Below are 56,845 nucleotides of genomic sequence, written 5' to 3'. Positions count from 1 at the left end.
CAGGCAACATCCGCCCAGGCGGCATTACGCTGACCGAGATTTTCGATGCGTCTGACTTCTATTCCGCGCAGTTCGAAAATATCCAGGGGTACTTGGGTGCGGATATCGAAATCAGCCCACGCCTTCGGTTCGCATTTGGCTGGCGCTATGAGAACAGCGAGCAGGTGATTGATACGGTTGACCGTATTACGCTTGATCCGCTTCTTGTGACCCAGAAGGGCGAATATTGGCTGCCTGCCGCGACGATGACTTATGAAATCGTCGACAACATGCAGATCCGTTTCGCCTACAGCCAAACAGTGAACCGCCCGGAAGCCCGCGAGCTTTCAACGGCCCGCTTCCTGGATGACGAGCGGAACATTTCCGTACAGGGTAACCCTGAACTGCGGATTGCCGAAATCGACAACTATGACGCTCGCTTCGAATGGTATTTCGCGCCGGGTGAAAGCCTGACGATTGGTGCCTTCTACAAGAAGTTTTCCAACCCGATCGAGCGCAGCAGCCGTGCCCTTGGTGAAGGCCGCCTGATCACCTACGTGAACGGTGAATCCGGTGAGCTGAAGGGTATCGAGGTTGAAGTCGAAAAAATCCTGGATGTGCAGGATTGGTTTGGTTGGGAGTTTTATGGCCGCGAGTTCTATGTTCGCGCTAACGGTTCCTATATCGACTCTGAAACTGTGACAGCGACCGCTGACCTGGGCGTTGTAACGAACGCAGTTCGTACCTTCCAGGGCCAGTCCAAATGGCTTGCCAACACGCAGCTTGGCTGGCGCGGTGACGTGGACAATATGTCCCTCATCCTGAACTACACCGGCCGCCGTCAGGCGCTCCTGGGTGTGTTTGGCGCGGGTGACGAATATGAAAACCCACCGCTCCTTCTGGACTTTGTCTACAGCCGCGAGTTTGAAGTGGGTAGCAACATCCTTGAAGTGAGTCTCGAAGCAGGAAACCTGCTTGGTGATGAAATCGAATACGTGCAGGACGGTGTTATCACCGAAGGGTACGAAATCGGTCGCACCTTCAGCATTGGCTTCAAATACAAGTTCTAACACCGAAAAATCGGCCCGTCGCTTCGGCGGCGGGCCTTGGTGAGCACGAAAAATCGGCCACCGCAAAAAAAGTGCAACAAAACGGCGCAAAGATGCCGGCACAAAAAAAACGAATGATGATGCTTTTTGGAGACGTACTAGTTTCATGGACACGTATGGACATGGAAAAAGACAGGTGACACCTGTGTCCCGCCAGCCCCGCGCCTTGCGTTTGGGGATTTTGGCGTTTGAGCTCTGTCTGGTGATTCTGATTGCCTATCAGGCATCCGGCCTGATGTTCCGAATCATGGAACCCGAACAGACACCATCGGCGCAGCCCTTAATAGCATCGCGCGCCCAAAATGCGCACTCAGATGCCGATACCGGCATGCTGACCGGCTTCGATCCCTTCTTTCGCGCCGTCCCGGAAATAAGCGCCGTCTCCGCCGTGGAAGCGGCACCGGAAAGCAGCCTCAAGCTTGAACTTTTTGGCCTTCGTGCAATGGGCGACGGCAAAGGCAGCGCCATTGTCAAAACCCAAGACGGTAGCCAACAGGTTGTCCGTGTGGGTGACATTATATCGCCGGGTGTGAAGCTGGCAGGCGTATATAAAGACCGGCTTGAAATCATCCGCTCCGGCAGCTTGGAAGCGGTTTACCTGCGCCCGCAGGGTGAACGCGCAGCGCGGCCCATGGCTGCGGCATCCGGCCCGACCGCAACAAGCTCACGCGCCACTGGCGGCGCACTCAGCTATCTGGCGAACCTGCAGCTTGAGCCCGTGCGCCGTGACCGGCGAATCATCGGTTTTCGCCTGCCGGGAGATATGCCCGAGGCGGCAGCGGCTCTTGGCCTCGAAGGTGGGGATATCCTGCTGGCAGCCAATGGCGAGCCGCTCAACTCATTTGAACGTATTTCAGAGATCGGCGAAGAGCTGGCAGGTGCCCGCCGTATCGATCTCACCATCGAACGCCGGGGCGAGACACGCAGTCTCAGCCTGGGGCTCTAGGGAATTTGGATCATGAAAGTTTTTAAGAATGCTCAATGGCTCATGAGGCCGCTTGTCGGGGCATTGATGCTGGCTGCGGTGCCTTTCGCGCCGACAGCGTTGGCAGCGGAGGGCCATGTGCTCAACTATCGTGATGCCGAAATCCGCGCCTTCATCGATGATATTGCCACCATTACCGGTAAGACATTCATCATCGACCCACGTGTGCGCGGTACCATCAATGTGGTCTCCACTGAACAGGTCACTATTGAGGGCGTGTTCCAGACCTTCCTGTCTGCACTCAAGGTTAATGGTTTTACCCTGGTCCCGACAGCCTCAGGCGCCTTCAAGGTGGTGCCGGACGAAGTCGCGGCCCAAGACGCGGGCCCGGTGGACGAGGCCCGCAAGGGCGACCTGCTGATAACCCAGGTTTTCACGCTGAAGTATGCCGACCCGCTGGCGGTGCAGGCGGCCATCAAGCCCTTTTCCTTCAAGAAGGGTCGTGTGTTTGCCCGCAAGGGCACGCCCGTGGTTATCGTGACAGACTTTGCTGACAATCTTGAGCGCATCGCCAAGCTGGTAGCCACCCTGGATATCGACCATTCCGTGATCCGCACGCTGGCGCTTGAAAACACCAGCGCATCCGAGATGGCAGATATCGCTGTCAAGCTGGCCACGCAGCCGGGCTTTGACGACAATGTCACCCAGTCGCTGACGGCGCTACCGCTCGACAGCAGCAACACGCTGGTTCTTAAAGGTCCCGCGGATGTTATCGATACTTTCCTGCCGGTCCTGAAGGAGCTGGACGCCAACAATGCCTCCCGCGGGGACCTGCGTGTAGTGCAGCTCAGCTACGGCACGGCGGAAAAAATGCTGCCGATGCTGGAGGCCGTGACCCGCTCCATGACGGGGCGCGAGGGCAATGCCGGCGGCGATGTCATGATCTCTGCCTACTCGGGCGCCAACGCCATCGTCATCAATGCCTCATCTGAAATGCAGCAGCGCATCGCCAACGTTATCCATATGCTGGATGTGCCGCGGGCGCAGGTGCTGGTGGAAGCGATCGTGGTGGAAGTCTCGGAAGGAGCGGCGAAGGATCTGGGCGTTCAATATATTCTTGCGGGCGGCAAGAGCAGCAACATTCCATTCACCGTGGCCAACTATTCCAACACGGCGCCGAATATCCTGGCGCTTACAGGCGCGCTGCAACTGAACGACAGTGACGGCGACGGCACGTCCGCAAAAGACCTCGCAAGCGCCGCGGCTGTGGAATCTCTCCTTGGCTTCTCCGGTTTCGGTCTCGGTATCGCGGGCGAAACGGACGGCGGCACAATTTTCGGCGCCATTCTCAACGCGCTTGAGCAGGACAACGGCAGCAACATCCTCTCGACCCCGTCGATCATGGCAATGGACAATGAGACCGCCAGCTTCCTCTCCGGCCAGGAAATCCCGATCACCACGGGCCAGACGCTGACAAGCAGCAGCACCAACCCCTTCACAACGATCGAACGTAAGGATGTGGGTGTGAAGCTTGAGGTCACGCCGCAAGTAAACGAGGGCGAGGAAATCCACCTGATGATCCGCCAGGAGATTTCGTCCATCGCAGGGACAACAGGCGCCAATGAGCTGATCACCAACAAACGCGAAATCCAGACAACTGTGCGCGTTCAGAATGGTGAGATTGTCGTGCTGGGTGGCCTGATTGAGGAAAACGAAAGCGTGTCAGTCGACAAGGTGCCGTTTTTGGGCGATATCCCGCTTCTCGGTCGTGCTTTCCGGTCTGACAGCAAAAGCCGCTCCAAGCGCAACCTGATGATCTTCCTGCGTCCGACCATTGTACGGTCAGCAGGTGACGCAGAGGCGCTGACTGCCAAGAAATACAATTATATGCGGGCGCAGCAGGCGGCATCGGAAACCGGTCTGTCGCTGGACCTTCTGGTGGAAGAAGTGATGGGCAAAGGGGCTGAGAGGTAACTGGCTCATGGCTGAAAAAGAGGCACCATTTCTGCGCTATATGTTCGCCCGCGATCACGGCATTGCGGTGACAGCAATGCTGGACGGTGCGGCTGAAGTCGCCCTGCGTGAAGGCGCGGACCCGATGATGCTTGCCGAAGTGCGGCGTGTCGCTGGACGGCCCCTGAATGTCTCCAGCATGGACAAGAAGGCGTTCGATGCCATGCTTTCCGATATGCATGCAGTTGAGGGCATTGATGCAGGTATCGACAGTGACATGCCTGCCGAAAGCCTCGACAGCGCGCTTGAAGGCATGCCTGCAGCGGCAGACCTTTTGGCCAGCGAAGACGAAGCGCCGGTGATCCGCCTGATCAACAGCCTGATTGCGGAAGCGGTCAAGACCAAGGCGTCGGATATCCACCTGGAACCGTTTGAAAACCGCCTGTCTGTGCGCCTTCGTATCGACGGTGTGCTGAACGAGGTTGCCAGCTTGGCGGCCCGGCTGACGCCATATCTGGTGTCACGCATCAAGGTTATGGCCCGGCTTGATATCGCGGAAAAACGCATCCCGCAGGACGGACGGCTTTCGCTCAAGCTGGGGGACCGCACCTTCGATGTGCGGGTATCCACGCTGCCGTCGCGGCACGGCGAAAGGGTGGTGCTCCGGCTTCTGGATGCCTCAAGCGCGCAACTGACGCTGGAAGACCTGGGTATGCAGGAAAGTGTGCATGCCGGCATACGGGACCTGCTGGCTGAGCCGAACGGCATCATTCTGGTTACAGGCCCGACCGGGTCGGGCAAGACCACCACGCTTTATGCCAGCCTTGCGCTATTGAATGACCAGAGCCGCAATATCATGACGGTTGAAGACCCTGTGGAATATGCGCTTGACGGTGTCAGCCAGACGCAGGTGAACACCAAGGTGGGCATGACCTTCGCCTCTGGCCTTCGGGCCATCCTCAGGCAGGACCCTGACGTGGTGATGGTTGGTGAAATCCGGGATATGGAAACGGTTGAGATGGCCATCCAGGCATCGCTGACCGGCCACCTTGTGCTTTCCACCGTGCACACGAACAGCGCTGTGGCGGCCATTACTCGTCTGCGCGACATGGGCGTGGAACCTTTCCTTCTGGCGTCCACGGTCAAGGGTATTCTTGCGCAGCGGCTGGTCAGGAAGCTGTGCGGCGATTGCAAGAAGCCAGCCCACAATGAGGCATTGGTCCGGGAACAGTTGGGTGCGCAGGCGTCCGAAGCTGCAACGCTTTTTGAGCCCGTGGGCTGCCCGTCATGTGGCGGCAAGGGCTATTCCGGCAGGGTTGGCATCTATGAACTGGTGCGGATAGACGACCAACTGCAGCGCATGATCCAGGACGGCGCGTCCGAAGCCGATATGGCAGACCATGCGTTCCGGAATGCGGACACGCTTTCAGCAAGCGGTCGGGCGCTGGTGATGAAGGGTGTGACCACCGTTGAAGAAGTGATGCGCGTCTCGCGCGTGAAGGAGGCCCCAGGTGCAGGCGTATGATTATACGGCGCTTGACGGCGCGGGCAAAAGCCGGCGCGGCACCATTACGGCAGACGGTGAAGGCGATGCCCGCCAGCGCCTGATGGCCAAGGCGCTCTATCCAACGGACCTGCGGCCCGCCCGCGGCGGAAAGGCCGGTGCTGAAGGTGGCATCCGGCTTACGCAGTTTTTGCGCACTGAAAAGATCAGCCAGAAAGACCTGGCGCTCCTGACCCGCCAGCTGGCCACCATGGTGCAGGCTGCCTCACCGGTTGAGGAAGCCCTGGCCGCACTGGCGCAACAGGCGGAAAAACCAGCCACGCGCAACGTCATCACGCGCGTGCGCGCCAATGTGATGGAAGGCATGCGCCTTTCGGCTGCCATGGGGCTTGAAAGCGCCACGTTTGACACCCTCTTTTGTGCCATGGTGGCGGCGGGTGAAGCGTCGGGCGACTTGGGTACCGTGCTTGCCCGCATCGCAGACCACCGGGAAAAAGCCCAGGAAACCAAAGCCAAGGTGCAAAGCGCGCTAATCTATCCCGCAGTTCTGATGACAGTGGCAGCGGGCGTGGTGACAGCGCTCATGATATTCGTGGTGCCCAAGGTGGTCGCCCAGTTCGACAGTTTCGGCAGTGACCTGCCCATGCTCACCCAGATTGTGGTGGGCGTCAGCAACTTCCTCACCAGCTACGGCCTGTGGCTGTTGCTTGGGCTTGTGCTTTTGGTCGTGGGCAGTGTGCTTGCGCTCAGGCGGCCGCCTGTTCGGCTGTCGGTTCACGGCGCGCTTCTCAGGCTGCCGCTTGTCGGCAAGCTGGTGCGCGCGGTCAACGGTGCTCGGTTCGCACGCGCCTTCGGCACACTGGTGCAGGGTGGTAGCCCGGTGCTGGAGGCAATGACAGCGGCAACCCAGACAGTGAAAAACGCGCAGATTCGCATGCGCCTTGATGCTGCGGGCACGCAGGTTCGCGAAGGCAAGGGCGTGGCAGCTGCCCTGAAGGCGGTTGACGGCCTGCCGCCCATGCTTGGCTATATGGCGGCGGCTGGCGAACGCAGCGGCCAGTTGGGGCTGATGCTGCACAAGTCAGCAGACTATCTGGAAAGCGAATTCGACGGGTTTACCAAGTCGGCACTCAGCCTGCTTGAACCCATGATCGTGATTTTTATGGGCGGCATTGTCGGGGCCATTGTGCTCTCAATCATGCTGCCGATCCTGAGGCTGAACAGCCTCGTGTTGATGTAAGGAGACCCGTGATGAACAAGGTCTGGACCAAACTGAAAGCGGCCTTCAAGGCGTCTGCGCGCAATGAGGATGGCTTCTCGCTGATTGAACTGATGGTGGTGATTGTGATCATCGGCCTCCTGACCACTGTTGTTGTGGTGAATGTGCTCCCCAGCCAGGACCGGGCCATGGTGGAAAAGGCGCGCGCCGATGTGCAGACCATTTCCCAGGCGCTTGAGATGTACAAGATGGACACGCTCAGCTACCCAAGCCTTGAAGAAGGCATTGACGTGCTGGCCAGGGCGCCAAAAGGTGGCCTGCGCACCGAAGGCTATATCAAGGGCCTGCCGCGTGATCCGTGGGGCAACCCCTATCAGTATCTCATTCCGGGCGAACACGGCCGGTTTGATGTCTTCTCCTACGGCGCGGATGGCCGTCCGGGCGGTGAAGGCCTGAATGCCGACATCGGCAACTGGACCGAACAGGAAGGCTGATCCCGTGCGTAACTGGCGTTCCGATAAAGGCTTTTCCTTGGTGGAAGTGATGGTCGTTGTGGCCATCATCGGCCTTATGACGAGCGCCGTTGTGCTGGCGATGCCCTCAAGGGATGACAGGCTTCTGGACACGCTGTCCCGCACCGGTCGCCTGATGGTGGCGGTGGAGCGCCAGGCCGTAATTACGGGCCAGGTAATGGGGGTGCATTTCTCGGATACGGGGATGGACCTGTTGGTCCTCGGAGACAGTGGCTGGGTGCCGTCGGATGCGACCATTGATGCGGGCAGCGCCAGCTTTGGCGATGCGCGGCTTCTGGATATCACGGTCGAAGGGGCAGTAGTGGATGTCGCTGACACGGATCTGCAGGCCCATGTCTATTTCCTGCCCACGGGTGAAAAGCCGGCCTTTACGCTTACGCTGGCGTCAGGGGCGAAAAAGGGCACTATGACTGTGCCCCAATTGGGCCCTTTTGAGGTGAAGACCGATGGTTGATACCGCAAGAGAAGACGGATTTTCCCTTGTGGAACTGCTGGTTGCGGTCGCGATCCTTGCGCTCGCCGCCGTGTCGCTCCTCGAACATCAGACCCAGGCCATTAGCATGACCGGCGCGGTGGAGTATCGTGCACTCGCTGCGACGGTTGCGGACAACCGTTTGGCCACTGTGCTTGGGCAAACAAATCCGCCACTTTCCGGCATCACCACTGGTCAGGAAACCCAGATGGGCGTGGCCTTTGAATGGCGCCAGACTGTGCGGCCTGCTGACGGCGGCGACCTGATGTTGGTTCAGGTCTCTGTGCGAGCCGCGGACGAGGGACGCGAGCTTGCGGCCCTGACCGGATTTCGGAGGGCTGAATAATGTTATTCCGTATCCGAAATGATGCTGGTTTTTCCCTGGTCGAAACCATGGTGGCGACCTTTATTTTCGCGCTGGTGAGTGCCGCAGGCGTTGCGCTGCTGACCAGTTACCAAAGCGGCCGGGAGATGCTTCAGGCGGCTGATGGGCGGGTTTCGGAAATCACGCTGGCGCGGGAAGTGATAAAGGCCGACCTTTTGGCGGCGCTTGATCGGCCAGCCCGAATGGAAATGGGCGAAGTTCGCGGTTTCACTGGCAGCGCCTATCTGCCGGACGGCCTGAAACTGAGCCTTGTACGCGGCGGCGGCATGCGGGCGGTGCTGGACACAGGTGAAAGCGCGCTCGAGCGTGTGGATTATGTGCTGGAAGGTGACAAGCTGGTGCGCCGCACTTTCAAACGCACAGACATTACAACAGCCAATAAGCCCCGCGACCGGGTCATGCTTGAAGGTGTGAAAGCCATGGCGCTTCGCTTTGAAAGCGAGGGCCAGTGGATTGAGGAATGGCGCCCAGAGGTGGCGCTTAAGCCCTTGCCGAATCTGGCTGAACTGTCGTTTCAGATGGCGAATGGCCGAAGCCTGAGATTTGTTCTTCTGGTTGGAGGGCAGGCATGATGCCGCGCGTGAGTTTGAAAAGGTTGCGGGAAGACCGCGGCGCGGCGCTGGTAACCGTTATGCTGCTGGTGTCCATTATGGCGGCGGGCATGGCGATCAGCTTTGACGCGCTTGGTTTCATGACCAAACGGCATACGGCAAGCCGGATGTTCGAGCAGGCGCGCTATTATGCCCTAGGCGGCGAACAGCTGGCACTAACCGCTGCGGAAAAGCTGTGGAAAGCGAAGGCGAGGTTGGAGGAGGCCAAAGTGGTTTCCTATCCGATCGACGGCGGCCAGATCGAAGGCGTGATCAGCGATGCCAGCAACTGTTTCAATGTGAACAGCCTTGTGTCCAAGGCCGGTAGCGGCGGGTACAAGGCGGACGAGCGGGCCATGGCGCAGTATGGCCGCCTTCTGCTTCATCTTGGTTTTGCCGAGCGCGAAGCAGTGGGGCTGACTGGCGCGCTGGTTGACTGGATCGATAGCGACACGCGCCCTGTCCTTCAGGGGGCGGAAGACTATGACTATGCGGCGCTCGATACGCCATACAGAACCGCCAATACACTGGTTCGGGACCTGACGGAGCTTCGCCTGGTGAAGGGCTATACGCCCGAGGTCCTGGCTCGCGTGGGGGCGCATCTTTGTGCCCGCGACAATACGGCCGATACGGTCCTGAACGTGAATGTGCTGCGCCTGGCAGATGCACCGCTTCTGGCGGCTATTCTTGGGCCGAACGTAAGCCTAGAGTTCGCATCCAGGCTGATCGCCACACGGCCCTCGGGCGGTTATTCGGATATCGCCGATTTCTATTTCGAACGCGCGTTTGAAGGCAAGGCAGTTGAACAGGACATACGCGCCCAGACTGCGGTGAAGCCGCAGCGGGTGGTGAGCCAGGTTCGGGTTCGCTTTCATGACGGGATCAGCCGCCTGACAAGCGAAATCTGGCTGAATGATGACGGGGCTGCCCATGTGGCCAGCCACCGTTTTGGAGTATTTCAATGAGTGAAACCCTTGTCATAAACTTGGGCCATGATGGTCTGCCGGTGGGTGAGGCCCTGCTGGTGGATGGTGGTGCCCTGCGCGGCAGGATTGCCCCAGAGGCTCTCGCGTCAAAGGCGGGCGCAGACACCGTGTTGGTTATCCCCGGTGGCCAAGTTGCAAGTCAGCGGATATCGGTTCCGGATTTTCCCGACGCGAAGCTGATGAAAATTCTGCCCGGGCTTCTGGATGGCAGGCTGGCGCTGGCGCAGGAAGAACGTCATTTTGCCCTGATGGGCACGCGGGAGGCCGAGACAGGCGAGCGCCTTGTTGGTGTGATGGCAAGATCCGTTTTGCAGGCCGCCCTTGGATTTGCTGGTGCTCATGGCCTGCCGGTGCGCGCGGTGGTGCCAGACTATATGCTGCTGCCGGTGCCAGAGGAGGGCGCTGTTGCCGCCAAGATTGGTGAATTCGTTGTTGCGCGCATCAGCGACGGCACAGGCTTTTCTGTTGAGGCTGACTTGGCAGCGGCAATGCTGGGAGAAGCGGGCGCGGCGTCAAAGCAGATGCCTGATGCCGAATTTGAAGAGCTTTTGGTGCATGCGCAGGCAGCGGAAGGCAACCTGTTGCAGGGGGCGTTCAGCCCGCGATCTGGGGTTGCTGACTGGGTCATCTTCTTCCGCCGCGCTGGGCTTCTTGCTGCGGCATCCCTGATGGTGTGGATCGGCGCAAGTCTTTATGCCGCGACGGACAATTTCAATAGGGCCGATACGCTGTATGCCAAGGCCGAAGAGCGTTTCAGTGAAGCGCTGCCGAATGTTGGCCGAGTGGTGAATATGGAGGCGCAAATGCGCCGGGCGGTGCAGGACGTACGCCAGCAGGGCGGCGGTGAGTTCATGATCCTGTCCAGCTTGGCCGCAGATGCCCTAGCCGGTGACGACAGCACCATGTTTGAAGGCGTGCGGTTTGACGGTGAGCGCAGCACCCTGGTGCTGACAGTGACCTTTGCATCCTTTGCCAAGGGCGAGGCCTTTAAGACGCGTTTGGCTGAAAAGGGCCTTGTTGTCACGGAAGGCAGTAGCCGCACTGAAGGCGCACGCGTTTCTTCGGAACTGACGATCAGGAGGCGTGTATGACCGAGTTCTGGCAAAACTTGACGGCGCGGGAACGGGCCATGGTGACCATCGCCGGCGCGTTGGCGGTTTTTGTGTTTGGGTATTTTGCTCTTGTTCGTCCTCTCGTCGCCTACGAGCGGACAAGCGAAAGTGCGCTCAAGCGTGCCCAGGCTGTATACCAGCAGATCGCCCAGGGTGCAGCGGAAGTTGAAGCCGCGCGCGGTACCAAGCCGGGCCGCCCAGGCGCTAAGGAATCCCTCAGGGTTGCAGTGGCACAAACCGCACGGGACAGTGGGGTTGCCATCAGCCGCCTACAGCCTGGCGCTGACGGGGCCCTGACTGTCTGGGTGGAAAGCGTGCCCTCAGCTGTCTTTTTCCGCTGGCTGCAGGAGCTTGGCTCAGCGCATGGCATCGCGCCCGTGAAAGTGCTGGCACAAAAGACTTCGGCTGAAGGCCGTGTCCGGGTGCAGCTAGAGTTCAGGGGCGCGTGATGTCTGGGCGAGCTTTGTTCCTTACCGGGCTTGTTGTCTTCCTGTTGTTCGCGATTGTTCGCGTGCCGGCAAGTGTTGTGATCCCCGTGCTTGGTACGCCGGCAGGTATCGCCTACAGTGGTACAGAAGGAACGATGTGGCAAGGCAAGCTCAGGCAGGTGACTGCATTGGGCCAGCCGCTTGGCGATGCCGCTTTTTCCATCAGCCGACTGTCACTTCTTCTGGGGGCGCCCGAGGCAGATATCAAACTATCTGGCGGTAATCTGCAAGGCGGTTTTCGCTGGAAGACTGACGGCGGCCATCAGATCAGCAACCTTGACATGATGCTGGATGCCAAAGCCCGGTTGGGGCAGCAAGGGATGTCCGGTGCGCTTCGGTTGACCGGTGGATCATTCCGGGTTACGGCCGGTGGCCGTTGCCTGGAAGGGGCTGCCGATATGCGCAGCAATATTCTGGAGCGCGGGTTTGGGGTTGAAGGCCTGGTGCTGACGGGACAGCTGGTTTGCCGGGACGGGCAGATGCAGGTAATGATGCGCGGTACCATGCAGGGGCTGGACATTGCCATCGACGGTAATATTGGCCGTGAAAGCGCGCAGCCCCTGTCGGCAACATTGACACCGGCGGCAGGGGCGGACATACCTGATGAACTGCGCCAGTTGCTGTCGCGTTACAGTTTTACCCCAAGGGCAGACGGCAGTTTGGGCGCGCAATTTGAATTGGATATGTTTCTATGACCAAATTCAACCGGCTCGCGCTCTGCGTTCTGGCTTTCAGCCTCCCGGCCTGTACGAGCACCGGCAGCACGCCGCCAGAAAGCCGCGTGGCTAATAAACCTCAAATGGCTGTACAGCCACTTGGCAGTGACGAAGTGCTGTCCCGGTTCAGCGTGCTGCCCGCGCAATCGTTGGCGGCTGGGGAATGCGGCCTGTTCCTGTGGCTTAAGCGCGATGATGCGCCGCTGGTATTTTTCCAGAAATCTGACGGCTCTGCGGTCATGATGATTGATGGGGTCGAGAGCCCCATGAGGCGGATGTCGCAAAAGGGGCGGATCGCGCTGGAATATTTCGAAAGCCAGTCTTTCGAAACGGCAGACCTCGCGCTGGATGTCACAGTAACGCCTGAAGCGAAGCGCAGTTTGCAGCAGGGACTGAAGCTGCCATCAGGTATGGTGTCGATTGAAACAGCTGACGGCTGGTCTGCGGTACTGCCTGTGATTGGGTTGATCGGCTGTAAGTGATATCAAAACTGTAACAATTGGGCGCTTGGGCAGGTGCTTTGTTGCAGTCTTTTTAAACATTTGTGAAACAGGCCTAAATTGGTTGACCGCACAGCCTAAGCGCTTAGGATCGCTAGTGTTTCTATAAAGCATCATACTTATTGCCGCGGCTTGTCCGCGGCTTTTTTTTATCCCCAGAGCGCCGCTGGTGGGGCGCTGACAGTGCTGCCTTTAAACGTCAGTCCCGGCTCTCGGTCGCGGGCAAGAAGAAGCGGGCCGTCCAGGTCCACGAAGCTGGCGCCGGCGGTCAGCAGCATGGCGGGCGCCATGGCGAGCGACGTTCCAACCATGCAGCCGACCATGATCTGAAGCCCATGCTTGATTGCCTCTTCACGCATCTTGAGCGCTTCGGTCAGACCGCCTGACTTGTCCAGTTTGATGTTGACGCCGTCATAGAGTGTGGCCAGGCGCGGGATGTCCGCAGCCGTGTGGCAGCTTTCATCCGCAATCACGGGGATGGGACGCTGGAGCGATGCCAGCATTTCCTCGGCACCAGCGGGGAAGGGTTGCTCAATGGCTGCAACGCCCAGGTCTTTAAGGGCGGGCACAAGGGCCCGGTAGTGATCTTCTTGCCAACCTTCATTGGCGTCCACAATGATGGCGGCGTCAGGGGCGCCTTCGCGCACCGCACGGACACGGTCCAGGTCATCATCGCCTGCGAGCTTGAGCTTCAGGAGTGGCCGGTGCCCATTGGCTTTGGCTTTCTCGCGCATTTCGCTCGGTGCCGCGACCGATAGCGTGAAGGCAGTTGCTACAGGTTTGGGCTCAGCTAAGCCAAGCATATCCCAGACGCGCTTGCCGACCAGTTTGGCCCGCAGGTCCCATAAGGCGCAGTCCATGGCGTTTCTGGCGGCACCCGCTGGCATAAGGGCTTGCAGTCTGCTGTGGTCCGCCGGTGAGTGCAGGTCTTTCGAAGCGCGTTCAAGCGCTGCGATCACACTTTCCACAGTTTCACCATAGTGCGCATAAGGCACGCATTCACCGCGCCCGGTACGGCCTTCATGGTGAACGCTGGCGGTGACAACCATCGCTTCGGTTTTTGACCCGCGCGAGATGGTGAAGGTGCCAGCGATGGGCCAGGCTTCTTTGGTGAAGGAAAAATCCATGAACGATCCGTGTGTGTTTATGCGCTGCCATTTAGCCAGATTTCATCTGTTCAATAAAGTCTGCAACACAAAGACTGCTCAAGATAGCTTCTCTAACCTGCCTCTTAATTAGGCGTTGTGTGAACGCCTGCCTAAAAATTACTCAACGGTTGTTGAAGCTTTTATGAAACTTATGCCGCTCTACTGGCACAAAAAAAGAGAAGGAAAATAATAATGATAATAATTTCAATTGGTTATTAAAAATATGTGTTTTTCTCAGGGCGAGAAAAATAACTGGCACACAGGTTGCTTTTATAAGGGTGAGCCGCCACAGCAGACGGTTCAAATCTCCGATCCATCGAAGGGTTGAGTTTACATAGCATCGTGTCTGACCGCTGCAGGTTTGCATGGTGTATTTGGCCTCAGCGCAATCGTACCTCCCTAACATAATGCGTTTGCCACGAGGCTTCAGATGAATCCAATGGAGATTGACATGAAATCTGTACTGAAAACTGAAAGCCTGACGAAAACTTTTTCCCTGAGCGCATTTGCTCTGTCACTTGGTCTTGTTATGGCTGCTGCCGCTCCGGCTAAAGCTGTCAGCAACACAGGCCCTGTTACAGGTCCGGATACGCTTGAGGTTGCCGGTATGGCTGGTGTGAAGCCTGATGCCCTTCCCAAGGTAATCAAGGCAGTATCACCAGAATATCCCAGCCACGCAAAAGCCATTGGCCGTGAAGGTTGGGTGATTGTGGAGCTGGATATCGACGAAAAAGGGATGCCATTGAATGCCGAAATCGTCGATGACGGCCCAAGCCCCCTGTTCAAGCGGGCGACACTTCGGGCGATCGAGCAATTCCGTTTTGAGCCAGCCGTGTATGCGGGTGAGCCGGTTGCCGTGACCGGTAAGCGCTACAAGGTGGTTTACGCCTTCCAAGAAAGTTAAGGGAGTTCGACCGCGGCAGTCTGCACACACTGACTTTCCCTTCCCTTCCTTCCCAAATGTCACGTAAGTGACAGGTCCGGTGGGTGCAGATCCTTCCACTGCCGTTTCCCTGGGGCGAGGTCTTTATTTAAGACCTCGCCCCTAACTTATCTGGCACCGTTCCTTTTGATGTGATTTCAAAATAGACAGTGATTAAATATTGATCACGCCCCGACCGGCGCTGCTCCCATTTTACGGCGGATATTCGTGCGTCAGACGGTGTTTTCGTTGCCTGAAAAGTCCATCCAGTCATCTCTTAAACTATGTGTTTTTCTAGGTAAGTCAGCATTTTAGCGGGTTTTTGCCGGGTGGTCGTATGCCGGGCTCTCCGAAAACCCGCGGGCTTTCTGATTCTGGCATACCGCTTGCTGTAATCAAAGTGGAATGACAGGGCTGTCAGACGAGGTTTGTGCGTCAGTAACCACCGGCCCGTTTGTCCGAGTTGAGCGTACATAGAACAGCAGCGCAGCTGCAAACAAAGAGACCGACACATATGGCAGACAAAGACTTGAACATTCTGGTGATTGATGAAGATCCTGGTCGAGCGATGCTTCTGGAGGAGGCGCTGGTCGAGGCGGGTTACACCCATGTGGTAACGATCCAGAGCACCACGAACCTGCATCAGCGCATAGCCGCGCTGGCGCCTGACATGGTGATTGTCGACCTCCAGAATCCTGACCGGGATACGCTTGAGGGCATGTTTCAGGTGACCAAGTCGGTCAAGAAGCCGATCGCTATGTTCGTGGACCAATCTGACGGGGAGATGATCCGCCGGGCTGTCGAGGCGGGTGTCAGTGCCTATGTGGTGGACGGCCTGAAGCGCGACCGCGTGCAGGCGGTTGTCGATGTGGCGGTCAACCGGTTCGAGACATTCCAGCGCCTGACCGACGAGCGGGACGCCGCGCGGAATGCCCTGGCAGACAGAAAGACCATCGACCGCGCCAAAGGGCTGTTGATGGACCATCGTAAGATTTCTGAGGACGATGCCTACAAGCTTATGCGTGGTGCCGCCATGAAGCAGAGCCGCAAGCTAGTGGAGATTGCACAAAGCATCATCACCGCGATGGAGCTTGACGCCCAGTTGATGGATGGAGGCCGCGATGCCGTTTGATGAGTATCCAACAGTCAAGGCCGGTTATATCGCCCTGACAGACTGCGCACCCCTGATTGTTGCCCAGGAACTGGGGTTCGACCGGCAGGCGGGCATCAAGCTTGAACCAATTCAGATGAAATCCTGGAGTGCGGTCCGGGACGGGCTGGCATTCGAGCAGCTTGAATGCGCGCAAATGCCGGGTGCGCTGGCGCTTGCCATGCATCTGGGGATTTCGGGGCTTCGCGTGCCGGTGCGTGTTCCGCTTCTTTTGGGGCATGGCGGTAATGCCATTACCGTGTCTGCCAAGCTGTATGAAGAGGCCATAGCGCTCTTGGGCAGCGAATATGAAGGACCACGGGCGGAAAGCGCGGTTCTGGTAAAGGCTGTTGCCTTGCAGCGAAAGACACGGGGGGAGCGACGCATCCGTATTGGGGTTGTTCATGCCTTTTCCAGCCACAATTATGAAGTGCGGGCGTGGCTTGCATATGCGGGCCTTGATCCTGACCTGGATGTCGAGCTGATTGTCGTGCCGCGCTCCAGGATGCTGGAAGCCTTGGCGACCGGAGAGATCGACAGCTTCTGCGTGGGGGACCCCTGGGGGCAGTTGGCGGTGGAGGCCGGTATTGGTCATATCATTGCCACGAAGGCGGACCTCTATCCCTACAGTCCTGAAAAAGTGCTGGCGTTTCGTGATGCCTGGGTCAAGGGGCACGGCGAGGTGGCCGAGCGCACCATTCAGGCGATTGCCCTGGGAATGGAATGGGCTGCCCAGCTCGAGAACCGTGAAGAATTGGCACTTATCCTGGCGAGCAAGGATTATCTGAATGTGCCGGCAGAGGTGCTGACGCGGGCCTTGGCCTGCAAACCTCAATTGGCGCCAGGCTTTGGGGAGACCTATGTCCCCCGCTATCTTGAGTTTGGTGGTGACTGCATGCCGACAAAGGCAGGGGCCCTGTGGCTTCTGGCACAGATGCGTCGCTGGGGGCAGGCTGAGGCCGGGTTTGAAAAGGAAGTGGAGACTGTTTTCCAGCCACTTGAGACAGGAGGTATTCAGGGGGCGGAACAGGATAATTCCGTCAATGAGGACCCTGGCCGGCTGGCGTTCGATGGTGTGCCTTTTTCGGTGCACGATATTGAAGCCTATCGGCACAAATTCTCTGTGGGAGGGTAACTCGGCCAGTCATTAAAATGGCCAGTCACTAAAGCAGTCAGTCATTCAGCCGATCAGCTGTCCATCACCAGAACGGCTGCCCCCTCAAAGCGGCCATGCCGGAGGTCATCCAGTGCTTTGTTGGCATCCTTCAAGGCATAGGTGTGGGTGCTTGTCTTTACCGGAACGGTCGGGGCTATCTTCAGGAACTGTTCGCCGTCCTCGCGGGTCAGGTTGGCTACAGAACGAATACCCCTTTCCTCCCAAAGGTTCTTGTAGGGGATAGTGGGGATGTCGCTCATGTGAATGCCCGCGCAAACCACCGTGCCGCCCTTGTCTGTGTGCTTGAGGGCTTCCGGGACAAGCGCTCCCACGGGCGCAAACAATATCGCGGCGTCCAGCTTGTGGGGCGGTGCTTCATTGCTGCTGCCGGCCCACGTAGCACCAAGGCTTCGCGCGAAGGCCTGGGCATGTGTGTCGCCTTCCTTGGTGAAGGCATAGACCTTCCGCCCCATGTGAACGGCCACCTGGGTGATGATATGGGCAGCGGCCCCAAAGCCGTATAGGCCGATATGCTCTGCCTCGCCGACCATTCTGAAAGCGCGGTAGCCAACGAGACCTGCGCACATAAGCGGTGCGGCTGCCACATCATCATAGGCGTCAGGAATGGGGAAACAGTAGCGCGCGTCGGCGACCATATGGTCCGCGAAACCGCCATCCAGCGTGTAGCCGGTGAATTTGGCTTGGTCGCACAGATTTTCCTGCCCGTTTTTGCAGTAAGTGCAGGTGCCGCATGTGTGGCCAAGCCAGGGCACGCCAACACGGTCGCCAGTGCGGAAATGGGTAACCCCTTCGCCCAGCGCTTCAACTTCGCCGATGACCTCATGGCCGGGAATAAGCGGCAGTTTGGGCGACTTGAGGTCCCCATCTACCACATGCAGGTCCGTGCGGCAGACTGCACAGGCCTTGACGCGAATAAGAATCTGCCCCGGGCTTGGACTGGGGCAAGGCAATTCCTCAAGCGTCAGCGGGCTCCCCTGTTTGCTCAGTACCATCGCTTTCATCGGTCTTGTTCCCTCCGGCCTATCCATATGGTTCACTCTGCAGCAATATAGTGTCATTATCAGGCCATGGCTTGACGCTTATCAAGGCTGCAATATGGCCAGTGCCTATGGTAGGTGGGATGACAAGGGGGAATGTATGCTGAAGCTGAAGCGTGTTGCGATTGATACCTACGGGGCCAATGTGGCCTTTATTGCCAGGACATGTCGCATTTATCGCCCCGAAGAATATCAGGCTTTCAACAAAATCAAGGTAGCCCACAACGGCAGGACGCTGCTGGCCAGCCTGATGGTGGTTGATGACCTGTCCATCGTGGGGGATGACGAGCTCGGCCTGTCAGAGCAGGCGTTCGAGCGCCTTGGCATGCCGGAAGGCGAGATGACGACCATCGCGCTGGCCGAACAACCGCGCAGCATTGACCATATCCGAAAGAAAATTCTGGGCCACACGCTTGAGCCCTTCCAGCTTGAGGAGATTGTTTCCGATATCGCCGCGCACCGCTGTTCGGAAATGGAGATCGCAGCCTTCCTTGTGGCCTGTGCCGGCTTTATGACGACTGCTGAAATGCTGGCGCTGACGAAAGCCATGGCCAAGGTTGGGAACAAGCTTTCGTGGCGTGCGCCTGTGGTGGTGGACAAACACTGCATCGGCGGCATTCCCGGCAACCGGACATCCATGATTGTGGTGCCCATTGTGGCCGCGCATGGGCTGCCGATCCCAAAATCCTCAAGCCGTGCCATCACATCGCCTGCCGGTACGGCGGATACGATGGAGGTTCTGGCGCGGGTGGATCTTTCCATGCATGAAATGCAGCAGGTGGTGGATGAATGTGGCGGCTGCCTTGTTTGGGGTGGGCATGTGAACCTGTCGCCCGCCGATGACGTGATGATCTCGGTGGAACGGCCACTTTCGATCGNACGTGATGATCTCGGTGGAACGGCCACTTTCGATCGACACGCGCGAGCAAATGGTGGCTTCCATCATGTCCAAGAAAATGGCTGCGGGGTCGACGCACTTGGTGATCGATATTCCGATTGGCCCAACCGCCAAGGTCAAAAGCCACGGCGACGCCATGCGGCTGAGGAAGCTGTTTGAATATGTTGGGCAGGAAACTGGCCTGCATGTTGACGTACTGACAACAGACGGAAGCCAGCCTATTGGGCGCGGCATCGGCCCGGTTCTTGAGGCGCGCGATGTGATGGCGGTGCTGGAAAACAAAGCCGACGCACCGGCGGACCTGCGCGAAAAGTCACTGCAGCTCGCGGGGGCGCTTCTGGAAAATGATCCCGCGCTCAAGGGCGGGTCAGGCTATGCCCGCGCGCACCAGCTTCTTGAAAGCGGCGAAGCGCTGAAGGCCATGAACCGCATTATTGATGCCCAGGGCCGCCGAACGGATATTCCCTGCACCGGTGAGCTGACCCATGACATCGTGGCATCCAGGTCCGGCAAGGTTGTGGGCATAGACTGCTTCCGCATTGCCCGCCTTGCGCGCCTTGCAGGGGCCCCGATGGATTGCGGCGCCGGGATCGATCTGTTCAAGAAAGTGGGGGACACGGTGGAAGCCGGCGAGCCGCTTTACCGCATCCACGCCTGCTTCGAATCCGACTTCGGGTTCGCCAAGAAGTTCGCCGATGAAGGTGACGGCTATACGCTTGGGGACGGTGCATGACGACTGCGACGCTGCATGTCTACCCCGGGCAGGAAGCCCCGACCGCTTTGCTGGCAGACAAGCTTGGCATCGATATGCAGGGCATTGATATTCACACTTTCCCGGATGGGGAGAGCCTTTTGCGGGTACATCCTGGCGAGGACACAGCCATTCTGTATGCCAGCCTTGATCATCCCAACGAGAAGCTGATCCATCTGTTGCAGGCGGCGCAGGCACTGAGGGATGGCGGGGCAGCGCGGGTGGTGCTGGTGTGCCCCTACCTGTGCTACATGCGGCAGGACAAGGCCTTCCATGAGGGCGAAGCAGTGACGCAGCGCCTTCTTGGGCCGCTTCTGGGGCCGTGGTTTGACCGTATTGTCACCGTAGACCCGCATCTGCACAGGGTGGCTAGTCTCACCCAAGTGTTCCCTGGAAGGGAAGCAGATTCGCTGTCCGCCGCGCCGCTGATCGGGGCCGCTGTGGCGGCTGACCCTGCGCTAAAGAATGCGGTGCTGGTGGGGCCTGACGGGGAATCCCGTCAATGGGTGGCTGCGGCGGCACAAGCATCAGGCTTGGACTTTATTGTCGCCAGCAAGGAGCGCTTCGGTGACCGTGACGTGCGGGTAAGCCTGGATGAAGCCAGCGTTTCCCGGGGGCGTCCCGCTGTGATTATCGATGATTTGATCTCAAGCGGTGCGACCATGCAGGCCTGCGCGCGGTTGTTGCTGGACGCTGGCGCTTCACACGTTGAGGCCATGGCCGTGCATGCCGTCTGCAGCGACGCCGATCTTGATAAACTGGAAGGTGCGGGCATCAGTCGCGTGCGATCGTGCGACGGTATTCTGCATCCAACAAACGCTATATCCCTTGCGCCGCTATTGGCCGAGGCACTCACCCGGGAGACCGAAAGATGACACTGAAAGTTAAATTCTGTGGTGCCGCGGGCACTGTGACCGGGTCGTGTTACTGGGTTCGGTTCGCCAACTTGCAGTTCCTTGTGGACTGCGGCATGTTCCAGGGGCCGAAAACGGTGAAAGAGCTGAACTATGGTGATTTTCCCTTCGATCCGGCCCAGATCGATTTTGTGCTGCTCACGCATGCCCATACAGACCATGCAGGCCTGCTGCCAAAGCTGACCAAGCATGGATTTCGCGGCAATATTTATACCACGGCAGGGTCGAGGGACCTGTTGACCTACATGCTGCCGGACAGCGCCCACATTCAGGAAATGGAAGTATTGCGCCTGAACCGAAGGAACCGGCAACGGGGCAGGGACGAGGTGGAGCCCATCTATACCGGTGAGGATGTCGAAGCCTGTTTGGGGCAAATACGCACGGTGGACTATGAAGACTGGTGTGACCTGAAGGGTGTTCGGGTGCGCTTCTGGAACGCCGGGCATATTCTGGGTGCAGCATCGATCGAGCTTGAGGTGACCCACGAGGAAGGGCACATGGAACGCATGCTTTTCTCTGGCGACATCGGGCCGGACCACAAGCTTTTTCACCCTGACCCGGATGCCCCGAGCGGGCTTGATTATCTCTTTATGGAATCAACCTATGGCGGCCGTGTGCGGACGGACCTCAAGCCGAAGGAGCGCAGGACGCTTCTGGCTCACGAAATAAACGAGGCGCTCAAGGGCGATGGTGCGCTGGTGATCCCTGCGTTTGCCGTGGAGCGCACGCAGGAGCTTTTGCTGGATATTGCTGTTTTGTTGAAAAGCGGCGAAATTCCACACGTGCCGGTGTTCCTCGATTCCCCTCTTGCTATCCGGGTTACCTCCGTGTTTGCCGACCATGCGGACAGTCTTGAGGATGTGGACGGCGGTGGATCGCTTTTCAATCACAGCAGCTTTCATTTCACTGAAACAGTGGACGAGAGCAAATCCATCGCCCGTTTCAGGGGTAATATGATCATTCTTGCGGCGTCTGGCATGTGCGATGCCGGGCGCATCCGCCACCACCTTAAAGAACACCTGTGGCGCCCGCAGTCCACCGTTCTTCTGGTAGGGTATCAGGCGGAAGGCACGCTGGGTAGCCTTCTGGAGCGGGGCAAGAAGCGGATCAAGATACAGGGCGAAGAAATCGAAGTGCGGGCAAGTATTCGTACGATCGATACCTATTCCGGGCACGCCGACCATAACGGGCTGCTGGAATGGGCGAAAGAACGGCTGCCGGTTAGGCGAAATATCTTCTTGTGCCACGGGTCGGCACAGTCGCTGGAGGCCATGCGGGTTGCGCTGGTTGAAACAGGTATCCCTGAGGAGCAGCTTATCGTGCCGCAACTTGATGACGATTACACGCTTGAGGACGGTAAAGGGGTGCCGAAGCTGAACCGTGTGGTTCCGCGTCTTGACCCAACAGCGGTTGAAAAGCCGGATTGGCACAATGACTTGGCGTCCCTGAGCATGGATCTCAGGCGTAAGCTAGAGACCGCCAAGTCTGACAGGCAGCGAAGCCAGCTTCTGTCGCGGCTGCGGGATCTGTTGCAGACCTATCAGGGGGACTAGCCGCCACAAATGTGGCTGTGGCGGCTGGTTTCAACGTGATCAGTCGTCGCCGGTGAGCCAACCCTTGTCGAGTTGCTTCTTGGCTTCTTCCTCACCCATCTTGATCAAGGCCTGGATGTCCTTGCTGTCGAAGTCGGTCACGTCAATCGGCAGCCGGTCTTCCGGGCGGATCTCGACGAACTCGATGATGCGCTTACCGGCTGCTATAGCCTGGCCGCCGATTTTGCAGGCATGGTTGATCTTTCGAACTTCATTGAGGTCATTGTTCATGATCTCGCTTGTCAGTGTACCGATGGTGCGTTTCAGAAGCTTCAGGATGTTCCGGAAGTTCTTTCTGGCATAATCCGGTGTCATCTGTTCCGGCTTCATGGCGATAACGGCCATCTGTTCCGCGCCGCGTTTGATCGCAGGCTTCAGCGGGGCGATATTGCGTATGCCGCCATCGGCCATGGGCATGTCATTGATCCACATAAGCGGCATCGCGACCGGTTCGCGGGTGGAGGCGATTACATAGTCGATCACGTCATCGCCAAATGTTTCCACGCTGGCCTCAAAAAAGTCCCCTGTCGCCATATTGGTGACGCCGCAGGCATAATAGGCCGGGCTGGCACGCAGGTTATCAGGGCGGATGTTTTCCCGTGCGAGATCAGCGGCCCCGTCCATGGTGGTCAGGCCGTCAAATTTGCCGAACAGCACGTCGCCCACCAGCTCAAGCGTGCCGCGCTTTTTGCCGATTGAGGCGAAGCTGGTGACGTTATCGCGCCAGAAGGCTTCAATCTCGTTGCCAATTTCAGGCCAGTCCGGCTGTTTGCCGGCGAGAACGGCTGCGCCTGCCCGGTCTGCCATGAAGCCGCCGTTCATGGAGCCCACCGATACGCCATAAATGGCTTCCGGCGTGAACATGGAACCGTCCGCAAAAGTGTGATTCAAAAGTGCCTTGATGGCCCCAGCCTGATAGGCGCCTTTTACGTTGCCGCCCGACAGAACCAATGCCCGTTTGAAACTCGCCATGATAGCCTCCCCCTGAGTGTGCAAGTTATAAGTGTTGAAAATGTAACCAAACGAGAAAATTTTGGCGAGGAATTTATGATTTGCTTCCGTTTTCCGGTTGCAACAGTGGGGCTGCCTTCAGCCATCGCAGCTCTAATGGTCGATGGCTTCAGGTTTTGACAAGCTCTGAAAAGTCTGAGCCTGCCGCCGACGGGACAGTCGGGACAGGCTCAATCTGGAACAAAAGAGGATATCAATATACCCACCTTCAAGGATGCGGCAGTATCTTGATGCCTCTGGCTCGATGCGGGGGAGCGTAAAAACCGGACACCAATGATGCCGCCTCCAAAGATTGGCTGACCTATCAGGTTGCCCCACTACCCATAGCTGCTAGGGAAGCAAATGCAGCTCTGGGCCCACTGTGGCACGTGCGACAGGAGCGGGAGAGATGGATTGCTGCTGCGCACTGTCCTGATATGCCTGAAGCCACTTGGGCTTCACCAATCATCGAAGGCAGATTTTTTATACCGCTGTGGTCACGCGGAGGATTTGATGTAGGTCAAGGCAATGCATTTTTTTGAAAAAGTTTCACTTTCCAAAAAGAAGCCCTCTCAGCTTCCCAAGGGGTGGGGCTGAAAGGGCACAGAGGAGGTCACGCCATCTGGCGTTCAGGGAGGTCTGGTGGATACAGAAACAAGCTCTGTATTTCATGGTACGCGCACGCGGTGAAAAACCTTCGTGCAAAGAATGACTATTGACGGAGGCAGGCTGAAAATGGTGAATTGTCTTTGTTTCAAGCGGACTTGATCAAGTGAGGGCAGCGTGAGTACAGGCACGGTCAAATGGTTTAATAAAGCCAAGGGTTTTGGCTTCATCGCCCCCGACGAAGGCGGGGACGATGTGTTCGTGCATATTTCTGCAGTCAAGGAAGCAGGCCTTCATGACCTTCAGGAAGAACAGCGGCTGTCGTTCGAGCTCATGGACGGGCCAAATGGGCGCGTGACAGCCGGGTCGCTCAAACTGGTTTCCTAGACCTTTTCAAGATCATCCACACTTCCTGCCATGATGGCCGGGACATGTTGGGTGATTTTTTCAATGGGCCAATCCCACCAGGCGACGGCCAGAAGCCTTTCGATTGTCTTTTCATCGAAGCGCATCTTCAGGACGCGTGCCGGGTTGCCGCCCACGACGGCAAACGGCGGGACATCCTCTGTGACCACGGATCGGGACGCGATGATCGCGCCGTGGCCAATTGTGACGCCCGGCATGATAAGGCTCTCAAAACCGAACCAGACATCATGACCCACGGTGGTATCTCCCCGCATCGGCAGGCCCGCCAGTAGCGGCATATGGTCCGCCCAGTCTGCCCCGAATATGGGGAAGGGGAAGGTTGATGGGCCGTCCATGCGGTGGTTGGCCCCGTTCATGATGAATTTGGTGCCTGTGCCCAAGGCGCAAAAGCGCCCGATTGTCAGCCGGTCGCCGACAAAGTCATAGTGATAGAGCACATTGTTTTCCTGAAAGGCCTCTGGCGCCTTGGGGTCGTCATAATAGCTATAGTCGCCGACCTCGATGTTATCGCCAGAGACGACATTCTTGAGGAAGACAACGCGCTTGGCGTGCGCGAGTGGATAGCGCTGGCCTGGGTCAGGGTGATGGTATTTTTGATGCATAACAAAGCCTTGCTGCAAAGTGGCAGATATTGGTGGCCTGTGCCGTCAGCTATGGCGGACAGGATATCTCAGGCGGCTTTGTTCATCGGCAGGGTACTCACATTGTTTGCTTGCCGGTTTCATACCGCGAAGGGGCACCGCAGTAAAGCCGTTATCGGCGCAGCCAGCCCATCCTTCAGCACACAGGCCCAATAATTCCTGCTTGCAAATGGCATATAGTTCGGATACGAAATAAATGCTTCGGATGCGAACTATATGGATGGTCGACATGAACAGACCAAAAATTTTTCACCTGATTCACATGGCCCACAGGGCCTTGTTCCGCGCGGCAGACCGGCTGCTGGCGGACCGCCATGGCATCACAGCCGCACAGAACGCGCTGTTGTTGTATCTGGAAAAAAACGAAGGCGCGACGATGGGGGCGGTGGCGACCGCGATTGGGCTCAAGAACGCTGCAACATCGGGGCTGGTGGACCGGATGGAGAGCAAGGGGCTGATCGCTCGCCGCCCAAGTGAACAGGATCGCCGCAGTTTTGAGCTCGTGCTGCTGTCGAAGGGACGCGCGATTGCTGGCGAAAGCCATGCGCTTATCCACGCCACCAACGACCACCTTCTTGAAGGGTTTTCGGAAGCCGAGCAGGAAACCATTGCACGCTTCCTGGAAACCGTGATCGCCAAATCCGATGCTTACGGGAAAGACACAATCAAGCTGGCAGAAAAACAGTCAGCCTGACGCACATTAGAACGAGGAAGCCATGACAGATCATATCATCACTGAAATCAAAGACCGGGTAATGCGGATCACCTTCAACCGCCCGGACAAGAAAAACGCTCTTACGCATGACATGTATTCCAAGGTGGTTGAGGCCATGCGCACTGCGGAAGAAGACGACAGCATCCGGGCGATGCTGTTCACGGGTGCCGGTGAAGCCTTCACCTCTGGCAACGATCTTGTGGATTTTCGCGATAATCCAAAGATGGGACCGGATGCGCCGGTTGCCCAGTTTCTGCAGTGCCTGCTGACAGCAAAAAAGCCGATCGTGATGGCGGTGAACGGTATTGCTGTTGGCGTCGGGCTGACCATGCTTTTGCATGCTGACATCGTCTATGCGGCGGAAGAGGCTGTGATCACTGCGCCGTTCGTTGACCTGGCGCTTGTGCCGGAGGCGGGATCTTCGCTTCTGTTGCCTAAGCGTGTTGGGCATGCCTGGGCGGCTGAGATCATGATGCTTGGCCGTAAGGTTACCGCCCGCGAAGGGCTTGAGATCGGTATGTATTCACGGGTGCTCAAGGCGGATGATCTGTTGCCTGCAGCAGAAAAAGCTGCTGTAGCGCTGGCGAACAAGGCGCCGCAGTCTGTCCAGCGCACGAAGGCCTTGATGCGGGGTGATATTGAAGAGGTCGGTGCCCGTATGGAGAAGGAATCCAAACTGTTCGGCGAGCAGCTGATGTCCGCCGAGTTTGCCGAATCCGTGATGGCCTTCATGCAGAAGCGCGCGCCGAACTTTGGCTAACCGCCGGCAGTCATAGAGTGGAGGAAGGGGGCTGTTGCCCCCTTCTTTATTTTCGCCGGTTGCCATGCATGCCTTGAGCGCAACTCAGCCATGCTCTGTTTTCCATAGATTGAAGTTTTGAAAATAGGTAAGCTTTCGCCCAACGCCTCGAACTGACTGCTGGGAGGAAGCGCCTGACTATGTCTCAAGTACCGGAAAAGACCACCTGGAGGACCCCTGAAGTATGCCTCATTCTGATGGCGGCGGCGGCACCCTTCAGTTTTTCAATCTGGATGACACTTCTGAATAATTTCACGGTTGAGGCAGCGGGCTTTACCGGTAAGGAAATTGGTATCCTACAAAGCCTGCGTGAAATCCCGGGTTTCCTTGCTTTCACTGCGGTTTTCCTGTTGCTGGTGCTTAGGGAACAGGTTTTCGCCGTTCTGGCGCTTGCGATGCTGGGGCTTGGTGTTGCGATCACCGGGCTGTTCCCAACCGCTTACGGCCTGTATTTCACGACCATCATCATGTCCGTCGGTTTCCACTATTTTGAAACCATCCAGATGTCCCTTTCGCTTCAATGGTTGCCAAAAACAATCGCTCCGCGGGCGCTCGGTCGGCAGATGTCTGCGCGATCGGTTGGCTCCCTTTTGGCTTATGGGCTGATTTTCGGGGCAATCTTCCTGCTTGCGCCGGATATGCTTGACGGAGTCATGGGCAAGGTTGGTGGCGGACACGGTGCAACAGAGGCCGTGGCAGAAGCGTCGGCGATGTCTGCAGAGCACACGTGGCTATATATCATCCTCTACGCCTGCGGTGGTGGCGTGACCATTGCGCTGGCACTTTTCATTTGGCTGGCGTTCCCACGCATTGATGGCCATGAAGTGCAGCACAAGCACATGGTTTTCCGAAAGCGCTATTGGCTTTACTATGCGCTCACTTTCATGGGCGGAGCACGGCGCCAGATTTTTGTCGTTTTTGCAGGTTTCCTGCTTGTCACTAAATTCGATTTCACCGTGATTGAAATTGCGGGGCTTTATCTTGCCAACCATGTAGTAACCATGTGGTTCGCCCCCAAGCTTGGCGGCCTGATCAGCCGGTTTGGTGAGCGGAAGGCGCTGATTGTCGAATATATCGGCCTCATTATCGTGTTCGGCAGTTATGCGGTGGTTGAAACGGCCAGTGTGGCGGCCGCGCTTTATGTGCTGGACCACCTGTTCTTTTCCTTCGCGATCGCCCAGAAAAGCTACCTGCAGAAAATCGCCGATGGGCGTGATATCGCTGCGACATCCAGTGTCAGCTTTTCCATCAATCATATTGCGGCGGTTGTTATCCCGGCGGTCTTTGGCGCAGTGCTGTGGCCGATTTCGCCTTCGCTGGTGTTTATTGCGGGTGCCATCATGGCTGCCGTATCGCTTGTCTTGTCGTTCAACGTGCCATCTGAACCCGGGCCGGGTAATGAAGTTATGTGGGGCAAGGTGTCTGCTGCAGCGGTGCCCGCTGAATAGGCTTTGGGGCTCACCGCTTTGGGGAGGCATGCCGCCATCCAGCAGCTTTACCTTCGGGCAAAAGTGAATATGATCGGCCCCACAAGCACTGGCAGGGAGGCAATATGACATCGGCAAGCACGCGCCAAGAGGCTCGGGCGAAATTTCTTCGCGAGCAGGGCTGGCATGACGCCCGGATAGAGCCGCTGACCCCTGATGCCTCCTTCCGCAGTTACGCACGCCTGCGCCGCGCAGGCGATGGATGCATGCTGATGGATGCCCCGCCAGCTCATGAAGACCTCAAGGCCTACCTGGACATTACAGCCCACTTGCGCGCGCTGGGACTAAGGGTTGCCGACACCCTGGGCACTGACCTTGAAGCCGGCTTCGCGCTGATTGAAGATATGGGCGATGACACTTTCACCCGCCTGTTGGATGCGGGCCACGACGCAGAGCCCCTGTATCTTCTGGCAACAGACGTGTTGAAGGCACTGCATGCTCACCCAAAGGCTGTGGAAGTCGATGTGCCGCCATATGATATGGCAGCACTCCTTAGGGAAGCGGAGCTGTTTGTAGATTGGTTCGTGCCGGCCTTCAGGGGGAGTGAGGCCAGCAAGACTGAAAAGCAGCGCTATATGGATGCGTGGCAGGGCGCCCTGAAGGACGTTGCTCGCGTGCGGAGCGCGCTGGTGCTGAGAGACTATCACGTAGACAACCTGATGATAACGGGCGGGACGGAAGACATTCGCCACTGCGGACTTCTTGATTATCAGGATGCTCTGTTGGGCTCGCCTGCTTATGATCTTGTCTCGCTGGTGGAAGACGCCCGGCGCGATGTGCCCTCGGGGCTGCGCGCCGCTGTCATGGAGCGATACACGGCAGGTATGCAGGATAATGAAGTCACGGCCCTTGAACGCGATATGGCCCTTTTGGGCGCGCAGCGCCACGCCAAGGTGGCGGGCATTTTTGTGCGCCTCAGCAAGCGCGACGGAAAACCCATCTACCTGGGGCATATTCCCCGTGTGCTCAGGCTCCTTTCCAGCGCGCTAAAAACGCCAGAGCTTGCAGGCGTGCGGGAAAGTATTGAGGCAATGGTGCCGGACTATGAGAGCGCTAGATTTTAAAGTCGCGCACGGCTTGCCAGAACAAGGCTTCATACTGATCGACCATGGCCTTAACCGAATAGTCTTTCTTGGCCTTCTGCTGGTTTGAGGGGCCAATCCTCAGCCCGTTGTCACGACGTTCGAGCATGGCAGACAAAGACTTAACAAGGCTGCGATCGTCCCGGCCGTGGATGAAACGCTGGTTTTCCTTGCACACCATCTGCCTGATATCGCCCACATCGGTGCTGACGATTGGCAGGCCGCAGGCCATGGCTTCAATAACCGAAAGGGGCATTTGTTCGGTATCCGAGGACAGGGCGAAAACCTCAAAAGTGGGGATGATGGTTTCCGGGTTTGCCATGGCACCTGTAAAGACGATCCGCTTGGCCAGGCCGAGTTGATCAGCATGCGCCTTGAGCGCCAGTTCTTCACTGCCGCTGCCGACAATCACCAGCTTTGCGTCCTGGTATAGACCCGCGATTTGGCCAAAGGCATTGATCAACCGTGTGATGTTTTTTTCGGGGCGGAGGCCTGCGACAGTGCCAATGATGCGGTCGTCATTGGTCAAGTCGAGTTTCTTCATCAGGCCCCGGTCGGGTGGGCAAATGAAACGCCCGATATCGATTCCGTTCGGAACGTAATGCAGTTTATCCGCGCGAAGATGCCAGCTTTCCCGCGCGACTTTTTCCAGCGTGCGAGATGGCACGATGACAGCGTCGCACCCGCGATAGGCGAAGGAACGGACCAAACGCCTGCGCGTGAGTTCGCGATGTTGCTCCTCCTTGCCGAAGCCATCCTGAATCTGGATGGTTGGGCAAACCCTGAGGAACCGATTGGCCAGTGCCCATTCTACCGATCCCCAGTTATAGGTGACCAGCAGGTCCGGGCCAAAGTCCTTCAACAGCTGGCGGCAGGCCTTAACCGAGCTCAAGACGCCCATTTTGTCCAGTGCAGCAGGCATCTCCGGGATGGGGCCGATGTCCTTGATCAGCGACAAGGCTTCATAGCAGCCGTCCATGGCGAACACGGAATGCGTGAAATTACCTGTTTGCGCGTTGATCTGGTTGACCACGCGGCGCTGCGCTCCACCAACCTCAAAGGATGGGAAAACATGTAGGATTCGAAAAGGGTTAATCAATCCAATGCTCCTGGCCGCGACATCCTCAGGGGTAATGCCGCAGGGAACGTGCGTCAAGGCAATACAACCCTTTTAGTGGCTCATGAATACCGGTAGCTGGCTTTCGGCCGTTATGTGTTTGGTGACACCACCAAGCACCATTTCGCGCCACCGGGAATGAGAGTAGGCACCAAGGACGATCGTATCCGCGCCAATCGTATCTGCCGTTTTGAGCAGACATTCGCCAACCGTCTGGTTTTCGGCTTCGATTTTCCGGGTGTTGGCCTCAATTGCATGCTCTGCCAGATAGTGGGCAATGGCGTCCGCTCCGGGGCGATCTTCGCCAATGTCACCCACTTGCACGATGGTTACTGTTTGCGCATCTCTGAGCATAGGCAAAGCGCCTGCAACGGCCCGGGCTCCTTCTGCCCGCCCATTCCACGCAATCATCAGGTGCTTGCCCACAGTGCCTTCATAGGCGCTGGGCACCATAAGGACGGACCGCCCTGAACGGAAAATCAGATCGTGGAATATATCTTCAGTGTCTAGATGTTTACTGTCGGGTTGCAGGCACAGGGCGATATCGGCTGTGCGGGCACGGCGACCGACATGGTCGCTGACTTCGCCCGTCAGAACAGACCAGCAGGCTTTGGCCTTGTCGCTGGTCTCCCCTTCGGCAAGCCATTTCAGCCCATGCTCATCTGCCGCTGCGCGGAATGCAGCTTCGGCCTCATCAGCCTGGCGCTTGCCTTGTTTTTCTGCGTTGTCGCACAGGGTCTGGATCATGTCGGCTGTCAGGCCTTCGCCCATGAACGGAATGGCAGAGCGCGGGTCAGGCCGGATGAAAAGGCCTGTCAGGCTCGACCGGAACTGCAGGGCCAAGCGGTTCGCCACAGCAAGAAGGGGCGCAGCTTGGATATTCGCCGTGAGAGGGAGAAGGATTGACTTCATCGGGATTGCCTCCGTTCGCATTTTTCAAACTCAATGCTTGGCCTAAAGTTTCATTTCTGTCTTTGATGCTTGTCAAAGCTGGTTCATCATGCGTTCACCGCGATGATTTTAAAAGTATACTCTATGAAACGTGTAATTTGTATTCTGCTCTTTTTTGGTGCCGTGTCGGCAGGGATGCTGACGCTCCCATTCGCTCTCGAAGCAGGGATTTTCGCGGCGTCGGCCCTTGATGAACATGATGATGTCTTGCAGGCGATCAAACGCGGCGAGCTGATGTCCTATGCGAAAATCAAGCGGATCGCGGAGGCCAAACTGCAGGGCGTCGTTGTTGGCCAGAAGCTTCGGCGCACGAATCGGGGGTGGCAATATGACCTGCGGGTCAGGCGTAAAGACGGTAAAGTCATGGTGGCCATTGTTGATGCCCGGACCGGTGAAATAGTCGCAACACGTTAAGCGGGGAGAGAAAAAGAATGCGTATTCTTGTGGTGGAAGACGATCAGGCGCTCGCGGACCAGATTAAGTCCAGCCTTATAGATACCGGTTATTCGGTTGATCATGCCGCAGACGGCGAAGACGGCCATTTCCTGGGCGACACCGAACCCTATGATGCGGTGATCCTTGATCTCGGGCTACCGATCATGGACGGCGCCAGCATCCTGAAGAAGTGGCGCTCTGCGGGGCGGGCCATGCCTGTGCTGATCCTGACCGCCCGCGATGGCTGGACTGAGAAGGTTGAAGGCCTGGACGCCGGGGCCGATGACTATCTGACCAAACCTTTCATCATGGAAGAGTTGCTCGCGCGCTTGCGCGCCTTGATCCGGCGATCGGCGGGGCAGACAAGCCCACAGCTTGAGTGCGGCCCTGTGATTCTGGATACCCGTAACGGGCGGGTGTCGGTATCAGGCAGTGCCATCAAGCTTACGGCGCAGGAATTCAAGCTCCTCAGCTATCTGATGCACCATGAAGGCAAGGTGGTTTCTCGCACCGAGCTGACTGAGCATATCTACGACCAGGATTTCGACCGGGATTCCAACACCATTGAGGTGTTTGTGAACCGGGTAAGGAAGAAGCTGGACGTGCCGCTTATCCACACAGTGCGTGGCCTGGGTTATCGCCTGGAATGGATTGAGGAGTAGGCGTGAAAGGACCGGACGCAGCAAGGGAAGATGCAAAGCAAGCCTCGCAAGGGCGCTTGCGGCATTTCCTGCGCACGCTGACCGGGCGTCTGTTGCTGTCGGCGCTGTTGTGGTCGGGTGCGGCGCTTGTTATCGGGGGCATGCTGCTTTCCTATGCTTTTCGAAGCTATGTCCTCTCCGATGTCGATGAAAAGCTGGAGCTCCAGATCGATACGATGGTGGGGATTAGCGAAATCTCGCCTGAGGGCGTGTTGCGCTTCAACCAGCCACTTCTGGACCAACGCTTCGCCGCACCATATTCCGGCTGGTACTGGCAGATATCTGAACAGGATGAACCGCCATTCCGTTCCCGGTCCTTGTGGGATTATGAACTTAAGCCGGATTTGACGGTGCGGACCTTCTCGCTCAGGCACGCAGAAGTGGAAGGGCCGGACGGACAGACATTGCGGGTGGCGGAACGCGATATCATCCTGCCGGAGGCAGACCGGATTTTTCGCTATCAGGTGGCCACCGACACGGCAGAAGTGCGGGAGGCGATCCAGCGTTTTAACTGGCTGCTGCTGAGTGCCCTTGGCCTCATTATGCTGACTGTGTCGCTCGCGCTCGTACTGCAGGTTGCCTATGGACTGCGACCGCTCAGGAACCTGCGTCGCAAGTTGGTGGATGTCAGGGGCGGTAAAGCCTCACGTATTGAGGGGGACTGGCCCGAAGACCTCAAGCCGCTCGCGCAGGAGATCAACGCTCTTATCGATCAGAATGAAAAGCTGGTGTCCCGCGCCCGCACCCATGTGGGCAACCTAGCGCACGCCCTGAAGACACCGCTTAGTGTTATCAAGAATGAAGTGGATGAAGACCCCGCAGACAAGGCAAAAGCCATCGCGGTACAGGTGCGCAGCATCGGTGAACATATCGACCACCATCTGAAACGTGCGCGGATCGCAGGAGGAGGAAGCGGGCAGGGGCTGCCGGTCAAGGAGCGTACAGAGAAGATTGCGCGAGCGATCGAAAGGCTTAATCAGGGTAAAAGCCTGAAGGTGGATTTGGATATCGATCCCGGCCTGAAGTTTGACGGCGAGAAAGAGGATTTCGACGAAGTTGTTGGCAACATCGTTGATAACGCAGGAAAATGGGCCACGGGCAGGGTTTCTGTGACAGCTAAAATGCTGCCGGCAGACCATCGCCGGCCTTACATGCAATTCCGTGTGGAGGACGATGGACCGGGTGTGGATGAAGCTGAAATGGATGCTTTGTTCGAACGTGGCCAGCGCCTGGATGAGCACGTTCCGGGGACTGGCCTTGGCCTCGCGATCGTACGCGATATTGTAGAGCTCTATGGGGGCAGTGCTTCGCTGGAACGGGCCACCCTTGGTGGTCTTGCGGTGGTACTGAAGCTTCCGGCCAAATAGGGGCTAGTTCTCTCGCTTCAGCGCCAGCAGGGAAAGCCAGCCCGCAATAAGGGCAAGACCGCCAAGCGGCGTGATCCAGTGGAAGGCACCCAGGCTACCCGGCCCGAAGACCACCCTTACGTAGAGGCTGCCTGAAAAGGCCAGCACACCAGCCTGAAACAGCCAGACCGGGATCATCAGATGCCGTGTGCCTGCGGTATTGTGTGCCAAGGCTGCAAGCCCCAGAAGCGCGAGCGCATGGAACAAGTGAAACTGTGTTGCCATGGTGAACATGGCGATGTCCGCTTCAGGAATGGAAGCGGGCAGTGCATGCGCGCCTACGGCAGCAAGTCCGGCAGCAATGGCGCCGTTCAGTCCTGCAAAGATCAAAATTTTGCGAGCGATTTGCACAGCAGTTTCACATCCTTTTAGCGGGAAAATTATAAGTGCATGAATTTAAAGCATTAAATTTCATTTCATTCAATCATGGGTCGGGGGAATATGGTAAACACAATCTTAAGGTTATATATTTTAGGCTATTATGCGTACTAATAGTTGTTTTTTGGTGATCCGTTTCGTAGCATGGAACCGTAAAAGCTGTCTTGAGGCACTTCCGTAATCGGTGTGGATCAGGTCAGAAGCAACAATAAAATAACGGCAGATAACGGTAAGTGTCCTGGGGTCGCGCCAATAGAGTGCGCCAAATTAGTTTGATACGGGGAGGAAGTAGGAGTGTGGGAGGCTGCATCATTGGATGCCGCCTTGATAGCTGTCGAGGAGAATTGTGTGCTGCAGGAAATTGTGAATGTCGCGAATGTCGGCTTGGTCGTTATTGGTTCGAAGCTTGAAATACGGCTCTGGAACAGGTGGATGGCGCAGGCCACAGGCATTGACAGCGAAACCGCCTGCTACCAGCAAGCTGACAAATTATTGCCCTCTATCTTTACGCCCTTGCTGGTGGATAAGGTCCGCAACGCGATCAACATGGGGATTGCGACAAGCATTCCTCAGGCTGACGGCGATTTCACACTTTCATCCCAGCCCGTTGATGTCACCATCCAGCCTCTTGAAGCCCGCCATTATGTGCATTCCTTGCGCCCGGTCAGGGAAGAGGTTGTAGACCAACTCTGTCTAATACAGATTCGAACCAATCTGCCCGCGCTGCGTGCTGGATATTCGGCGCAGGGGCAGGGACTGCAAGATGAAGACGAAGTGCTGGCGAAGAAGGTTGAAGCTGAGCGTCTGAATTTCCTGGCCATGATCGGCCACCAGATACGAACGCCTGTGAATGGTGTGCTTGGGGTGGCGGAACTGTTGCGCGATACGGCGCTGACCAATGAACAACGCAAATATATCGAGCTGTTGGTACGTGCCGGTCAGTCTTTGCAAACCTTCGTGAATGAGCTGACAGACCTTTCCTATCTGGAAGCAGGGCGTGTGAAGCTGGAAGAGGAAGTAACCGACCTGCCACTTTTGTTTCAGGATGTCATGGGCATGTTTGAAACAATGGGATCGCAGAAGGGGCTGCGAGGTGTGCTCAGCGTCTCGCCTGATGTGCCAAGGCACGTCAAGGTCGATCATCAGAAGCTGCAGCAGATACTGGCAGTTCTCCTGAACAATGCATTCAAATTTACCCATAAAGGAGGCGTCAGCCTTGAGGTCGACTACCGGCAGGCACGTGAACAGCCCGAGCTTCTGGTGAAAGTCTCCGACACGGGAGTCGGTATCCCTGAAAGCCGCATCGGGACGCTATTCGAACCAAGCAAGCCAAGCGTGGATAACGGCCGTTTCTATAATCGCACAGGGCTCGGGCTTTTCTTGTGCCGCGAATTGCTGGACCTTCTTAGTGGCACTGTGAAGGTTGAAAGCGCGCTTGAAAAAGGCACGACCTTCACGCTCACTATTCCGGTACATGAAGCACGGGATGCTGTCGTGGCAAACAGCCAAGGCACAAGGGTCGGGGCTGGGCGCCAGACCGGCCAATGGCGCATTCTTTTGGCTGAAGATAATCCGGTGAACCAGGAACTGTTCCGCACGATTCTGGAGCGTGAAGGGCATCAAGTTACGATTGTGTCAAATGGTCAGGAAGCTGTGAATAAGGTTCAGGTGGAAAAGCCGTTCGACGTTATCCTGATGGATATTGCCATGCCAGTGATGGATGGGCTTGAGGCAACGTCTCTTATCCGGTCGCTGGTCGGGTCTGTCGGCAAGACCCCAATTCTGGCGCTCACGGCGCATGCGCTGAAGGGTGATCGGGAGATATTCCTGAACTCAGGTATGGACGGGTATCAAAGTAAGCCGGTGGACCCTAAAAAGCTTCAGGAAGCGATAGCGCGTGCCATCGCTTCCCGTAAAGCAAATCGGTCCTGGTCTGATTTTAAGGCACCAGAACGATCGGGACACCCAGGGAATGGGCCAATGAGTTGGCTACGCTTCCCAGGATCAAATCGGCCACGCGGGACCGACCGCGCCGACCAATAAAGACCTGATGGGCTTTTTCATCTTTGGCTTGTTTGCGGATTACGTCCACAGGGTGGCCCCAGAAGAATTCGCTGCTGATTTCAACGCCTGAATCCTTGTACTTGTCAACAACAGGATCAAGGATTTCCTCGCGGGCGCGCTTTTCTTCATGCTCTTTTTCAAGCGGGCGGTTGACGATTTCCTCAACGGTTAGAGGCTGATAACCGGACCAGGGGATCACTGTGATCAGGCGCACTTTCGCGCCGGTCTGTTTGGCCAGGTTGATGGCATGCTTGGCTGCCCTGTCGCCCCATTCACTGCCGTCAACAGCTACCAGATAAAGATTTTGTTTGCCCATGTCCGCTCCTCCCGGAAAAAATATGTCCATACTCAAGACGGAAATTATCAACCCATACTGGCAGTTACCTTGACGGATATCAATTGTTGTTCGGGAATTATGCAGGCTCCGCTATCAGGCCGTCTTTGATCATGGCGGCGCATTTTTCGGCGATCATGATAGTGGGGGCATTGGTATTACCACCAATCAGGCGCGGCATGACAGACGCATCCACGACGCGCAACCCCTCAAGGCCGATCACTTTCAGGCTCGGGTCCACCACGCTCATGGCGTTGTCTGCCGGGCCCATGGCGCACGTGCCAACAGGGTGATATATGGTTTCGGCCTTTGCGCGGACGGTGTCATTGGTTGCTGCGTCATCTTCCAGATCAATGGTGTCCCAGGGGCTCTTTTCCTTCTCGATCAGGTCGGCGAGCGCAGGCTGGCGCATCAGGCGGCGCACCACTTTGATGCCTTCGCGCATGACCCGCAGGTCTTCCGGTTCCGCCAGATAGTTGGGGTCGATCTTCGCGGGCGCCAGCGGATCGCTGGAGGCCAGGGAAATCGTGCCGCGGCTATGTGGGCGGAGCTGGCAGATGTGAATGCCGAAGCCGTGTTCGTGGGGGTCCGCGAAGCCGTGTGGTTCATCGGCCATCGCCAGCATGATGTGGAACTGGATGTCAGGCCGTTCAAGCGCAGGGTCGGTCTTGAGGAACGCGCCAACCGGGGTCACACAGTCTGACAGAACGCCCGGCTTTTTCATCACCCATTTCAGCATTTCCGCAATACCGCGGTGCGGAGCCTTGTAGCGCAAGTATGAAATCGGTTCCTTCAGGTGGGCATAAACCGTGAGGTCCAGATGGTCCTGCATATTTTTACCGACGCCCTTCAGCTCATGCATAACGGGCAGGCCAACAGCCTGGATGTCCTTCGGGTCGCCAATGCCCGATAGCTGCAGAAGCTGGGGGCTGTTGATGGCGCCACCGCACAGGATCACCTCCCGGCCTGCATGCCATTGTTCCACCTTGCCTTTACGGCTGAGTTCAATGCCGACGGCTTTTTTGCCCTTCAGCATCACATGGCGCACCTGGGCTTCGGTCAGGATTGTCAGGTTTGGCCGGTCTTTCGCTGTATCCAGATATGCCTTTGCTGCACTCTGCCGGCGTCCGCCACGGATTGTCTGGTCGTACCAACCCACGCCTTCCTGCTTTGGGCCGTTGAAGTCGTCGGTGAAGGGCAGGCCCATTTCGCTTGCGGCATTCAGGAAGCTGACGTTGAGCGGGCTGTCGGACGTGTGCTGGGTCGTCAGAAGTGGTCCGCTGGATGAGTGGAGGTCATCGTCTGGTCGGTCGCTGCCTTCTGCCTTTTTGAAATAGGGCAGGACATCATCCCACGCCCAACCCTTGCAACCAATCTGCGCCCATTCGTCATAGTCGCGCGCATGGCCACGTACATACAGCAGGCCGTTGATCGAAGACGAGCCGCCAAGCACCTTGCCGCGTGGCCAGAAAAGCCGGCGTCCGTTCAGGTGCGGCTGTGCTTCTGTCCAGTAGTTCCAATTGTGCTTGTTGGGTGCCACCACCTTGGCGATCATGCCGGGCATGTGGATCGCCATCGAGCTATCTTTCTTGCCCGCTTCAATCAACAAGACGCTGACCGCGCTATTCTCGCTTAGCCGTGCAGCCATGACACACCCGGCAGACCCGGCGCCAACAACAATATAATCGAATGTCTTCTGGTTCATTTTATCGCTTTCAGTGTGATTGGCAGGCCATCGACCGGTTTGATCAGCGGCATGATCTGAAATCTGGTCTTGTAACCTTCCGGCAGGATCAGCTCATAGTTCGGCAACAGATGCGTCATGATCACCTTTGCCTGCATATAGGCAAAATGCAAACCCAGGCACATATGGGCACCGCCGCCGAACGGTACCCAGGCATAGCGATGCCTTTCCTTGGCGCCGCCTTCGGCTGAAAAGCGCATTGGGTCAAATTTTGTAGGTTCTGGCCAGGTGTCCGGATCACGGTGCGTTGTGACTGTGCTCAGGCCCACGATTGTGCCTTTGGGGATGATATGACCCTTGAATTCAACATCCCGCACGGTTTCGCGCGGCATGGCCGGCACCGGCGGATTCAGCCGCAGCGCTTCCTTGAAGGCATATTCCGTCAGGGTCAGGTCATTCATTTTTTCATAGGGCAGGCGGCCGTCATTGAGGCCGAGCGCAGAAATTTCCATCCGCAACTGGTCCTGCCAGTCCCGGTGCCGCCCCAGTTCATAAACCATGGTGGTTACCGAGCTGGTGATGGTGTCGTGTGCCGCCATCCACAGGAAGATCATGTGATCGATAATTTCCTGGTCGGTGAAGGTATTGCCTTCATCGTCGCGCGCCTTGCACAGCTGGGTGAAAATATCTGTAAGGTCACTTTCCCGGCGCTGGGGGATCAGGCCCTGCAGGAAGTCGATCATGAAGCGGCGACCCCTTATGCCGCGGGCCATCATTGTGCCGGGGATGGGAACGCGGACCACGCCCATACTGGCGGCAACCATGTCCGTTAGCGCCTTGTTGACCTTGCGGCTTTCCTCGCCTGGCTCCAGGCCCAGGAAAACCGTGGTCGCCATATCAAGCGACAGCTCTTTGATGGCCGGGTAAAACTCGAAATGGCCTTTCTCGCCCCAGGCCTTGATGCGGTCGGGCATGGCGTCGTTCAGGCGCTCCAGATACCCTTTCATGGGTTCGGTTTTGAAGGCAGCCGCCATGATGTGCCTGTGCGCGCGGTGCTCGGCAAAATCCAGTAACATCAGCCCGCGCGGGAACAGTTTGCCAATATAGGGCCACCAGCCTTTTTCGCTTGAGAAATTCTTGCCCTTGTCCATCAGGACAAATTCGTTCGCTTCCGGCCCAAGAAGGGTCACGCTGTCGCGGAAGAAGCTGTTGGTCCGGTATATGGGGCCATATGTCTTGCGCATGCGGGCGCCAAAGGCTACCGGGTCGCGAATGATATCAAGTGTGTGGCCAATTAGCGGCAGGCCGCGCTCGCCCGGAATATCTTCCAGACGCGCCGCTGGCCGCTCTGTTGCAGCTGTAGTCATGTGCCTTGTCCCTCCCCAGGGTGCTGTGATCCGGTCCAAATGGAATAAACGGAACTCAACAGTCCAGAAATTGACTATAGGGCACTAATTGTGGCTGTCAATTCTTGCCGTGAGAGGGGGCAGGTACGCCTTTTTTGATAAATGGCTTCTTCTGGCGCTCCTGGTAATACTCCATGTCGCTTATTATATTGGTTGCTTCCCATGGAGCATAGCCACACCTGTTGTCGGGAGCGCCTTCAGGAAGGTCACCATAATAAAAATCGACCTTCAGGCCATTGCGGGCAATTGCTTCGCCAGTATCTTCGAACTGGTGATATTTCCAGCGTGCCAGTGCCCTTTCGGCGTTGTCATCGAATACGCCCTCGGGCGTGGAGGACAGTATCTCAATGTTTTCAACCTTGCCACTTTTGCTGATGTCATAGCCTAGGGTCACTTTGCCGGATATGCGGTCTCGTGCCTCTTTCTGCTGCATTACCAGCATGGTGCACTGCTTCAGCTGAATATAGGGATCGGACGGATCCCCGACGGTAGAGGGCAGTTCCGGCAGCGGTATATGCCTGCAGGTGGTCTCACCTTCTTCGCCAAAAGTGAAGGTAATGGGCACATCCTTGCGGGGTGCTGCATATCCATCTTCGAAATGAAGGAAATAGGACCAGCGCCTCAGCGCCCGTTTGATGGCGCCGTCCATTACTCCCTTTGGGTCGCTATCCGTGATCCTGATGTTTTCCACCTCGCCCTCGACGGTGATATCAAACAGCGCTGAGGCGTGACCTGTGAGGCGTTTCTTGACGACAATGCGCGGCAACATTGGGTTGACGCAAACGGAATTCTGCCACATGGGATCTTGTGGCCTGGCCGGTCCGTCGGCCCCGACTGCAGCAGGCGCCATCACGGTGGTCATGAAAACAAGTGCGCTTTTTCCGATCTGTCTGAACATTCCCTGTGCCCCATGAATGAAAATGATATAATATAACATATATAAATCATATGCGCTGTCAACAGCGAGTTTGTGACGTAACATGCAAACAGCCCACCGGAAGGGCGGGCTGTTGATTGCTCTTGGCTGAGTGGTTTATTTTGCTTCAGCGGTTGTTGCCTGGGGCCATGGTACGTGGGTGCAGGTTGCCTCCTGTTCTTCAGGAGAACCCCCAAATGTAAAGGTTAGCTCCACATCTTTGCGGCCGCTTTCAACCCCGTCCTTGAAATAGGCGAAATAGCGCCACCCCCTGATTGCGTTGGACACGGAACGGTCCATGACGCCAGGTGGGTCGCTTTCAACTACGCGTATGTTGGTGACACGGCCATTTGGCTGGATGTCGTATTTGACTTTGACATAACCCTGCAATTGCTTCTGTTTCACCGCAAACGCAAGGCGTGCCCCCTTGCACCGTGATGTCAGCCAGTGTCCGTCGTGTTCGTCCCCCTCTGCAAAGGCAGCGGGTGTTGGTGCGCCCATAGCTGCCGCGATCAAGAGTCCCAAGGCGGCTTTGGTTGTGGTTCGCATGGTTTTCCCCTTCCTCTCTCAAGTAGATTCCGAATTCATGCTCCACTATCGTGACAAGCCTTTTCCCCAAAAAGGCCAACGCGCCGCTTTTTCTGCAGCGTCTGTCTTGCTTCTGTCTCCTGCTGTCGCTCGCGCCCCCAGTGCGCATATCATCGTGCCCCAAGCAGGCACTTTCGTTTATAAAAGTCAGCATAGGGTCTATTAACCATTGGTGCAAGGATGGGGTTTGGGCCTGCCTATGGCTAGCCGTAGCCGCCTCCGCCAGGTGTTTCGATGGTGATGCAGTCGCCAGGCTTGACTGTGGTAGCATCCGACGCCGTCATTTGCCCTTGACTGCCGTTCATTCGAATGATTGCAGTCCGACCAGGTTTGCCCGGTTCGCCACCTGCAAGGCCAGGTGGTCCGTCAGCCCGGTGACCGGACAGGATCGAGACTTCCATTTCTTCAAGGAAGCGGATTGTGCGCACGGCCCCATTGCCGCCGGTGTGCTGGCCCTTGCCGCCGCTCCCCGTCCTCACGCCGAAGGTTTCCACGCGCACCGGGTAGCGCCATTCCATCACCTCGACATCAGTCAGGCGGCTGTTGGTCATGTGTGACTGGATGGCATCCGTACCGTCAAATGTTGGCCCGGCGCCGGTCCCGCCCGCAATGGTTTCGTAATATTGATGACGGCTGTTGCCGAACGTCAGGTTGTTCATGGTGCCTTGGGCCGCGGCCATGGTACCTGCGGCCAGAAACAGGGCGTTGGTGACAATCTGGCTGGTTTCCACATTGCCGGCAACAACGGCAGCCGGTGGTGTTGGGTTCAGCATGCAGCCTTCAGGTACCACCAGATGGATTGGCTTCAGGCACCCGGCATTCAGTGGGATGTCTTCGCCGGTCAAGGTGCGGAACACATAAAGGACCGCGGCTTTGGTGACAGCGAGCGGTGCGTTGAAATTATTGTCCTGAACCGGGCTTGTGCCGGTGAAGTCCACGGTGACAGTCCGGTCTTTCCGGTTGACGTCCAGGCGCACGCGCACCTCAGCGCCGCAGTCCATCGGATAGCTGAACCGTCCGTCCTTCAGGCGGTCGATCACGCGGCGGACTGCTTCTTCGGCGTTGTCCTGCACATGGCCCATATAGGCGTCAACCACATCGCGGCCAAAATCACTAGCCAGTTTCTTCACCAGCGTCACGCCGCGTTCGTTTGCGGCAACTTGGGCTTTCAGGTCAGCGACATTCTGGTCAGGATTGCGGGACGGATACGGGCCTTGCGCCAGCCTGTTCCTGAGTTCCTGCGTGTTGAAACTACCTTCAGACACCAGCTTGAAATTGCTGAAGCGGATGCCTTCCTGGTCAATTGTCTTGGATGCGGGTGGCATTGACCCCGGCGAAATGCCGCCAATGTCTGCGTGATGGCCGCGGGATGCCACATAGAAGTGCGGCTCAGCATCGCTTTCAAAGAAGACCGGAGTGATGACTGTGATATCCGGCAGGTGAGTGCCACCGGCGAACGGGTCATTCAGCATGAACACGTCACCTGGCTTGATCGTGCCCTTACGCGCGTCGATAATGTTCAAGACACTTTCGCCCATGCTGCCCAGGTGCACTGGCATGTGAGGCGCGTTGGCGATCAGGTTGCCTGCTTTGTCGAACACGGCGCAGGAGAAGTCCAGCCGTTCCTTCACATTTACCGAATGGGCGGTTTTCGCCAGTACGCCACCCATTTCTTCCGCCACCGACATAAAGAGATTGTTGAAAATCTCCAGCATGATCGGGTCGGGTTTCGTTGTGTCGATATCCCGGCGGGTGCGCTCTGCCGTGCGGTGCAGCAGCAGCGTGTCATTCGCCTTCAGTGATGCCGACCAACCGGGCTCAAGGATCGTGGTACCACCATTTTCAAGGATGACTGCGGGCCCAGTGATGGTGCAGTCCGGCTTCAGCTGTTCGCGGTGATAGATTGCAGCGTCCTTCATGGCGCCGCCGCTGAAGAATTGGAACTTGCCAGCAGGCGATGCGCTTGTGCCTGTGGCTGCCAGGTTCAGCGCGGTCGCGGCACCGCCACCGGCGGCTTCCGCTTCCACGGCTTCTACATAAATGGCCTGGTCTGGCTCTGTGAAGCCAAACTGGGCTTTATGTGCGTCTTCAAATGCGGCTTTGGTCTTACACTCGTCAGCCAGCGGCACAGTCAGCGTCGTATCCGTGCCCTTGTATTTCACCCGAAGGCGCACAGAGACGGTCTGGTCACGCTCTGGCACGCCCTGTTCGGTGAGGCGTTCTTGCGCAAGCCTGCGCACTTCACCAGCCGTCGCGGCTATTGCTTCAGTATCAGCTAGCGGGCACTCCAGCGCTTGATCCGTGATTACCCGCTGGTCTGCAAGGCCCATCCCCAGGGCTGAAAGGACGCCTGAGAATGGCGGCACGATGACATGGTCGATCCCAAGCGCATCTGCCACAAGGCAGGCATGCTGGCCTCCCGCGCCGCCGAAGGTCAGCAGGCTGTATTTCTTGATGTCATGGCCGCGCTCAACCGACACGCGCTTGATGGCGCGGGCCATGTGCTCCACGCCCACAGCCAGGAACCCCTCTGCAATTTCATGCAGGCTGTAGCTAGTGCCGGTCTCTGTCTTGAGTTGGGCCTGGATTTCCTTGAAATCCGCTTCCGTCGCCGCCGTATCAAGGGGGGACTTGCCGTCTTCGCCAAACACAGTTGGGAACAGGTCTGGCGACAGTTTCCCCAACATGACGTTACAGTCTGTGATGGTGATAGGCCCGCCACGGCCATAGGCTGCTGGGCCAGGGAAGGCGCCCGCGGAGGCAGGCCCAACCTGGAAGCGCCCGTCGATGACCTTGCAGATGGACCCGCCACCGGCGGCAACTGTGTGGATATCCATCATGGGCACTGTCATGCGGACCCCGGCGACCACAGTGTCGAACACGCGCTCGTAAGCGCCGTCATAGTGGCTGACATCGGTGGATGTGCCGCCCATGTCAAAGCCGATCAGCTTGGAAAAGCCCGCACGTTCGGCAGTTTTCGCCGCACCCACAATGCCGCCGGCTGGGCCGGAAAGGACGGCATCCTTGCCTTCAAAGGCGTGTGCCGCCGCAAGCCCGCCGTTTGACTGCATAAAATAAAGCGGGCTGCCGGTGGTGGCGTGCTCTACCTGGTTTACATAGCGCTTCAGGATTGGGGATAGATAGGCATCTGCCACCGTGGTGTCGCCACGCGACACCAGCTTCATCAGCGGGCTGACCTTGTGACTCAGCGAAATCTGTGTAAAGCCGATTTCTTCGGCGATCTTGCCTGCCATGATTTCATGGTCGGGGAAGCGGTAAGCATGCACGAAGGCGATAGCAACGCTTCTCAGGCCCGTATCATAGGCTTTCCGAAGTGCCTTGCGGCAGGCAGCCTCGTCAAGCGCAGTGACAACCGTGCCGTCAACCGCCATGCGTTCATCAGCCTCCACGACATCGCTATAAAGCGGCACAGGGCGCTCAGGCTTAAGCGCGAACAGGTCGGCCCGGTGCTGTTGGCCAATCATCAGGGCATCCTTGAAGCCCTTGGTTATCAGCAAAAGCGTGGGCTCGCCGTCGCGCTCCAACAGCGCATTGGTGGCAACGGTTGTGCCCATCTTGATCGCGCTGACGTCCGCGGCGGGGAAGGGGGCATCATCCGCCACCCCCATAATGTCACGCATGGCATGCACGGCGGCATCGTCATATTGGCCGGGATTTTCCGATAGATACTTGTGGCTGGTAAGGCTGCCATCGGGGTGCTTCGCCACCACGTCAGTGAAGGTGCCGCCCCGGTCGATCCAAAACTCAAACTTGCTCATACATCCATCCCCGTTTTGCCTATGCATAGCGGGCTTGAGTGGCAAGTTCAATGCGCGAGCGAGAAGCAGCCCTTCAGTTACAAAAAAGGCACCACTCTGGGAGAGAGTGGTGCCTGGGGTGGCCCCTCGAGCTGAAATGGTGCCAGGGAAGGTCGGGGCCTGGGTGTCGGGAACCCAGAAGGGTGCAAGCCAATGGCTCACATTTCCTTTCCTTCACCTAATGAGGGTAAAATTAAAACCAATGATTGTCAATCGTGTTCGTCCGGGTTTCATTGGGCCTTGTTGTTTTGTCTGGATTGAAGGTCTTCCAGATAGGTTGCCAGCCCCTGATACCGGGCCCGCATATTGCTCTGCATTCCCTTGCAGAAACGGGCGGTCCCGAAATCGGTTAGCAGGGCGTCAAACAACCCGCGTCGGCGCCCAACCTTGAACATCAGGACAGCTGATGACACATCGGCGACCAAGGTGATGCGTTCCTTGCCGTTCAGTTCCCCCATTATCTGTGAAATGGATTCCTCTATTGGGGAACCTTCCACCTTGAGGGCGATTTGCAGCGTGGATTCCGCTGCAATTTTGTTGAGCATCGCGGGATCGAGGTCAGGGCTCTGACAAACAAGGGCGAAGGCCATGACCTGGGCCGCATCATCCAAGACATGAAGTTCCCCTTTATCCCGGTTTTCGTCAATGTAGGTCAGGTGTTGTGCGGCAAGCATGCGCACGATTTCAGCCCGCTGGAGCATATATTGCATGGACTTGACCATCTGGTCCCGCTGGGTTGGGGCAGCGTCTTCGTCCTGGGCAAGAGCGCTGGTGGCCTGCAGCAGGCAGGCGGCAGTGGCGATTGTGGCGATCAGCTTTTTCATGGAGTTTTCTTCCCATATGTTTTTCTGGGTATCGTCATACCATTGTTTTGCTTTGGCGAAACATGCTAAATCGCCCCATCGGGACACTGGAGGGCCTGGCCACGCAGGGAGCAGAAAGTAAGGTTCATGGAAATTTATGTTGATGCAGATGCCTGCCCTGTGAAGGAAGAAGTGCTGAAGGTTTCCTATCGGCATGACCTGGTGGTGCATCTGGTGTCGAATGCCTGGCTGCGCATTCCTGTTGGGGAAAATGTGAAGAAGGTCGTGGTGAGCGACGGCTTTGACGCTGCCGATGACTGGATCGTGGAGCACGCCGGTGCCGACGATATCTGCATCACCGGTGATATCCAGTTGGCCGCCCGGCTTCTTGAAGCGGGCGCGGTGGTTTTGGGCCATAACGGCAAGCCGTTCACAACAGACAATATTGGTATGGCACTGGCGATGCGGGAGCTTAAATCCCAGCTGCGGGACATGGGTGAAGATCGCGGCTTCAACGCCAGCTTTTCCCAAAAGGACAGGTCACGCTTCCTGTCTGCGCTTGAGCTTGCTGTGCAAAAGGGCCTGCGCCGCTAATTGGTGTTGGTAGGCAATAAAAAGCGGCGCCAACCATATGGTTGCGCCGCCTGTCACCCCAGTCTAACCCCTTAGACTTTGATGTCGATTTTCAGGCCCTTGCCATTGATGGTATGCGGAGCTTCGAGCTTCACTTTGCTCTGAGGTACGTCATTCAGATCCAGTTTGGCGCCGCCACCATTCTTTTGTGGTGCAATGCCTGCTGTGTTGAGCTGCAAGGCTGGGCCAGACGAAATACTGCTGATCATAAAATAACTCCTGAACCAAAAATTGAACGCGTGATTCTGTTTACAAGGCCCTTAGTGACAGAAGCCTTTTCTTTTGTGAAGAGATGAATAAAATTTTACCCACATTATTGATTTTATTCACCTTTTGGCAGCCATTCTGACAGGAAGCGAACGCTGTTGCCGCCCATGACTTTGCGGATGCTGTCTTCTGAAATTCCGCGGGTTACCAGGGCTTCGGTGATGGCACCAATGTCGCTTGCTGTGATGGCTTTCACCGTGCCGTCCCAGTCTGATCCCAGCGCTATATGATCTGCGCCCACGAGGGTGATGCCATAGGCGATGCTGGCGGCGATGTCGTCTGGGGTGTCACCGCAGGCTGCGCTGTCCCAAAAGCCGACGGCGATCAACCCACCCTTCGCCGCGATGGCCTGCATCAAGTCATCCGGGAAATTCCGGGGTGTGTCACAGTGGCCCCGGAAGCCCGTATGCGAGACCACGGTTGGGCGCACTGCGATTTCAAGGGTGTCCCAAGCGACCTGCTCGGATGAATGGGCTAGGTCGATGATTATCTCCTTCTCTTCCAGACGCTGCACAACCTGCTTGCCAAAGTCCGTCAATCCGCCTTTTGCCTCGCCGTGCAATGATCCGCCCAGCCGGTTGTCGAAGAAATGCAGCAGTCCGACCATGCGGAAGCCGGCGTCATAGAGGCGGTCGATATTGGCGATGGCGCCTTCCAGGGGATGTGCGCCTTCTGTGCCCAACAGGGCGCCGACGGGCGCAAGGCGTTTGGCTGTATCCCGCGCTTCAAGAAAGGCAGCCAGTTCAGCCTGGGTGCGAACCCACATCATGGCGCCGCCAGAGCGGTTGACGGCATCATCCAGCTTTTCGGCCTGGTATAGCGCACGCTCCAGCAGACTGTTCCATGTCCGGACCGGCCAGCCCTGACCGACTGCGAGCAACGTGATGTTGTCGCTTGAAGCGTCATTTGCGTGCAGATTTTGCCCGCGCGGCGTTTTGGTCACAGTCGTGAACATTTGCAGGCCCATATTGCCCTCCCGCAGGCGCGGCAGGTCTACGTGGCCATAGTCATGTCGTGCCAGCAGGCTTCGGTTCCAGAGCAGTGTGTCCGCGTGCCAGTCCATCACAAGGAGGGAGCGGTGGAAGGTTTCCGAATCTGCGCTTAGCCGGTAGGGTCGATGGTCCACCTGTTTGTTCATGGAGCGGTCCGCCATGGGAGCAGCGATCAGGCGCAGCCCCGCATAGCCAATGAGCAAGGCAAGCAATGCCAGCGTAACTGTTACTTTGAGAATGCGAGCCATAAAAAATCCTCCCCTACATGAGTATAGGGGAGGATCCGTCTTTGGCGAGTGTCTAAGTCCTGCCAATTCAAAAGACGCTAGGTTTTGGCCTGCCATCCCACATGCAGAGCTATCTGGTTTGCAACGGCATCAGCCATATGGGCGGTCAGTCTGGTCAGGTCGCTGGTCCAGTATCGGTCTGTGTTTAGACCATATGCCCGATAGTCAGAGCCCGGATTGATCGTGTCCAGCTCCAGGGTGGTGTACTGCCCATTTGTGGGGTCCAGAAGTTCCACCGTTACTTTCATGACGCCCTTGGCAGCCCCCATTGTAGGGCCCGAGCGACGACCGCTGTTGAAGGCCCCGCCTGATGAGACGCGACTGTTGAGTGCGGCGAGTGAATGGTCCAGCTGAATAGATGTAACCGTGACCTGATAATCGGGAACAGCGACGCCGCGGGCCTGAAGGCCACCGTCGATCATACGTTCCATCATGGAAAGCAGGTCATATCGATCCAGGGTGTCAAAGGCTGGATGGCGAAGGATGCAATTGCGCTTGCAATTTTTGTCTTCAATAAGATTGATGCTGTCCTCATACCGTGACAGGTGGCTGTCATACCTGATTTTTTCAGGGTCTGCGGGTGCATCCACGACTACTGTTACAGATTGCGGAACATTTGGCTCCACGATCGCGGTGGCCGTGGTGGTTACGCTCTGCACGGTGGTTGCAACTCGGGTAACGGGTGCGACGGCAGTGGCTACGCGTTTCCTTTCATAATCGGAAGAGATGCTCGCGACAGCGGCGCTAAAGGCCTCCTGGATGGGTTTATCGTCCGGTAGCCTGTGTTTGATGGCGCTCAGCGCCAGCCGCTTTTCATAGTCACCGCTGATTGAAGCCGCAGCTTCAATCAGGGATACCCAGCCTTTGGTGTCGAAGGCGCCGTAGGCTGCGATGCTGCTGAGCGCCAGGCGTTTTTCATAGTCGCTGCCGATTGAATTGATCGCGTTAAGGGCAATGGCTGTGGCACCACGGGACTCTGACAATTGCTCAACAAAGGAACTCAGGAGAAGGCGAAGCTCATAATCGCTTTCCATCTCTTCGGCAGCAAGTTCGGCAAGCCTTTCCAGGTTTCCTTCGCTCAGTGTCTGGTCATTGACGGCGGCAGACAGCAGGAGCCGCATCTCATAGTCGCTTTCGACCGAACGGGCGAGTTCGAGCAGGTCTTTCATGGTCTTGTTGTCTGTGCCGAACCGATCAATATAAGGCGTCAGCAACAGGCGCAGTTCATAGTCGCTGTCGATCGTGCGAGCCGCCTTCAGAACCTTTGGCATCACGCTCTTGTCCAGCTCTTTCTCTTCCAGCAGCAATGACAGGGCAAGACGGAGCTCATAGTCGCTGTCCATTTTGGCAAAGCGGTCTACCAGCTTTTTCAGGTCGCGGTTTGAGAGGTCGGCCTTATCAATCAGCAGGGCCGCGTACATGCGGGCAACATGATCAACGTCAAGCTGGTCAATTTCCTTCACTACCCCGCCTGTGCCTTTGGCAGCAAGAATGCGGGTGACACGGGCCTTGGCGTTCAAGCCCACCTGGCGCACCAGAATCAGTAGCGTATCGGCCAGCCACTTTTCGCCCTCCTTGTCGAAGTCGGATTTCTTGCCGTCCTTCCAGTAGGTCAGTTGAATTTGGCCGTCTGGATTTTCAATGCGAACCTTGTGCTTCTTGCTGCCGTACTTGCTGCGCAGTACCAGCATCGCCCCTTCTTCCATAGACGCGATGGCAGCATCGTCATGGGTGAGGGTGAATTCACCGTCCCAGCGCGCTTTGATCTCGCGCTTGCCGTCACTCCAGACCATGTTGCCGATGCCATTTGCATCAGTGATATGAAGGCGCGTAGGTCCATCAACTCTGTGGGACGACTTTTCGAATTCGTGCAGTTCTGCCCGTTCCGCCAGGAGGCGTGCGTTTTCCTTCACTTCTGCCTCTGCCTGGGCGATGGCCACGCGCATTTCACGGGCGATCTGTGCCTCGCTGGGTGCGGGCATGCCTGTCGCTTTGGCCTCCTTGGCCATGACGCGCGCTTTTTCCGCAACCTTTGCGCGGGCCTCTTCGATCGTGCGGCGCATTTCCGCTTCGATTTCCTCGGCGCTTGGTAGGGTGTCCGGGTGGGCCGTAGTCGATGCCATAATAGGCAGTGGCATTTCAGCAGACAGCGCGTCCGCAAACTGGATGCTAGGGAGCCCCAGCGTTATGGCGAGAAGGCTGCAAGCAACAGCGCCCTTCGCTGCCACACCGGATTTTCCGAAAGCTTGGCCGTTCGCACCGATTAGCCGTTCGACCCTGGTTTTTAGCATTGATTTATTACCTGCCATTGCAAGTCCCCATTGTATCTGTCGTGTTTCATGTATTTTTGTGGCGCAGGTATAGAGGGCGGCGGCAACAGACTTGGCGTCAGCCAGGTGCGTTGCTGCCCATTCATCTGCGGAAAGCTCCGCGATATCTGCCAACCGCTTGCGCGCCAATCTAAATAGCGGTTGAAAGAAAAACAGTCGTGATAGGGCCTGCATGACCATCAGCATCAGTGGGTCTCGGCGTACCATGTGGGCAACCTCATGCGCTAGCAAGCTGTCGAGTTCGCTCTTTGGCAAGTCGTCAAAGGCCCAATCGGGCAAGCAGATTTCGCGCCGTGGCAGGCATACCGGGCTACTCAGGTCGCTTGAGCGGCTCAGGTAAGGCACGGTCCGGATTTGGGCCGCGTCGCAGATGGCCCTGAGGGCTTTGTTGGCATCATGCTCGGCCGGGACACGTAGACGGCTGCCCAGGCTTTTAATGGCGCTGGCATAGCCGCCAAGAAGCAACACAAGGGCGAGGCCAGCAAGGGCAGCCCACATAAGTGCCGCAAGGTCTTTGGTGCGCATGCTGGCCATCAGGTTCCATAGGGTGTTTGGCGCGGATGCAGTGGCTGCTTCGATAGTAACCATTGGCTCTAACGCTGGTCTTGTCGCAGGCATAACTAGCTGGTCAGTCTTTGTTGAAAGACTTTCCCGTTCGGCCATATTGCGGGCGGTTGTTGTGATCAATGTTTCCTTGTCCTGCCTTGGCGCTGGGTCAAGCATCGGCAGCATGCCGGCAAGGGGGCGTCCTTCATTGAATTCCTCAACCAAGGCTGCTGTTTTTTCATGCTGGATAGTGATGGGTTTGGAAATCCAGTCGCCGACGGGCAATAGAGCGAGGAACGAGCCGGCAACCGCCAGTTTCCAGGCCATGTCAGCCAGGTCGGGCTTGTTCAGGAGCCGCGTTTTTTCCATCAGCCACACAGCGCCAAGCAGCACTGTGCTTGCAACCATGAATTTGAGGGCAAGCGTCAGCGCCGGCATGTCGAAAAATGCGTCAAACATCAGACGTTCTCCCCATCGATCAACTGCTTGATCTGGTCCAGTTCATCTTTCTCTATCTCGCCTTCGTTAACCAAATGGGCGAGCAGGGCTTTGCTGTCGCCTTTAAAGAGCGTGGAGACGAGGGAGGAGACCATGGACCGCTTTACGTCGCCTTCGCTGATGAGCGGCCTGTAGACACGCTCCCGCCCCCGGGTTTCCGAAGCAAGAACGCCTTTCTTTTCCAGTCGGGACAATATTGTGCCGACGGTCGTATGAGCGAGGCCCAGATTATCCAGCACGGCCTGCACATCCTTGGCTGAGCCTTCGCCCAGCTTCCAGAGTGCCTGCACGAGCTGATATTGTTGATCTGATAATTTTATATTCGCTGTCATGTCTCGGACCTTCTACTACATGTGTAGAAGAATTATTACTACAGCTGTAGTAAGGCGTCAATGGAAAGAATCTTAAAGTTTTGCAGCCTGGGAAAATGGACTGGCTTCAAAAAGCCGGATTTGATTTTTTGCCTTTCTGGAATAAGGTGTTGCCCGACTTGGCATCGCATTGGGGGAAAATGTGGCCCTAGATCTTTCATCGTTGCTGCTGGTGACCGTCCTGATACTGGCTGTCTCAACCTGTGTGCTGGTTGCGCACTGGATTGCCAATTTCAGTTTCGCGGGACTGGGTCGCCTTGCAATCGGTATGGCGATGGCAACGGCGGGCGTCTTTGTTTTGACGCTGGCTGCCGGGCCTGAGCGGTCTTTGGCTATCCTCCTTGGAGATCTGCTTATTCTAACAGGCCACCTCTGGTTCTGGTTTGGAATCGCAGATTACTGGAAAGAGCGGTCCCGGCGGCTGACCTATCTGGCGGGCGCTATTATGGTTTTCGCAATAGTCATTCTGGTCAATAACCTGCTGCAGGGTGGCACGCAGGAAAACCGTGCAGCGCTCTATTCGTTCTTTGCGGCGGTGTTCTCACTGGGGGCTGCGCTTTCAGTGGTGCAGGCGCTTGGCGGGCGCGTCGGGCTATATAAAGGTATCATCAAACGGAAAACCATTGGTGCAAGCGTTGTTGCCGGTGTGTTCCTGGCCCATGGCGGTTTTAATGTCTACCGCGGCATAAGCATCATGGCGATGGAGACACCAAAGGCCTATTTCGATGACACTGCTATTGCGACCCTGACCCAGATCGAAGGCATGGTGTTCGCGCTGGCTCTTGCAGTGTCGCTTATCGTATCGACGGCAGAACGTGTGCAGGCGGACTTGCGCATTCAGGCGATGATGGACCCCTTGACGCAGGCGCTCAACAGGCGGGCTTTCATGACCGTGATCAAGACCGTGCTTGCCCGGTCACGCCGCCTAAGCGAGCCAGTGTCCCTGATCATGATGGATATCGACAAATTTAAGCGGATCAACCTGAAGCATGGACATCTAGTGGGGGACGCTATTCTCAGCCAGTTTGCAGAAGGCGTGATGGAAGGCCGTCGGGCGCAGGATGTCTTTTGTCGCTTTGGCGGTGAAGAATTCGTGCTGTTGTTGCCCGGCACAGCGGAGGAGGGGGCCGAGCTGGTGGCGCACCGGGTGCGCGATGCTGTCACAGGGTATCCTTTTCAGCACGGTAACAAGGATATCAGCCTGACGGTGAGTTTCGGTGTCACCACTGCGCGCGGCGATGACCTTCTTCCAGACAGTATTCTTGATGCGGCCTACAAGGCTCTCAGGGAAGCGCAGAAGGAAGGCCGCAACCAGATTGAGGTTTCAGGCAGCGCTGGAGCCGTTAAACCCGCCCAAAGCGCATAGGTCAAAAAAAACGGCCCGGATCGATGATCGCGGGCCGATTCTTGTTTTTCTGTGAAATAATCTTAGAGCTTTTCAACCAGCAAGCTGCCGATCGAATAGCCTGCACCGAACGAGCAGATGATGCCCTTGTCGCCGGCCTTCATGTCTTTGTGGTTTTCGTGGAAAGCCACAATGGAGCCAGCGCCTGCGGTGTTGCCATATTGGTCCAGCACGGTTGGCGCTTCATGGCTTTCCGGTTCGCGGCCCAGAAGCTTCTTGGCGGCATACATATTCATGTTGATGTTTGCCTGGTGCAGCCACATGCGGCTCAGGTCTTCTACGCGGAGGCCTGCATCTTCAAGCTGGCTGGAGATGAACTCAGTCACCAGCGGCAGCAATTCCTTGAATACCTTGCGGCCTTCCTGCATGAAGAACATGTCCTCACGCAGCAGGCTATCGTCATCAAGGCGGGTCATCGGACCATAGTGCGTCCGGATATTGGAAGAGAACTGCGTTTCGGCCTTGGTGCCGGTTACCTTCCAGAGGTCGTCGCCCTTAGCGATCGATGCATCTTCAAGCACAACCGCAGAAGCGATATCACCGAAGATGAAGTGGCTGTCGCGGTCACGGAAGTTCACCATGGTGGAGAAGATTTCCGGGTTTACCATCAATACGCGCTTGGCAGTGCCAGCCTTGATGGCGTTCACACCTGCGATCAGGCCGTAAGTGGCGCTGGAGCACCCCATGACCATATCGAGCGCGCTGCCCTTGGTGCCAAGGTGTTTCTGAACTTCGATGCCGATGGCTGGGAAGAAGCGCTGCACAACGGCAGCGGAGCAGATGACCTGGTCGATATCTTCTGGCTTGAGGCCTGCGTTCTTGATGGCCTGTTTGCCTGCCTCAATCGCCATATGGGCCTGGAAGCAGGGGCGCTCATCGTCGCCGTGGCCGCCTTCCGGCATTTTGGACATCATGCGATCAAGGTCCATCACGCCTTCAACGTCTACCAGGTGGCGGGCTTTGATGCCGGAAGCTTTCTCAATGAATTCAGCGCTTGAGTGCTGTTTGGCGGGGATCAGGCCGGCTTCGATATCGGCCTTGTTGCGGGCATTGAAATCATCAACATATTCGTTGAATGTTTTGACGAGTTCCTCATTGGTGATTTTGTGCGGCGGCACATAAAGACCCGTACCCGAAATTACTACATCAACCATACCAAACAGTTCCTTGTTTTTGCCAGCCTGTCTTACGCCGATTTATGACAGGCCTGTTACATTGGGCGCATAGATATACTGCCTTTTGGCCCAACATCCAACCAATCATTCTGGGAATATCTGCCATGCAAAAAATGGCTTAGTTTTCTGTAGGATAGCGCATACGGCTATGCTACCAAATTGGTATGTCGATCTGGGGTAAAATTATTGGTGGCGCTGCTGGGCTGGCCTTGGGCGGGCCCATAGGGGCCCTGTTGGGCGTCGCGGCCGGTGCTGCGGTGGACGCGGGCGTCTCCAGGGGAAGTGCCGGGCCGGACGCTACCAAACAGATCACTTTTACCATCGGGGTGATCGCTCTGGCGGCTAAAATGGCCAAGGCGGATGGCAGGGTGACGCGCGAGGAAGTGGATGCCTTCAAGCAGGTATTCCGCGTGCCGCCGGAAGAGATGGCGAATGTCGGCAAGGTGTTCGATATGGCGCGTCGTTCGACCGCAGGATTCGATGCTTACGCCAAGCAGATCGCCAGCCTGATGTATGACAACAGGCCTGTGCTGGCGGATCTTCTGGAAGCGCTCTTTTTCATCGCCAAGTCTGACGGTGAAGTGCACCCCAATGAGCTGAATTATATCAGGGCTGTTGCCAAGATTTTTGGCTACAGGCAGGCGGAAATTGATGCGCTCGTACATCGGCATGTGGGGGCGGACCCTGAGTGCCCTTATGGTGTGCTGGGGGTCGACCCATCCATCGATGATGCTGCACTAAAGGCGCAGTACCGAAAGCTGGTGCGGGATAACCACCCGGACCGCCTGATCGCGGCCGGTGTTCCGAACGACTTCATTGCCGTGGCAACACGCCGGGCTGCAGAAATCAATGCCGCCTATGACAAGATCAAGGCCATGCGGGGCAAGGAAAGCCCACGTACGGAGCAAAGGGCATGAAGACGCGGGATATTTTCCTCGTCATGCTTGTAACCCTTGTTTGGGGTCTGAATTTTATCGCGGTGAAATGGGCGGTGGAGGACCTGCCACCCCTGGTGGCCAACGCGACCCGCTTCATTGTTGTTGTCATTGTCCTGCTGCCGTTCCTCAAGGTAATCCCAGGCCGGATGAAAGACCTGGCGCTGGCTGCTGTCAGTCTTGGCGTCATTCATTTTGGTGCAGTCTTCATGGGCATGCAGTTGGCCGACGGTGTTGGCGCCGTGGCGATTGCCTCGCAGCTTAATGTACCCTTTTCAACCATCCTTGCGATCCTGATCTTGCATGAAACCGTTGGGTGGAAGCGGGCGCTTGGGATTGCTTTAAGTTTTGCGGGTGTGATGGTGCTTGGGTTTGATCCCAATGTATTTGCCTATTGGGACGCCCTTTTGATCATTGTCTTCTCTGCATTCATGTATAGCGTGTCGGCCATCTTGATGCGGCAGCTCAAGGAAGTGCGGGCTGTGACGACGCAGGCCTGGGTGGGCGTTGCAGGTATCCTCGGGTCCACCATATTGTCGTCCATTTTTGAAAGCGGCCAGTTTGAAGCCATCGCCAACACAAGCCCGAAGGCCTGGGCCGCGGTAATTTATACCGGGATTGGGTCCTCAGTGATTGGCCATGGCGGCGCGAACTATTTGCTCAGGAAATATGAGGTTTCCGTGGTGTCACCCTATTTTCTGATGATGCCTGTCTTTGCGATAGGCAGCGGTATTTTGATCCTGGGTGAGGAATTTACCTGGAGGATGGCGGTTGGCGCCTTGCTTACGCTTTCCGGTGTTCTGGTGGTGACTATCAGGAACAGCGCACGCGCCAAGTCCCTCGCGGTCGCGGAAGTCAGGCCCACGCCGGAGGAGATCGCGGAAGAAAGGAAGGGCGTTGAGGGTGGCTGATATCATCGAGCATCCATCCCCGAACTGGAATGAACGCCCTGAAGGGATGGCTCCCGATATGGTGGTGCTTCACTATACAGGCATGCGTACCGGGGCAGAAGCGCTGGACCGCTTGTGTGATCCCGCAGCCCAGGTTTCGGCCCATTATCTGATTGAAGAAGACGGGCGGATATTTCGCCTGGTGGATGAGGAAAAACGGGCGTGGCATGCAGGTGTTTCGTACTGGCAAGGGCGCGAAAACCTGAACCATAACTCCATTGGGATTGAGCTTGTCAACCCGGGGCATGAGTTCGGCTATAGGGAATTCCCCGATAGCCAGATTTCTTCGCTTCTAGCCCTTCTAAGTGACATCAAAACAAGGCATACTGTCCCCATGGCGCATTTCGTTGGACATAGCGATATTGCCCCGGACCGCAAAGCAGACCCCGGTGAGCTGTTTCCATGGAAGTGCCTGGCCGAAAAGGGTTTTGGTCTCTGGTCTGATGTGGCTGGCGGCGAAACCGAAATGATTGCCAGGCAGGGCGACCGGGGGGATATTGTCAGTAACCTTAACAAACAATTAGGTATCGTCGGATATCATCAGGACGACACCGGAAGTTTTGATGACGCCACCGAATCCAAAGTCCGTGCCTTCCAGGCACATTGGCGACCCGAAACCGTATCTGGGTGCTTTGACAAGGGAACAGCCGCCAGGCTTGCCGACATTGTCAGCCAGATACACATAAATGGGGAACGTTTATGAAAAAACTGCTCTTTTCCACCTTCCTGACTGCAATCGCGATGCCGGCTCTGGCACAGAATGACACTGTAACGACAGAGCACCGACCGAACGAACACACCGTGGCGTGCCTTGAGGCGCCGACACGGGATTGTGCCTTCACATCGGCGCTCCAGACAGTGATTGGTGAAGAGTTCGGGATTGAGCGGGCGAAGGTACTGATCGGTGTGGCACGTGCTATGATCGAAACGGGACAGCAGGATCAGGCGATCCAGACACTGATGCTTGCGCTTGATGAGGCCAGATCAGTACGGCTGACCCTGGTTACCCAGGAAAAAATCACCGTTATCGCTCCGCTCCTTGCCCGGGC

The 56,845-nt window shown here is 57.0% G+C and carries 53 protein-coding genes and 1 pseudogene (2 of these 54 running past the window's edge); 35 read left to right on the top strand and 19 right to left on the bottom strand.

Annotation, left to right across the window (positions count from 1 at the left end; all coding sequences use genetic code 11):
- From ACFO5Q_RS09295 to ACFO5Q_RS09230, 14 genes are all read left to right on the top strand, one after another.
- Positions 1–1,049, top strand: partial view of a TonB-dependent receptor domain-containing protein gene (locus ACFO5Q_RS09295; RefSeq protein ID WP_197421265.1) — the 3' end only. Its footprint begins 1,549 nt before the window's first position; 1,049 of the gene's 2,598 nt are visible here — the last part of the coding sequence; the start codon falls outside the window, past its left edge; it ends in the stop codon at positions 1,047–1,049.
- 184 nt (positions 1,050–1,233) lie between these two features.
- The gene (locus ACFO5Q_RS09290; RefSeq protein ID WP_197421267.1) at positions 1,234–2,034 is read left to right on the top strand and encodes a type II secretion system protein N; all 801 of its coding nucleotides are present in this window, start codon (positions 1,234–1,236) and stop codon (positions 2,032–2,034) included.
- A 12-nt stretch (positions 2,035–2,046) separates the two neighbouring features.
- Positions 2,047–3,987 carry a type II secretion system secretin GspD gene (gspD, locus tag ACFO5Q_RS09285; protein WP_231727326.1) on the top strand — a complete coding sequence of 647 codons (1,941 nt, stop codon included), beginning with the start codon at positions 2,047–2,049 and terminating at the stop codon, positions 3,985–3,987.
- 7 nt (positions 3,988–3,994) lie between these two features.
- Complete coding sequence (gene gspE, locus ACFO5Q_RS09280) at positions 3,995–5,491, top strand: type II secretion system ATPase GspE (RefSeq protein WP_068151748.1); 1,497 nt, start codon at positions 3,995–3,997, stop codon at positions 5,489–5,491.
- Positions 5,478–6,710 carry a type II secretion system inner membrane protein GspF gene (gene gspF / locus ACFO5Q_RS09275; RefSeq protein WP_068151751.1) on the top strand — a complete coding sequence of 411 codons (1,233 nt, stop codon included), beginning with the start codon at positions 5,478–5,480 and terminating at the stop codon, positions 6,708–6,710. The genes gspE and gspF overlap by 14 nt, the downstream gene beginning before the upstream one ends.
- A gap of 11 nt (positions 6,711–6,721) precedes the next feature.
- On the top strand, positions 6,722–7,183 hold the full coding sequence (gene gspG / locus ACFO5Q_RS09270) for a type II secretion system major pseudopilin GspG (RefSeq protein ID WP_068151754.1): 462 nt from the start codon (positions 6,722–6,724) through the stop codon (positions 7,181–7,183).
- 4 nt (positions 7,184–7,187) lie between these two features.
- Positions 7,188–7,676, top strand: coding sequence for a GspH/FimT family pseudopilin (locus tag ACFO5Q_RS09265; RefSeq protein ID WP_068151757.1), 489 nt, complete (start codon positions 7,188–7,190; stop codon positions 7,674–7,676).
- On the top strand, positions 7,669–8,040 hold the full coding sequence (gene gspI, locus ACFO5Q_RS09260) for a type II secretion system minor pseudopilin GspI (protein ID WP_068151767.1): 372 nt from the start codon (positions 7,669–7,671) through the stop codon (positions 8,038–8,040). The genes ACFO5Q_RS09265 and gspI overlap by 8 nt, the downstream gene beginning before the upstream one ends.
- Positions 8,040–8,651, top strand: coding sequence for a type II secretion system minor pseudopilin GspJ (gene gspJ / locus ACFO5Q_RS09255; protein WP_068151771.1), 612 nt, complete (start codon positions 8,040–8,042; stop codon positions 8,649–8,651). The genes gspI and gspJ overlap by 1 nt, the downstream gene beginning before the upstream one ends.
- Positions 8,648–9,634 carry a type II secretion system minor pseudopilin GspK gene (gene gspK / locus ACFO5Q_RS09250; RefSeq protein ID WP_068151774.1) on the top strand — a complete coding sequence of 329 codons (987 nt, stop codon included), beginning with the start codon at positions 8,648–8,650 and terminating at the stop codon, positions 9,632–9,634. Before gspJ ends, gspK begins: the two co-directional genes overlap by 4 nt.
- On the top strand, positions 9,631–10,746 hold the full coding sequence (gene gspL, locus ACFO5Q_RS09245; protein WP_068151776.1) for a type II secretion system protein GspL: 1,116 nt from the start codon (positions 9,631–9,633) through the stop codon (positions 10,744–10,746). Before gspK ends, gspL begins: the two co-directional genes overlap by 4 nt.
- Complete coding sequence (gene gspM, locus ACFO5Q_RS09240; protein ID WP_068151778.1) at positions 10,743–11,216, top strand: type II secretion system protein GspM; 474 nt, start codon at positions 10,743–10,745, stop codon at positions 11,214–11,216. Before gspL ends, gspM begins: the two co-directional genes overlap by 4 nt.
- Positions 11,216–11,950: a type II secretion system protein N gene (gspN, locus tag ACFO5Q_RS09235; RefSeq protein ID WP_068151780.1), complete on the top strand. Its 735-nt coding sequence runs from the start codon at positions 11,216–11,218 to the stop codon at positions 11,948–11,950. The genes gspM and gspN overlap by 1 nt, the downstream gene beginning before the upstream one ends.
- Positions 11,947–12,453 (top strand): hypothetical protein, encoded by a 507-nt coding sequence (locus ACFO5Q_RS09230; protein ID WP_068151783.1) that lies wholly within the window; start codon positions 11,947–11,949, stop codon positions 12,451–12,453. The genes gspN and ACFO5Q_RS09230 overlap by 4 nt, the downstream gene beginning before the upstream one ends.
- Before the next feature lie 167 nt (positions 12,454–12,620).
- On the opposite strand, the gene dgcA is transcribed toward ACFO5Q_RS09230, so the two are convergent.
- The gene (gene dgcA, locus ACFO5Q_RS09225) at positions 12,621–13,598 is read right to left on the bottom strand and encodes an N-acetyl-D-Glu racemase DgcA (RefSeq protein ID WP_068151785.1); all 978 of its coding nucleotides are present in this window, start codon (positions 13,596–13,598) and stop codon (positions 12,621–12,623) included.
- Between the two features lie 472 nt (positions 13,599–14,070).
- On the opposite strand from dgcA, the gene ACFO5Q_RS09220 reads away from it, so the two are divergent.
- The 3 genes from ACFO5Q_RS09220 to ACFO5Q_RS09210 all read left to right on the top strand — a co-directional run bounded on the left by ACFO5Q_RS09220 (position 14,071) and on the right by ACFO5Q_RS09210 (position 16,826).
- Entirely contained in the window at positions 14,071–14,523 is a 453-nt protein-coding gene (locus tag ACFO5Q_RS09220; protein ID WP_068151789.1) for an energy transducer TonB, read from the top strand.
- A gap of 532 nt (positions 14,524–15,055) precedes the next feature.
- Positions 15,056–15,673 (top strand): ANTAR domain-containing response regulator, encoded by a 618-nt coding sequence (locus ACFO5Q_RS09215; protein WP_068151791.1) that lies wholly within the window; start codon positions 15,056–15,058, stop codon positions 15,671–15,673.
- A complete protein-coding gene (locus ACFO5Q_RS09210; RefSeq protein WP_068151794.1) occupies positions 15,663–16,826 on the top strand; it encodes a CmpA/NrtA family ABC transporter substrate-binding protein in 1,164 nt (387 codons plus the stop codon). Before ACFO5Q_RS09215 ends, ACFO5Q_RS09210 begins: the two co-directional genes overlap by 11 nt.
- 53 nt (positions 16,827–16,879) lie before the next feature.
- On the opposite strand, the gene ACFO5Q_RS09205 is transcribed toward ACFO5Q_RS09210, so the two are convergent.
- Positions 16,880–17,869, bottom strand: coding sequence for a zinc-dependent alcohol dehydrogenase family protein (locus tag ACFO5Q_RS09205; RefSeq protein WP_068151798.1), 990 nt, complete (start codon positions 17,867–17,869; stop codon positions 16,880–16,882).
- A gap of 136 nt (positions 17,870–18,005) precedes the next feature.
- Here ACFO5Q_RS09205 and ACFO5Q_RS09200 point away from each other — a divergent pair.
- From ACFO5Q_RS09200 to ACFO5Q_RS09190, 3 genes and pseudogenes are all read left to right on the top strand, one after another.
- Positions 18,006–19,536 (top strand): annotated as a pseudogene (locus tag ACFO5Q_RS09200) (thymidine phosphorylase family protein).
- Positions 19,533–20,429, top strand: a complete 897-nt coding sequence (locus ACFO5Q_RS09195) for a ribose-phosphate diphosphokinase (protein WP_068151802.1) — start codon at positions 19,533–19,535, stop codon at positions 20,427–20,429. Before ACFO5Q_RS09200 ends, ACFO5Q_RS09195 begins: the two are co-directional and overlap by 4 nt.
- Positions 20,426–22,021, top strand: coding sequence for an MBL fold metallo-hydrolase (locus tag ACFO5Q_RS09190; protein WP_068151805.1), 1,596 nt, complete (start codon positions 20,426–20,428; stop codon positions 22,019–22,021). The genes ACFO5Q_RS09195 and ACFO5Q_RS09190 overlap by 4 nt, the downstream gene beginning before the upstream one ends.
- Positions 22,022–22,060: 39 nt before the next feature.
- Here the strand turns inward: ACFO5Q_RS09190 and ACFO5Q_RS09185 are convergent, their stop codons facing one another.
- A complete protein-coding gene (locus ACFO5Q_RS09185; RefSeq protein WP_068151815.1) occupies positions 22,061–23,032 on the bottom strand; it encodes a patatin-like phospholipase family protein in 972 nt (323 codons plus the stop codon).
- 801 nt (positions 23,033–23,833) lie between these two features.
- Here ACFO5Q_RS09185 and ACFO5Q_RS09180 point away from each other — a divergent pair.
- On the top strand, positions 23,834–24,043 hold the full coding sequence (locus ACFO5Q_RS09180) for a cold-shock protein (RefSeq protein WP_068151824.1): 210 nt from the start codon (positions 23,834–23,836) through the stop codon (positions 24,041–24,043).
- Here ACFO5Q_RS09180 and ACFO5Q_RS09175 read toward each other — a convergent pair.
- Positions 24,040–24,684: a CatB-related O-acetyltransferase gene (locus tag ACFO5Q_RS09175; protein WP_068151825.1), complete on the bottom strand. Its 645-nt coding sequence runs from the start codon at positions 24,682–24,684 to the stop codon at positions 24,040–24,042. The genes ACFO5Q_RS09180 and ACFO5Q_RS09175 overlap by 4 nt on opposite strands.
- Positions 24,685–24,952: 268 nt before the next feature.
- Between ACFO5Q_RS09175 and ACFO5Q_RS09170 the strand changes: the two genes are divergently transcribed.
- From ACFO5Q_RS09170 to ACFO5Q_RS09155, 4 genes are all read left to right on the top strand, one after another.
- Positions 24,953–25,417 (top strand): MarR family winged helix-turn-helix transcriptional regulator, encoded by a 465-nt coding sequence (locus ACFO5Q_RS09170; protein ID WP_197421269.1) that lies wholly within the window; start codon positions 24,953–24,955, stop codon positions 25,415–25,417.
- A 22-nt stretch (positions 25,418–25,439) separates the two neighbouring features.
- On the top strand, positions 25,440–26,198 hold the full coding sequence (locus ACFO5Q_RS09165) for an enoyl-CoA hydratase (RefSeq protein ID WP_068151829.1): 759 nt from the start codon (positions 25,440–25,442) through the stop codon (positions 26,196–26,198).
- Positions 26,199–26,377: 179 nt separating this feature from the next.
- A complete protein-coding gene (locus ACFO5Q_RS09160) occupies positions 26,378–27,685 on the top strand; it encodes an MFS transporter (protein WP_068151831.1) in 1,308 nt (435 codons plus the stop codon).
- Between the two features lie 104 nt (positions 27,686–27,789).
- Complete coding sequence (locus ACFO5Q_RS09155) at positions 27,790–28,788, top strand: aminoglycoside phosphotransferase family protein (protein ID WP_068151833.1); 999 nt, start codon at positions 27,790–27,792, stop codon at positions 28,786–28,788.
- Here ACFO5Q_RS09155 and ACFO5Q_RS09150 read toward each other — a convergent pair.
- Together ACFO5Q_RS09150 and ACFO5Q_RS09145 are read right to left on the bottom strand one after the other, a co-directional pair.
- Complete coding sequence (locus tag ACFO5Q_RS09150; RefSeq protein WP_156432050.1) at positions 28,778–29,905, bottom strand: glycosyltransferase family 4 protein; 1,128 nt, start codon at positions 29,903–29,905, stop codon at positions 28,778–28,780. The genes ACFO5Q_RS09155 and ACFO5Q_RS09150 overlap by 11 nt on opposite strands.
- Positions 29,906–29,977: 72 nt before the next feature.
- Positions 29,978–30,835 (bottom strand): universal stress protein, encoded by an 858-nt coding sequence (locus ACFO5Q_RS09145; protein WP_068151847.1) that lies wholly within the window; start codon positions 30,833–30,835, stop codon positions 29,978–29,980.
- A gap of 123 nt (positions 30,836–30,958) precedes the next feature.
- Between ACFO5Q_RS09145 and ACFO5Q_RS09140 the strand changes: the two genes are divergently transcribed.
- The 3 genes from ACFO5Q_RS09140 to ACFO5Q_RS09130 are packed head-to-tail and all read left to right on the top strand — an operon-like array spanning position 30,959 to position 33,377.
- Complete coding sequence (locus ACFO5Q_RS09140; RefSeq protein WP_068151851.1) at positions 30,959–31,288, top strand: PepSY domain-containing protein; 330 nt, start codon at positions 30,959–30,961, stop codon at positions 31,286–31,288.
- A gap of 17 nt (positions 31,289–31,305) precedes the next feature.
- Positions 31,306–31,971, top strand: a complete 666-nt coding sequence (locus ACFO5Q_RS09135) for a response regulator transcription factor (RefSeq protein ID WP_068151857.1) — start codon at positions 31,306–31,308, stop codon at positions 31,969–31,971.
- Between the two features lie 2 nt (positions 31,972–31,973).
- Entirely contained in the window at positions 31,974–33,377 is a 1,404-nt protein-coding gene (locus ACFO5Q_RS09130; protein ID WP_068151860.1) for a sensor histidine kinase, read from the top strand.
- A 3-nt stretch (positions 33,378–33,380) separates the two neighbouring features.
- Here ACFO5Q_RS09130 and ACFO5Q_RS09125 read toward each other — a convergent pair whose 3' ends face one another.
- Positions 33,381–33,767, bottom strand: coding sequence for a DUF423 domain-containing protein (locus ACFO5Q_RS09125; RefSeq protein WP_197421271.1), 387 nt, complete (start codon positions 33,765–33,767; stop codon positions 33,381–33,383).
- A 375-nt stretch (positions 33,768–34,142) separates the two neighbouring features.
- On the opposite strand from ACFO5Q_RS09125, the gene ACFO5Q_RS09120 reads away from it, so the two are divergent.
- Complete coding sequence (locus ACFO5Q_RS09120) at positions 34,143–35,837, top strand: response regulator (protein WP_068151864.1); 1,695 nt, start codon at positions 34,143–34,145, stop codon at positions 35,835–35,837.
- Here the strand turns inward: ACFO5Q_RS09120 and ACFO5Q_RS09115 are convergent.
- The 7 genes from ACFO5Q_RS09115 to ACFO5Q_RS09085 form a co-directional block, all read right to left on the bottom strand.
- Entirely contained in the window at positions 35,734–36,174 is a 441-nt protein-coding gene (locus tag ACFO5Q_RS09115; RefSeq protein WP_068151868.1) for a universal stress protein, read from the bottom strand. The genes ACFO5Q_RS09120 and ACFO5Q_RS09115 overlap by 104 nt on opposite strands.
- 97 nt (positions 36,175–36,271) lie before the next feature.
- Positions 36,272–37,897, bottom strand: a complete 1,626-nt coding sequence (locus ACFO5Q_RS09110; RefSeq protein ID WP_068151870.1) for a GMC family oxidoreductase — start codon at positions 37,895–37,897, stop codon at positions 36,272–36,274.
- On the bottom strand, positions 37,894–39,243 hold the full coding sequence (locus ACFO5Q_RS09105) for a cytochrome P450 (RefSeq protein ID WP_068151872.1): 1,350 nt from the start codon (positions 39,241–39,243) through the stop codon (positions 37,894–37,896). The genes ACFO5Q_RS09110 and ACFO5Q_RS09105 overlap by 4 nt, the downstream gene beginning before the upstream one ends.
- A 97-nt stretch (positions 39,244–39,340) precedes the next feature.
- Positions 39,341–40,180: an energy transducer TonB gene (locus ACFO5Q_RS09100; RefSeq protein WP_068151873.1), complete on the bottom strand. Its 840-nt coding sequence runs from the start codon at positions 40,178–40,180 to the stop codon at positions 39,341–39,343.
- A 135-nt stretch (positions 40,181–40,315) separates the two neighbouring features.
- Positions 40,316–40,747 carry an energy transducer TonB gene (locus ACFO5Q_RS09095; RefSeq protein ID WP_068151875.1) on the bottom strand — a complete coding sequence of 144 codons (432 nt, stop codon included), beginning with the start codon at positions 40,745–40,747 and terminating at the stop codon, positions 40,316–40,318.
- Positions 40,748–40,989: 242 nt separating this feature from the next.
- Entirely contained in the window at positions 40,990–44,565 is a 3,576-nt protein-coding gene (locus ACFO5Q_RS09090; protein WP_156432051.1) for a hydantoinase B/oxoprolinase family protein, read from the bottom strand.
- Between the two features lie 269 nt (positions 44,566–44,834).
- Positions 44,835–45,428, bottom strand: coding sequence for a hypothetical protein (locus ACFO5Q_RS09085; RefSeq protein WP_068151881.1), 594 nt, complete (start codon positions 45,426–45,428; stop codon positions 44,835–44,837).
- A 126-nt stretch (positions 45,429–45,554) separates the two neighbouring features.
- On the opposite strand from ACFO5Q_RS09085, the gene ACFO5Q_RS09080 reads away from it, so the two are divergent.
- Complete coding sequence (locus ACFO5Q_RS09080; RefSeq protein ID WP_068151883.1) at positions 45,555–46,001, top strand: YaiI/YqxD family protein; 447 nt, start codon at positions 45,555–45,557, stop codon at positions 45,999–46,001.
- 71 nt (positions 46,002–46,072) lie between these two features.
- On the opposite strand, the gene ACFO5Q_RS09075 is transcribed toward ACFO5Q_RS09080, so the two are convergent.
- The 4 genes from ACFO5Q_RS09075 to ACFO5Q_RS09060 form a co-directional block, all read right to left on the bottom strand.
- Positions 46,073–46,249, bottom strand: coding sequence for a hypothetical protein (locus ACFO5Q_RS09075; RefSeq protein ID WP_156432052.1), 177 nt, complete (start codon positions 46,247–46,249; stop codon positions 46,073–46,075).
- 113 nt (positions 46,250–46,362) lie between these two features.
- A complete protein-coding gene (locus ACFO5Q_RS09070) occupies positions 46,363–47,547 on the bottom strand; it encodes a dipeptidase (protein WP_068151886.1) in 1,185 nt (394 codons plus the stop codon).
- Positions 47,548–47,624: 77 nt separating this feature from the next.
- Positions 47,625–50,921 carry a M56 family metallopeptidase gene (locus ACFO5Q_RS09065; RefSeq protein ID WP_068151887.1) on the bottom strand — a complete coding sequence of 1,099 codons (3,297 nt, stop codon included), beginning with the start codon at positions 50,919–50,921 and terminating at the stop codon, positions 47,625–47,627.
- Entirely contained in the window at positions 50,921–51,292 is a 372-nt protein-coding gene (locus ACFO5Q_RS09060; protein ID WP_068151890.1) for a BlaI/MecI/CopY family transcriptional regulator, read from the bottom strand. Before ACFO5Q_RS09060 ends, ACFO5Q_RS09065 begins: the two co-directional genes overlap by 1 nt.
- A gap of 181 nt (positions 51,293–51,473) precedes the next feature.
- Between ACFO5Q_RS09060 and ACFO5Q_RS09055 the strand changes: the two genes are divergently transcribed.
- Positions 51,474–52,697 carry a GGDEF domain-containing protein gene (locus ACFO5Q_RS09055; protein WP_156432053.1) on the top strand — a complete coding sequence of 408 codons (1,224 nt, stop codon included), beginning with the start codon at positions 51,474–51,476 and terminating at the stop codon, positions 52,695–52,697.
- Positions 52,698–52,759: 62 nt separating this feature from the next.
- Here ACFO5Q_RS09055 and ACFO5Q_RS09050 read toward each other — a convergent pair whose 3' ends face one another.
- Positions 52,760–53,890, bottom strand: a complete 1,131-nt coding sequence (locus ACFO5Q_RS09050; protein WP_068151893.1) for a beta-ketoacyl-ACP synthase III — start codon at positions 53,888–53,890, stop codon at positions 52,760–52,762.
- 185 nt (positions 53,891–54,075) lie between these two features.
- Between ACFO5Q_RS09050 and ACFO5Q_RS09045 the strand changes: the two genes are divergently transcribed.
- The 4 genes in view from ACFO5Q_RS09045 to ACFO5Q_RS09030 are tightly spaced (each overlapping or abutting the next) and all read left to right on the top strand, a layout consistent with a single transcriptional unit that may run on beyond the window.
- Positions 54,076–54,828 carry a molecular chaperone DjiA gene (locus ACFO5Q_RS09045; protein ID WP_068151895.1) on the top strand — a complete coding sequence of 251 codons (753 nt, stop codon included), beginning with the start codon at positions 54,076–54,078 and terminating at the stop codon, positions 54,826–54,828.
- On the top strand, positions 54,825–55,757 hold the full coding sequence (locus ACFO5Q_RS09040) for a DMT family transporter (protein ID WP_068151898.1): 933 nt from the start codon (positions 54,825–54,827) through the stop codon (positions 55,755–55,757). The genes ACFO5Q_RS09045 and ACFO5Q_RS09040 overlap by 4 nt, the downstream gene beginning before the upstream one ends.
- A complete protein-coding gene (locus tag ACFO5Q_RS09035) occupies positions 55,750–56,499 on the top strand; it encodes a peptidoglycan recognition protein family protein (RefSeq protein WP_068151901.1) in 750 nt (249 codons plus the stop codon). Before ACFO5Q_RS09040 ends, ACFO5Q_RS09035 begins: the two co-directional genes overlap by 8 nt.
- Positions 56,496–56,845, top strand: partial view of a hypothetical protein gene (locus ACFO5Q_RS09030; RefSeq protein ID WP_068151904.1) — the beginning only. The gene runs 856 nt beyond the window's last position; the window shows 350 of its 1,206 coding nt (coding positions 1–350); it begins with the start codon at positions 56,496–56,498; the stop codon falls past the right edge of the window. Before ACFO5Q_RS09035 ends, ACFO5Q_RS09030 begins: the two co-directional genes overlap by 4 nt.

The sequence above is a fragment of the Kordiimonas lipolytica genome (genome assembly GCF_042651265.1).
Classification (GTDB): Bacteria; Pseudomonadota; Alphaproteobacteria; order Sphingomonadales; family Kordiimonadaceae; genus Kordiimonas; species Kordiimonas lipolytica.
The sequence above is the reverse complement of the archived record's forward strand: the minus strand, read 5'-3'. Positions and strand labels throughout refer to the sequence as shown.

Excerpts from the sequence above, each read along its gene's own strand:
- gspD (WP_231727326.1), top strand. The coding sequence starts at position 2,047 with ATGAAAGTTTTTAAGAATGCTCAATGGCTCATGAGGCCGCTTGTCGGG.
- gspE (WP_068151748.1), top strand. The coding sequence starts at position 3,995 with ATGGCTGAAAAAGAGGCACCATTTCTGCGCTATATGTTCGCCCGCGAT.
- gspG (WP_068151754.1), top strand. The coding sequence starts at position 6,722 with ATGAACAAGGTCTGGACCAAACTGAAAGCGGCCTTCAAGGCGTCTGCG.
- gspI (WP_068151767.1), top strand. The coding sequence starts at position 7,669 with ATGGTTGATACCGCAAGAGAAGACGGATTTTCCCTTGTGGAACTGCTG.
- gspJ (WP_068151771.1), top strand. The coding sequence starts at position 8,040 with ATGTTATTCCGTATCCGAAATGATGCTGGTTTTTCCCTGGTCGAAACC.
- gspK (WP_068151774.1), top strand. The coding sequence starts at position 8,648 with ATGATGCCGCGCGTGAGTTTGAAAAGGTTGCGGGAAGACCGCGGCGCG.
- gspL (WP_068151776.1), top strand. The coding sequence starts at position 9,631 with ATGAGTGAAACCCTTGTCATAAACTTGGGCCATGATGGTCTGCCGGTG.
- gspM (WP_068151778.1), top strand. The coding sequence starts at position 10,743 with ATGACCGAGTTCTGGCAAAACTTGACGGCGCGGGAACGGGCCATGGTG.
- gspN (WP_068151780.1), top strand. The coding sequence starts at position 11,216 with ATGTCTGGGCGAGCTTTGTTCCTTACCGGGCTTGTTGTCTTCCTGTTG.
- ACFO5Q_RS09230 (WP_068151783.1), top strand. The coding sequence starts at position 11,947 with ATGACCAAATTCAACCGGCTCGCGCTCTGCGTTCTGGCTTTCAGCCTC.
- dgcA (WP_068151785.1), bottom strand. The coding sequence starts at position 13,598 with ATGGATTTTTCCTTCACCAAAGAAGCCTGGCCCATCGCTGGCACCTTC.
- ACFO5Q_RS09220 (WP_068151789.1), top strand. The coding sequence starts at position 14,071 with ATGAAATCTGTACTGAAAACTGAAAGCCTGACGAAAACTTTTTCCCTG.
- ACFO5Q_RS09215 (WP_068151791.1), top strand. The coding sequence starts at position 15,056 with ATGGCAGACAAAGACTTGAACATTCTGGTGATTGATGAAGATCCTGGT.
- ACFO5Q_RS09210 (WP_068151794.1), top strand. The coding sequence starts at position 15,663 with ATGCCGTTTGATGAGTATCCAACAGTCAAGGCCGGTTATATCGCCCTG.
- ACFO5Q_RS09205 (WP_068151798.1), bottom strand. The coding sequence starts at position 17,869 with ATGAAAGCGATGGTACTGAGCAAACAGGGGAGCCCGCTGACGCTTGAG.
- ACFO5Q_RS09195 (WP_068151802.1), top strand. The coding sequence starts at position 19,533 with ATGACGACTGCGACGCTGCATGTCTACCCCGGGCAGGAAGCCCCGACC.
- ACFO5Q_RS09190 (WP_068151805.1), top strand. The coding sequence starts at position 20,426 with ATGACACTGAAAGTTAAATTCTGTGGTGCCGCGGGCACTGTGACCGGG.
- ACFO5Q_RS09185 (WP_068151815.1), bottom strand. The coding sequence starts at position 23,032 with ATGGCGAGTTTCAAACGGGCATTGGTTCTGTCGGGCGGCAACGTAAAA.
- ACFO5Q_RS09175 (WP_068151825.1), bottom strand. The coding sequence starts at position 24,684 with ATGCATCAAAAATACCATCACCCTGACCCAGGCCAGCGCTATCCACTC.
- ACFO5Q_RS09170 (WP_197421269.1), top strand. The coding sequence starts at position 24,953 with ATGAACAGACCAAAAATTTTTCACCTGATTCACATGGCCCACAGGGCC.
- ACFO5Q_RS09165 (WP_068151829.1), top strand. The coding sequence starts at position 25,440 with ATGACAGATCATATCATCACTGAAATCAAAGACCGGGTAATGCGGATC.
- ACFO5Q_RS09160 (WP_068151831.1), top strand. The coding sequence starts at position 26,378 with ATGTCTCAAGTACCGGAAAAGACCACCTGGAGGACCCCTGAAGTATGC.
- ACFO5Q_RS09155 (WP_068151833.1), top strand. The coding sequence starts at position 27,790 with ATGACATCGGCAAGCACGCGCCAAGAGGCTCGGGCGAAATTTCTTCGC.
- ACFO5Q_RS09145 (WP_068151847.1), bottom strand. The coding sequence starts at position 30,835 with ATGAAGTCAATCCTTCTCCCTCTCACGGCGAATATCCAAGCTGCGCCC.
- ACFO5Q_RS09140 (WP_068151851.1), top strand. The coding sequence starts at position 30,959 with ATGAAACGTGTAATTTGTATTCTGCTCTTTTTTGGTGCCGTGTCGGCA.
- ACFO5Q_RS09135 (WP_068151857.1), top strand. The coding sequence starts at position 31,306 with ATGCGTATTCTTGTGGTGGAAGACGATCAGGCGCTCGCGGACCAGATT.
- ACFO5Q_RS09115 (WP_068151868.1), bottom strand. The coding sequence starts at position 36,174 with ATGGGCAAACAAAATCTTTATCTGGTAGCTGTTGACGGCAGTGAATGG.
- ACFO5Q_RS09110 (WP_068151870.1), bottom strand. The coding sequence starts at position 37,897 with ATGAACCAGAAGACATTCGATTATATTGTTGTTGGCGCCGGGTCTGCC.
- ACFO5Q_RS09105 (WP_068151872.1), bottom strand. The coding sequence starts at position 39,243 with ATGACTACAGCTGCAACAGAGCGGCCAGCGGCGCGTCTGGAAGATATT.
- ACFO5Q_RS09100 (WP_068151873.1), bottom strand. The coding sequence starts at position 40,180 with ATGTTCAGACAGATCGGAAAAAGCGCACTTGTTTTCATGACCACCGTG.
- ACFO5Q_RS09095 (WP_068151875.1), bottom strand. The coding sequence starts at position 40,747 with ATGCGAACCACAACCAAAGCCGCCTTGGGACTCTTGATCGCGGCAGCT.
- ACFO5Q_RS09090 (WP_156432051.1), bottom strand. The coding sequence starts at position 44,565 with ATGAGCAAGTTTGAGTTTTGGATCGACCGGGGCGGCACCTTCACTGAC.
- ACFO5Q_RS09085 (WP_068151881.1), bottom strand. The coding sequence starts at position 45,428 with ATGAAAAAGCTGATCGCCACAATCGCCACTGCCGCCTGCCTGCTGCAG.
- ACFO5Q_RS09080 (WP_068151883.1), top strand. The coding sequence starts at position 45,555 with ATGGAAATTTATGTTGATGCAGATGCCTGCCCTGTGAAGGAAGAAGTG.
- ACFO5Q_RS09075 (WP_156432052.1), bottom strand. The coding sequence starts at position 46,249 with ATGATCAGCAGTATTTCGTCTGGCCCAGCCTTGCAGCTCAACACAGCA.
- ACFO5Q_RS09070 (WP_068151886.1), bottom strand. The coding sequence starts at position 47,547 with ATGGCTCGCATTCTCAAAGTAACAGTTACGCTGGCATTGCTTGCCTTG.
- ACFO5Q_RS09065 (WP_068151887.1), bottom strand. The coding sequence starts at position 50,921 with ATGTTTGACGCATTTTTCGACATGCCGGCGCTGACGCTTGCCCTCAAA.
- ACFO5Q_RS09060 (WP_068151890.1), bottom strand. The coding sequence starts at position 51,292 with ATGACAGCGAATATAAAATTATCAGATCAACAATATCAGCTCGTGCAG.
- ACFO5Q_RS09050 (WP_068151893.1), bottom strand. The coding sequence starts at position 53,890 with ATGGTTGATGTAGTAATTTCGGGTACGGGTCTTTATGTGCCGCCGCAC.
- ACFO5Q_RS09045 (WP_068151895.1), top strand. The coding sequence starts at position 54,076 with ATGTCGATCTGGGGTAAAATTATTGGTGGCGCTGCTGGGCTGGCCTTG.
- ACFO5Q_RS09040 (WP_068151898.1), top strand. The coding sequence starts at position 54,825 with ATGAAGACGCGGGATATTTTCCTCGTCATGCTTGTAACCCTTGTTTGG.